This is a genomic window from Turicimonas sp. TL08, assembly GCF_054660695.1.
In genome coordinates, this window is record NZ_BAAGDP010000019.1 from 1 (window position 1) to 53,509 (window position 53,509).

Sequence of the window (53,509 nt, forward strand, 5' to 3'; positions counted from 1 at the left end):
TGGTATCAATCGTATTTGAGAGTATTCTTTTGGTTGACATGGAACCTCCAAATTTGGAAAATTTTTACAAACATTTTTATTTTGCTCCCATTCTCCAATGAGGAGCAGAAGGGTTCCATGTCATTAAACCTGAACTTTTCTTACCTAGATGTAAACTATCTAAGACAAATGTTCCCTCGGGCAACAGTACTCTTGCAAATTTGTAGTAGTCCCGTTGCTTGAGAGTGAGTTGACCCCATAAATATTTCACCGGCGAAGTTCCCATGCACTTTGTCACTCCAACATAGTTAAGGTCGTCAATCATCTCCGGCACGCTGTTGTCTGGAATATTCCGGATTTTCTCTGTTTTAAGATACCCTTCTTCAGTTGTCTGATTAACACGATGACTAAGCATGGTAACTTTCCTATGCATGTAATCTCCTTCTCTAGGCTATTGAAGTTATCAAATTACACCGCTAGGGACAAGCTTGATATGGTTTACGCCAAAAGATAAAAGCATCAAGGAAAAACTTGAGGCTGCCGAACGATTAATGGAAGAGCTGAGAATTTTTTCCTAGGTCTCAGAATTTCTCCTTACCTCCTCTCACCTGTTCTCAATTCCTTGCACTTCCGGATTCATCCGTGTTAAAGTCAAAGCATCAAGCGGAGGACTTTCTGGTGTTCCGCTTCTTCCCTCCTCCGTGACCTCAGTTGTGGAGGAGGCTTTACTTAGTTACTCAACACTATAGGCCTTATCAAGCTATTTCATCCCTTCCCTTAGGATGTTTATCCCAATCTCATTAACCTCACAAAGTTTTTTCCTCCTTGATTCTCTCACCCAACTCTGACAGTTGTTTTTACACAGTAAGCTTTTTCTAGGTGCATAAACCTAGAAGATAGATAGTCTCCCCTCCTTTTTTATCTGGCGCGGACCACCCCCGAATTGACCTGGATAAGGATTCGTCCATATTTACAAATTTCATAGTCTGCGGCTATTGTTTCGTCGTGGCTACTTAATAATTCTTTACTCCCATTGACTCCAAAAGTCACAATTCTTGAATTACCTATCTTAAAGGAGCCGCCTGCTAAGGATAAAAAAATTTTCAAAGTGGCATAACTGCCCTTACTTCCATCAATACACTATTTCACCCTTTCATCTTCTCCACATGATTATTCCGTCTCATCGGCTTTCCGTTGATTAGGCTTTTCTTTTTTAAACAAATCCGCACAGACTTCATTCTTGCCTTTAAAAACACGTTTCCTTCCTTGTACAGAATCCTGGAGCAGTCAGCAGACTTCCTGCGCGCGATAAGTTTCAAGTCGGGATGGAAGTCTTCTCTAGAGGCTTAAGAGAAGTAGCCGTTGTGTAAACGATATAACTTCTCTATCAGGCTTTTTTCAGGATTTATTTGTGGTATATTTTTTATGAGCGTTGGGACCCGTTAGGTAGTCAACGCACCCCCCGCTGTCTTCGATTTAGATGCAGCGGGTTTTTCATACTATCTCCTCCAACATTTTCTTTTATCGCTTTCTGTGGGTCCCCCAAACGAACTTTCCCCACTCAACTGAATAGGTTTTATCCTTCGTTTAAACATCTAAATTTGTCTTGACTGTAGATGCCGATCGTCAATATCACCTTTGAAGGCTTGAAGAAAGTACCGTGGCCTAAACGATACAATGCTTCAATTAGTCCTTATACTCCTGGATTCATCGGTGCTAAAGTAAAATCGTGACTAGCGCCCTCGGGCCCTTTTCACATGCACTCCTTCGTAGCCTTGGCTGCGAAGGAGATTGTCTGTACGCTCTCCTTTAAAAGTCACGTTAATACATCTTGCTACCTCAAGAGAGCTTACTTCGAGTGTATCAACTTCATAAAGTATCATTCCTTCGCAATTTTCAGCCACCACTCGCAAAACTATTTTTATTCCGTAAACTTTTCCTTGATATACAAATCTCGAAAAACGCTTTTCAACGTGAGGAATGAAACTCCTTCTTTTTTCTGGAGCCAGCCAAGAATAGAGTGAGCCAGTATTCCTGAATGTTGGCAACCTCGACTTTATTTCTTCGCCAACTTTACTTTTTACTTTATGTTTTCTTCGAAACTCTTATATTCCATTAACACCTGTGGTACCGAACCTGGCTCCCTTGGAGACTTGCGAGAAGAAACTGTGGCCTAAACGATACAAGGCATCAAACAACCCTTGTACTTCCAGATTCATCGGTGTTAAAGTGAAGTCGTGACTATCCCATTCGGGCTCTTTTCGCATTCCCTCCCTTGTGGCTTTAGCTGAAAGGGAGGCTTTACTTTTAGGCTCCCCGCTGTAAGCTTTATTTAGCCACTCCATTCCTTTCTCAAGGGAGCTTATCTCAATCGCGTCAAGCTCATAAAGTTTCTTACCTCCCTGACTCTCCTTCACGACCCTGACAGTCATTTTTACACCATAGACCTTTCCGAGATGTATAAATCCAGAAAAATGCTTTTCTCCGTGGTCAATAGCTTCTCTTCCTTTTTTATCGGGGGCTGACCAACCATATAATGATCTGGATAAGAGCTCCTCTATATTTGTAACTGCTAATTTAAAAGTTTCATCGTCAACCTGCCTTGTTCCATCCGGCCTGCTAACTAGTTCTTTTATCCCATTAACTCCAAGAGTTAATGTTCCTGAATTGCCTACCTTCAGAGGACTGCCCATTAGGGATTTTAGAAAGTTCCTTAACACGGCATAGCTGCCTTTGAAACTACGAGGAGCCTCAACGATGAACTGCTTAAATCTCTCTTGGTCACCCCATGATTGCTTAAAAACGTCTGTTTTCCATTGACCGGGTGCCTTACCTTGAACTTCTGTAAGGTTGCCTTTTGCGTCACGTTATACATCAGACTCGCCAAGAATGCTGGCCCCGTACTCTTGCCAAAACTGTTTGGGACTCATCCCAAGGTCAAGTGCACTGGAGGCCACGAACGAGCAAAGACGGCCTGCAGAAGCTGAGCCTCGGCTTCATCTGCGATGGCGTTGAGAATCTGCGCACCGACTTCAGCCGTGACCTCAGATACCTCAGTCTTGAAAAGCTCTGAGTTGGCAGTACGTAAGGCCTCCAGTCTTTGGGCGGCTGCCTGCTTGACTTCTTGGTCTTGGCCGGCTGCCTCTGCTACAGAAGGTTCGCCGTTAAAGGGTAAGTAGCCTGCAACTTCTGGAATCTCACGAGATTAGAGTGAGCTGTATCTCAATGGAGAAGTCCTTCTCTTTGGCCTTTGCAATTTTTGTTTTTGTGCCGAAAAATAAAGCCGTTGAGTTCTCGGCAAAACCAATCCGATTTAAAACCGTATCGGTTAGAGAGAAGTGCTTAAGCCGTTACGCTTTGCCACTTCGTCAATATGTTAAAAGCCAACTGAGGAATCAGCCATTGCAAAAATAGAGGTAATGACAAATTAGAACCGATTCCGTTCACCTCCTTCTTTCACTGTTTATTTTTTCAAAACAAAGAATCATCTCCTTGTTGTTTTTCATCTCTCCAAAAACGTAAATAACTATTTGATTTTTATCGTTACCAATCGTTTACCCTTAATACTTTTTACTGGCTTATTTATGTCGCTAAGAATAAACTGTCCATGTTACGAATTGTTAAGAAGTTCTCAATAAGTAACACAACCTCAAAACTTTCAGGAAGAAAAAATGAGTAAAACATTACGGAACTGGATCATAGTCTTAGGACTAGGACTGATCGTCTGGATTTGTCCTACCCCGGAAGGCTTGACTCCTAAAGCATGGCATCTGTTTGCCATCTTTATTGCAACCATCGCAGGATTTATCCTGCAGCCTATTTCCATGGGTGCGGTTGCTTTCTTAGCTCTCACATTCTGTGCTGTAACCGGCGTTCTTAAGACCGGCGAAGCATTGATGGGTTTCGGTAACGGCACCATCTGGTTGATCGTCTGCGCATTCTTCCTTTCCAGAGGCTTTATCAAGACCGGCTTTGGAAAGAGAATCGCTTTCGTCATCATTAAATACATTGGCCGCTCCTCTCTCTCTTTGGGCTATTCCATTGCTCTCTCAGAACTAGTTATCTCTCCGGCTATGCCCTCGGCAACAGCTCGCGGAGGCGGTGTGTTCTATCCGATCGTTCAGTCCTTAAGCAACGCTTTCGGCTCCTCCCCGGGACCGACAGCCGGCAAAATCGGTAAATACTTGATGCAAGTCGGTTATCACACGGACGCCGTCACTTGTATGATGTTCTTGACATCTATGGCCGGCAACCCCTTGTGCGTAGGATTAGCTGAAAGCACTTTAGGCGTAGAAGTCACTTGGATGGGTTGGGCTGTTGCCGCAATTGTCCCGGGCTTGATTTCTTTGTTCCTAGTACCTTTGGTCATGCTCAAGCTCTCTCCTCCGGAACTCAAAGCAATGCCTGACGCTCATAATTTGGCCGTTAAAGAACTCGAAAATATGGGTCCAATGACTCTCCAAGAAAAGGTTTTGGCTTTTGTTTTCGTTCTTTGCCTTATCCTGTGGGCAACCGGAAGCTGGACAAAGCTCGGCGCAACACCTGTCGCTATGCTTGCTGTGTCAATTATGCTGGTCTTCAAAGTTTTGGATTGGAAAGACATCCTTTCTGAAAAAGGTGCTTGGGACGCAATGTTCTGGATGGGCGGCTTGGTCGCATTAGCAACCGCATTAGCAAAATCCGGATTTATTGCTTGGATCGCTAAGATTATCGGCACAGCAATCGCTGCTGCAAATCTTGGCTGGATTGCTTCCTTTATCGCTATCACCCTTATTTACACATACTCTCACTATTGCTTCGCGTCCGTTACAGCTCGTATTTCCGCTATGTATGCAGCATTCATCGCTGTTGCTGCAGCCTGCGGCGTTCCGGGTTTATTAGTCGCTTTGGCATTCGGCTTCTTCGCAAACTGCCCGATCTCTCTTACTCACTACGGTAACGGCTGCGGTCCTGTTTACTTCGGTGCCGGTTATGTCTCTCAGAGCGAATGGTGGAGAAACGGTTTCGTAATTTGCACTATCAACGTTGTGATTTGGCTCACAATTGGTATGGCTTGGTGGAAGGTCATCGGTTTATACTAATTTCAAATTACCCAACCTAGGTTAAAATAAGGCGTCCGAACGGGCGCCTTATTTTTAGCCATGAGATTTGTTACGCTTCTTTTATTATTTGTCCTGGCCTGTCTGAATACGGGCTGCACTGTCATTGGAGTCGCCTCCACAGGACTTTCTATCGGAACGCCAAAGCATGGTTGGTTTCCTTCCGATTCACCCTATATAAAAGATGAAGAAATAAAGCCGACTTCGGCCCCTCTTAACCTTTCTCTCTCAACCAGATATATTCTTCAAGGGGTAGACGCCGATGGTGAAGGAATAATGGAAGAATCCGTGTCTATGTTCTTTGAAGACAACTTTAAAAACCATATAACCCAGTTTTTAGAAAGAAATAATTTTGCTCTTATTAACGATCGAGGGTTAGACGGAGAAATATACGTTGAAGCCTCTAATACAATGGAAAATTTAGGCATGCGCTTCTTGCCCTATATCGGCGCTATCCGGCTGACAGAAAGAAAGTTTGGCAAACTTCGCGTAACCTTCAGAAATAAAAACGGTGAGGAAGTGACCTCCCGAATCGTTGAAGGCGATGTTTATGTCCAGTCAGGTTTGTTCGCTGACTCCCCAAGCAGCCCTGAAAAAGTTGAGCCTTTCGAAGTTCCGCGTTTGGACTACACCATAAAAGGCGAATCCGTTGCCCTGGATAAACTTAACGAACAACTTCTTAAAAGAGCGCTTTTCAAGATTCAAGAGACCGTCAACTTAAACGCATTCTTCAACGAGCCGGGAACACCTTATCTCATTACAAAAACACAAAAGAAAACATCGTCAGAAAAACCGGACATCCTTGAAGAAGTTGTAATCTTGGAAACTCAAGAAAAAATGCCGGGCGACAAAACCCGGCAAGCTGATACAGTCAACTAATTATTGAAATTTGTAATGATGCTGAGACTGACCAGAATAAATTCCAAGCATTGGAGCCGGACCGTTTTCAATTCCGACTAAAGCCAAAACCGTCAGCAAAGCAAGCTGCGGACCCTCGAAAGAACGATAAGGTTCGTACCATTCGTTTAACGAGTGACTAAGCCCTTCTCGGCCGCCCGTACCGAGCGTCGTTGACGGGATACCCATTGACATGGGTACGTTTTGATCGGTAGAAGCGCTGGTATAGTTAGTCAGTTCGATACCAAGTGCTTCCATTGCCGCTCCTGCAGCCTGAAGAACAGAACTTGAGTCATCCTGCATACCTGCCGGACGATGTCCGAGAGGAGTTACTTTGCATTTAACCTTCAGCTCCTCTTGAGTGATGCCCCACCTCTGGTTTTCTAACTCGGCACCTTCCGAGAAAAGAGGAAGAACTGAGTCGACCAAGCTGTAGAGGGTTTCATTGTCAGTACTTCTTAAATCAATTTCGCATTCAGCGTGTTCAGCGATCGAGTTGACGGATGTACCGCCTTTCATTGTGCCTATCGTAAATGTAGTGCGCGGACTATCGGGAACTTCCAATTCCGCAAGAAGACTTCCTGCTCTGCAAAGGGCTTGGGTGGCACTTGGGCATTGACCGAAGTTCAAATAGCTGTGACCTCCGGGGCCGGTGAATTCTATTTTGTATCTCTTGGAGCCCGTTGATCCCCACAAAAGTCGTCCCGGGTCAGCCGAATCCAGAGCCAACATTCCGTCAATATGAATTCCGGAAGTATAGAAAAGTCTTTTTACTCCTCGCAAATCTCCTTCAGCCTCTTCTCCCACAGTAGCTACAAAAAGAATATCTCCCTGCGTCTTGATATTGTTGCTTACCAAGCAGCGAATAACTTGCAGCATACTAGCCAGACCACGTGTGTCATCAGAAATTCCAGGAGCATAAAGGCGTCCTTCTTTTCTTCTGACCTTAATTTCTACTTCTTCTCCAAAAACCGTATCTAAGTGGGCCGTAATGACGCAGACAGGTGCTTCAAAGCAACTCCCTTTATAGCGGGCAATGACGTTTCCTACAGGATCCATTTCTGCTTCGAGTCCGTATGCACGCATTTTTTCTTTGATTAGTTCTCCCCTTTGGAGTTCTTTCATCGGAGGGGCGGGAACCTCGCAGATCTCAATTTGTTCTTCAATGGCATAAGGTTCTTGGAGTTTGGCCATCTCCAAGGCTTTTTGTACGGATTCAGTCCCGTAAATAGCTCTCACTACCTTTTGGGCGTGTTCCGAGACGTTCAGCATCCTATCTCTGTCTTGCATAATCTTTTCCATCAAATCTGTCCTTGGATTATTTGCGGCGCATCAAAATAACGTAAACACCGTCTTCTAAATTCGAAGAGATAAATTCATGTCCTGTCTGCTGAGCAAACTGCTTTAAATCAATCTCTGCATGAGGATCTGTCGCTAATATTCTTAGAACTTCACCGGATAGCATTTTTGCCAAAGCTTTTTTCGTCTTTAACATCGGCATCGGGCATTTTGTCCCTTTTGTGTCTATTTCAGAATTAACAATCAAATCTTCCATATCTCACTTCCTTGAATGCCATTTAATTAGTTCTTATGTCAGATTTTACTTCTCAAGAACTCGAGAAATGATTTTTAGGTCAAATTTCCATCAAGATCTTCTTTTTTTTGAAAATCCAACAGTAAACTCAATAATTCAGTTTATTTATAACAATATTTACGTTTTTAGAAAGTTAGAAATGTCCGATAGAAGTAATTGGGGTTCAAAACTCGGCTTTATTCTTGCAGCTACCGGTTCGGCGGTAGGTTTGGGAGCAATCTGGAAGTTCCCATATATGGTTGGCGCAAATGGAGGAAGTGCTTTCCTTCTTCCCTTCATTCTTATGGTCTTTACCATGGGAGTTGTTCTGATTTTGGCAGAGTTCATTATCGGACGTGCAGGAAGAGGCAGCGTTGTCACCAGCTTCAAAAGAATTGCCGGTCCTCTTTGGGCACCTTTAGGTTTCATAGGCGTCTTTTGCGCCTTCTTAATCATGACCTACTACAGCAATGTAGGAGGCTGGTGCTTAACTTATCTATTCGAATCCGTCATGGGAAAAGCCGCATCTACTGATTTGGCTCTTCTTGAAAAGACTTTTACTGACACTGTCAGCACGCCTTTGTCTGCCATTATTTATCAAACCTTGTTCTTGGCTATTACCGCCGGCATTTTGATCTTCGGCGTCAATAAAGGTATTGAAAGAATTTCAAAGATTCTCATGCCTTTGCTCTTCGTGCTCATGATCATTCTCATTGTCAAAGGTTTGACTCTTCCGGGCGCAACAGAGGGTCTTAAGTTCCTTTTTGCACCTCGCTGGGATCAGGTAACAGCTAACTCCTTGCTGAATGCAATGGGCTTTACCTTCTTCTCATTGTCTTTGGGCATGGGCATTATGATTACCTACGGCTCTTACATCAGCCATAAAGAAGACCTTCCCTCCTCTGCCATTTGGGTTGCCTTCCTTGCCTTGGTATCAGCGTTGCTCGCAGGTTTAATGGTTATTCCGCCGGTATTGGCTTTCGGATTAAATCCAAGTGCAGGTCCCGGACTAACCTTCATTACCATGCCTGCAGTCTTTGCAAATTTCCCCTTCCCTAATTTCTTTGCATTTTGCTTCTACGGTTGTTTGTTCGTGGCCGCTCTTACTTCAATGATTTCCTTATTTGAAGTACCTTTGGCATATCTCATGGATGAATGGCACTTAAAACGCAAATCTGCAGCAATTCTTTTATTCGTCTCTCTGACTATCTGCAGCATTCCTTGTGCGCTTGCAATGGGTCCGTGGTCAGATATTAAGATTTTCGGGAAAAATTTCTTTGACTTCGCCGATTTTGTCGCCTGCAATATTCTCATGCCTGTTTCTGCTTTGTTTGTCATTGCAATTACCGGCTGGTTCTTCTTCGACAAATCAAAATATGAAGTCAATTTAACTAAAGAGCGCAACGAAACATGGATGAAGGTTTTCAGATTCCTTTTGGCTTTCGTAGCACCTTGTTTTATCGCAGTCATTGCGGTCTTCAACCTAATGTAGGAGTTTTTAAGAATGTCTTCGCAACCCTCTAACTCTTGGACCGGCAAATTAGGCTTTGTTCTAGCCAGCGTTGGTGCTGCCGTAGGTCTGGGAGCAATCTGGAAATTCCCGTACATGGCCGGGGCTGAGGGAGGCGCAGCATTTTTGCTTCCTTATGTCATTCTTTCCTTTACCTTGGCCTTAGGTCTTCTCTTAGCGGAAATTACGCTGGGTAAAGCCGGCAAAGGAGGTATCGTTACCGCCTACCGCAACCTTGGCGGACCTTTCTGGGCATTTTTGGGTTACCTTGGGATCATTATCGGTTTCGTTGTTCTCTCTTTCTACTCAGTCGTCGGCGGATGGTGCCTGCTTTATTTTTACGAAGCAGTGATTGGATTTCCGGAAGCCACTCCTGCCGCTTTAGGCGCATTGTTCGGAGAACTCTCTTCTTCTCCTTACATAGCTGTTTCAGCGCAGGTTGGCTTCCTTGCCTTAGTGGGAATTGTCGTCGGCGGCGGAATTCGTAAAGGGATTGAGCTTTGTTCCAGAATACTCATGCCTTTGCTGTTTCTCTTCATGATCGTTCTCATTGTTACGGGGCTCATGCAAGAAGGATCTTGGGAGGGAGTGAAATATCTTTTCTATCCGGATTTCAGCAAATTCAGCTTTAAAGCTCTTGTTGACGCAATGGGACTGGTATTTTTCTCTTATTCCGTCGGTGCCGGCTGCATGCTGACCTATGGAGCATACCTTGATGACAAAACAGATCTCATCAACAGCAGCTTCTGGATTATCACTTTATCCTTGATAGTTTCCTTAATGGCAGGGCTTATGATTCTTCCGGCAAACTTTGCTTTCGGAATGGATCCCACCGCTGGCCCGGGCCTCACTTTCATTACGATGCCGGCTATCTTCAGTCAGCTGCCGGGAGGACAATTCTTTGCAGTTGTTTTCTTTGCTTGCTTAATTGTTGCAGCTTTGACCTCTGCTGTTTCAATGCTGGAAATTGATATTACTTGGATGGTTCAAGAGCTTAAGATTTCCCGACCCAAGTCAGTAGTCATCTGCCTGCTCTTTATGCTCATCCTTAGTATTCCGTGTGCTCTCTCCTTCGGAGTTCTCGCAGATACAAAGCTATTTGGCAAAACTCCTTTCGATTTAGCAGACTTCTTCGTCTCTAACCTTGCCCTTCCCGTCGGCGGCATTATTTCCGCCATCTTAGCTGCTTGGTTTGCTTGGGACAAAGTACATACTCAATGGCCGACCAAAGAAGGCTATCCGGCCTGGAAGAAATGGTTACGTATTCTTATCGGAGTCTTTTGTCCTGCTTTAGTGCTGGTTATTATGATCGCCGGCTTAATTTAGTAAACTTGCGGCATAACAAGTTTTGATTAAAGGAAACAAAATGTCTTTGAGCATTGAAAATCTTTTTAAAGCAAGAGATTTTGTGGATCTGAAGAATATTTCAGGTGAACACATTGAACTCACCTTTAAGAATCCAATTGTTGCCATGCTGGCCAAAGGGAAGATTCAAGAAATCGCGGAACAATGCAGCCCAGACTCAGCTTTTAACAGCTGCGAACTTAAAGGCAATGATCTACATATTACCTACAATCCGGAACTTGTAAGCGAAAGACTTCTTTCGGAGATTTTTGTTGGTTCAGATGATCGAGCAAAACTCGCTGCAAAGGAACTTTCTGATTACATCGCAGACAAGATGAAAGCATAATTTCAAAAATGCTTCGAGATCCCGTGCCGAAAAGCGCGGGATTTTTTTATTCGAAAGTTAACAAAAAATAAAAACTAAACCATATTTTGAATGTGAGAGCGTTAACGTTCGAGCCCAGCGCTGGGAGGAAGATGAACCGTAGTTGCAACCAACTGCGCTTAACGACCCAACAGCGCACTTGCCTCCATAGTGCAGAATTCCGGATTCTTTATCGGCTCAATGACAACTTGCTGAATCCACAAAGAACCCTTTTGTTCTCGGACGAGATTAATTTTTACGCAGGGATTGTCTCGAATGGGATTATTTTCCATATCAAGCAAGTCTATATTTTTTTGAGGAAGAAGTTTTTCTGTTTGAACAATCCACTCTCCCTTAACTGTCTGATCTGGATCCGTAAGAATATTAGAGATTAGGTTTTCTGAAGCAACGGCGGATGTAGAAATAATGGCTGTGGCTAAGAAACTGCTAATGAGTAGTTTGATTGACATTGATACCTCCAAGCCAAAGCATATATCATTTATGAGCATAGTTCTCATCTCGTCTTATTTCTTGGTTTTCTCCTATATTGAGCCTTCTTCATTAAAAATTAAGCTTCAACTAAAATAGCGTTCTAACTTAATTGAACTAAAAGAAATGACGATATCTATATTTGATATGTTTCGGGTCGGAGTTGGACCTTCTTCCTCTCACACCGTCGGCCCAATGAGAGCTGCCCGAAAATTTGCAAACCGTCTGGTCGAGAACGGGCTTCTAGACAAAGTTCACCGGCTTCAAATCGATTTACTTGGAAGTTTGGCCGCGACCGGTATCGGCCACTCCACGGATCAGGCAGTACTTCTTGGCTTGATGTTGGAAAGCCCGTCTGAAGTAGATATTGACAGTATCCCAGCAACAATTAAGTCAATTAAAGAAAATAAGATCATTAACCTTGCAAAGCAGCATGAGGTTAAATTTGATTACGACACAGATCTTGTCTTTAAACCGACCGTTGAAGATCCTTACCACACGAATACATTGTTATTTAAAGCATTCGATAAACAAGGAAATATTCTTCTGCAAGAAAAGATCTATTCCGTTGGCGGCGGTTTTATTGAAACCGAAGAAGAGGCTAAAGCAGAGAACAAAAAGTTGTCCTACACAATGGACAAGGAACCAGTATCAGTCCCCTATCCTTATTCAACTGCCAGAGAACTAATCAACTTATGCAAGAAGCACAACAAGACTATTGCTGAATTAGTTCGAGAAAATGAGCTCTCAAGAAAGAGCAATGAAGAAATCGACAAACAATTAGATTACATAGCTTCGGTTATGGACGAATGTCTGCAGAGAGGACTTAGAAACTCGGAAGTCCTCCCGGGACCGTTAAAGGTAAAGAGAAGAGCTAAGACTCTTTTCGAAAAGCTTAAAAACAGCCGTCTTTCTTTAGACCAGGATCCTCTTCAAATTATCGACTGGATAAATGCTTTTGCACTTGCCGTCAGTGAAGAAAATGCAGCCGGAGGCCGTGTTGTCACTGCTCCGACAAATGGAGCCGCCGGTGTTATCCCAGCTGTTTTAGCCTATTACAGAACCTTTGTTAAAGGCAGTTCCCAAGAGGGAATCAGGAACTTTCTTCTCACTGCAGGCGCCATCGGAGCTCTGTACAAAACAAATGCATCTATATCGGGCGCAGAAGTCGGATGTCAGGGAGAAATCGGTGTCGCTTGTTCAATGGCCGCAGCCGGACTTGCGGCAGCTTTAGGCGCAACAAATAACCAAATTGAAAATGCAGCAGAAATTGCTATGGAGCATCACCTTGGTCTTACGTGTGATCCTGTCGCAGGCCAAGTGCAGATTCCATGTATTGAACGTAATGCTGTCAGTGCCGTCAAAGCAGTGAACTCCGTCCGTCTTGCTGTTCAAGGCGATGGTTCTCACTATATTAGTCTTGACCAAGTCATCAAGACCATGTTGGCCACGGGTAAAGACATGAAGACAAAGTACAAAGAGACTAGTTTAGGCGGCTTAGCTGTGTGCATTGTAGAGTGTTAATGTTATAACTAACATGTAGCAGGAGGTTACATGATTAGTATCTTAAAAAAATTAAAACACCAATCAAAGTTATTTGAGCTTTATAAGTTTGTAACCGGAAGAATAGAAGAGGCACAGTTAAAGCAAGTTGCTTCAACGTTGACGCTGACGACTATTCTTTCGATTGTTCCCGCTATTGCCGTCATTATGGCGGCCTTTGCCGCCTTCCCGTTGTTTGCTACTTACCGCGAAAGTCTGGAGCAGTTTCTTTTTTCGACGCTTCTTCCGGAACAATACAGCGTACAAATAATGGGGTATATCAAAGAATTTGCAGAAAAAGCCACCGGCTTGACGATATTCGGTGTAATCGGTCTCGGCGTATCAGCAATTCTTTGTATCGCCACCATTGACGAAGGTTTAAACAGGACATTCCAAGTTAAGCACCTCAGAAACTGGGTAAGCCGTTTCTTGCTTTACTGGGCGCTTCTGACTCTTGGGCCCGTCATTTTAGCCATGAGCTTAGCCGCCTCCTCTTATGTCACCGGTTTAGCTGTCATGGGAAAACTGACAGCGGAATTCCAATGGATTTATCAGCCGGTTCAAGCCCTTATTCAAGGAGTTATCTTAGCCTGTCTATATAAATACGTCCCTAACTGCAGAGTTTTGTGGAAGGACGCGATTATCGGCGGCTGTGTGACAGCCACTGTAATGGCAATATTCCGGTGGGGATTTGGGGTATACATCCTCCGAGGGTCTTACACGACAATCTATGGAGCCTTTGCTGCTATCCCTGTTCTTTTGACCTGGATGTATATTATGTGGATGCTTGTACTTGGCGGAGCTGCTTTAACAGCAACTTTACCGATGCTGCGTGCCACTAGATACTCTGACTTTAATAAAACCGGGAATAAACTTCTGTCTGCGGTGGCTTTAATTAAATTGTTATACGAAGCCAAGCAAAGCGGCAATCCAATCATGACAGACATTGAACTTGCCGATAAATCGGGGAGTTATCCCAATGCTGTCGACCATATTCTTTCTCGTCTTTTAGCTAAACACTATGTCGTAAGAATCGGGGAAAAATACTCCGTGAGCTGGGCATTGTTGGTAGATGGAAACAAGGCCACCCTCAAGGAGGTCTTTGAAGAATTTGCCGTTGATACAAGCAATTCTTTGCTGACCTCGGATGAATCTGAAAGAGTTTGGATTGAATCCGGTCTGAACGACCAATGGCTCAATACTCCTATTGCTCAGATATTCTCAAAGTAACGCTCAGAAAATATTCTCGGAAACGGAAATTCCTCGGCGTCAAAGAAGAAGGAATCTGGTGCAAATAGTCCTGAAGTCAACTCCAGAAAAGAGAAAATCCGGAATCAATTTTTTTCGATTCCGGACCAGAATTTTGGCGGAGTGGACGGGACTCGAACCCGCGACCCTCGGCGTGACAGGCCGATATTCTAACCAACTGAACTACCACTCCATTTGGTGGATGCTGAGAGTCTCGAACTCCCGACCTACGCCTTGTAAGGGCGCCGCTCTACCAACTGAGCTAAGCATCCGTTGCGAGAACAGCTCGGTTCTCATCAACAACAGAACGCTATTCTACAGCATCTTTTAAAAATTTGCCAGCCTTAAATTTAGGAACTTTTTTAGCTGGGATTTCAATTTCTTCATTAGTGTGAAGATTTCTTGCTTTTCTTGGAGCTCTTTCAGCAACAGAAAATGTACCGAATCCGGCCAAAACAACTTCATCACCTTTCTTCAAAGCATTTAATACATTGTTGGTGAAAGCGTCCAAAGCCCTTTGGGCTGAGGCCTTAGAGATATCGCACTCAGAAGCAATTGCTTCGATCATTTCGCTTTTATTCAATTTAAACTCCCTTTAGGAATAAAACTACTTGTCAAAATTTTGGCGCAAAGCAGGATTCATCTTGTCTGTTGTAAAACACTTTTAAGCAGAGTTTTCTTTACAATTATTAACAATATGAAAAAGTGCTTTTTTAGTGCTCCAAAGCAATCTCGGCAATTATAACTATCTGAACGTTGTTAAATTACCACAATGATGATTTTTTGACTGAAAATCAATGCTTTTTCGATCTCTTTTTGGGTTTTATCTCAAATTTTTTCAAAAAATGACAAAACAAGTGAGTAAAAATACCCAGAACAAGGGATATCCCCTCTCTCGCATTCGATTTCTTAATTATTCAAAAGAAAAAGACTGAAAAATTTCAGTATTGAAAGATCCATATCTGCATAGAAATCAAACTGCATCTCTGATGATTTTTGCAATAAATTTGACGACTATTGTGGTTTAAACAAACGAGCAAAAGAAAACCTCCCGGACTTTTCCAAGGAGGTTAATAGTTCAACAAATTAGACGTGCGAAGTCGAACGACTTAATAAAGGTTCAGGAACCGTTATTGGCTGGATCGCCGGTTCTTCTTTCAATGGTTCCGGCAGATGTTCCAAACCATTTTCTAAAACCTGATCGATGGTACGAACAGGAAGAATGTTCAAGCCTTCTTTGACATTAGCCGGAACTTCTTCCAGATCTTTAATGTTTTCTTCCGGAATAAGAACAGTCTTAATGCCACCTCTTAGTGCAGCCAGAAGTTTTTCCTTCAAACCGCCAATCGGCAAGACTTCTCCGCGAAGTGTAATTTCACCGGTCATGGCAACATCGGCTTTTACGGGAATACCGGTCAACGCAGAAACTAAACCTAAAGTAATCGCAGAACCTGCACTTGGTCCATCCTTGGGAATAGCTCCTTCAGGGAAGTGAACGTGAATGTCCGTTTCGCTAATCTGCTTATAAGAGATTCCCAAACGAGATGCTCTTGAACGAACTACTGTGCGAGCGGCTTCAATTGATTCTTTCATGACGTCGCCAAGAGAGCCGGTACGAGTAATAACTCCTTTGCCCGGCATTGTGGCAACTTCAATAGTAAGAAGATCTCCGCCGACCTCTGTCCAAGCTAGACCTGTAACTTGACCAACCAAGTCTTTTTTATTCTTCATGCCGAAGTTAAAGCGTTTAACCCCTAAATAATCTCCGAGGTTCTTTGACGTAACTACAGTTCTGCCGGAAGTTTTCTTTAACAAAAGATCTTTGACCACTTTACGGCAAATCTTGCTGATCTCTTTTTCCAAACCGCGTACGCCTGCTTCTCTAGTGTAGAAACGAACAATATCAACGATTGCATCCTTTTCTATCTTTAGCTCTTTGGCCATTACGCCGTTAAGCTTTACCTGCTTAGGAATCAGATGGCGTTGAGCGATATGAACCTTTTCATCCTCTGTATAGCCCGAAAGGAAAATAACTTCCATTCTGTCCAGGAGAGGAGCCGGAATGTTCATAGAGTTGCTTGTGGCAATAAACATCACATCAGACAAGTCAAACTCGACTTCTAAATAGTGATCTTGGAAAGTACTGTTTTGTTCCGGATCCAGTACCTCCAGCAAAGCCGCCGCAGGGTCTCCTCTATAGTCCATTCCCATCTTGTCAACTTCATCAAGAAGGAATAATGGGTTATTTACTCCGGCCTTATTGATACTCTGCAAAATACGACCGGGCATAGAGCCAACGTAAGTTCTCCTGTGACCTCTGATTTCGCTTTCATCCCTCACGCCGCCTAAAGCCATACGAACAAACTTTCTTCCTGTTGCTCGGGCTATAGACTGACCTAAGGAGGTCTTTCCGACACCGGGAGCACCAACTAAGCAAAGAATTGGAGAGCGAACTTTTTTGACGCGACTCTGAACTGCTAAATACTCGATAATTCTTTCTTTGACTTTCTCCAAGCCATAATGATCTTCATCGAGAACCTTAGCAGCTCTTGTTAAATTACAGTTAATCCTGCTTCTCTTGGACCATGGCAATCCGAGCATAGTATCCAAATAGTTGCGTATAACGTTGGCTTCCGCACTATTCGAACCCATCATTCTTAACTTTTTGAGTTCAGAATTTGCCTTCTCAGTAGCCTCTTCGCTCATCTTGGCCGAAGCGATCTTCTCTTCATATTCAGTGAACTCTTGTTCGTTCTGACCAAGTTCTTTCTGAATGGCTTTAACCTGTTCATGGAGATAATAGTCTCTTTGACTCTTCTCCATTGACTGTTTTACACGTCCTCTGATGCGCTTTTCAGTTTGCTGGATATCTAACTCTTGTTCAAGAAGAGTCAGAAGAGTTTCCATTCTCTTAACTGCGTTCGTCCCTTCAAGAAGAGTCTGTTTTCTGTTCGGGGCAATCATAAGGAGCTGGGCGATCATATCGACCAGCTGGTGTCCGTCAGACAACGTTTGAATCTTGTTTAATTGATCCGGAGTGATGCGTTTGTTGTTCTTCTGATAAGTATCAAATGTTGAGAGCAATGCCCTTCTAACGGCCTCGAAAGAAGGATCATCTACAGGGATTTCTTGGACTTCTTCATAAGTTGCAGTTAAAGCTCCGTCATTTAATGTTCTGAAGTTTTTAACCTTACAGCGGAAAAGTCCTTCCACTAAAACCTTATGGGTTCCGTCCGGAAGTTTTAATGTCTGAATAACTCTTGCAACTGTTCCCACATCAAAAAGATCAGAAGCAGTCGGATCTTCTGTCGAAGCTTCTTTCTGTGAGAGAAGAAGAATTCTATTTTTTCCTGTGCTGCTTTCGGTTGCTCTACGTAAAGCTGCCAATGACTTGGGCCTTCCTACGTAAAGAGGCATAATCATGTGCGGGAAAAGCACAACATCTCTTAACGGCAAAACAGGAATTGCTTTTGAAACTCTATTTGTCATTGATTTCCTAACGTTATTTTTTTCCATTTCACAATGTCCAGATGGGGGCTTTCCTAAATTATTCAAGTCTACTTTTACAGTTCCTCACTTTTGTATTTCAAATACACCCCTCTGTATTTCTTTGAACTTATTTTTGAGTATAAAACGACATTTAGAAATTGAAGGCCTTAGAAGAAAAGAAAATGAGTAACAAAAACGGCGATTTATCGTAATTTTTGCGCTTTTCTAGCTCAATACCTGAATAATCCTTCCTTTAACTCCAGCCATACGTGCTTTTTACGGAAAAGGCCTCAGCATCTCTGCCAAGGCCTTTCAGGTAATGTCTTAAAGACTATGAGTCTGACGAAATTCTTAGATTCGGTTCACTATCCAAAAACTCTTCATACTCAGCCTTTCCATTTCTGATTGTCTCGGCCGTAACTACAACTTTCTTAACTTGTTTATTGTCGGGCACTTCGTACATGGCTGCCATCAATGCCTTTTCAATAATCGATCTAAGACCTCTAGCACCGGTCTTTCTTTCCTTAGCCAGTAAAGCAGCTTCTTTCAGCGCTTCAGGTTTGACTTCCAAAATCACATTTTCCATTTCAAACAACTTGGCAAATTGCTTGATAACCGCATTTTTCGGTTCGGTCAAAATACGAATCAGAGCATCTTCATCCAAATTGTCCAAGGTTGTGATGATGGGAAGTCGGCCTACCAATTCCGGAATTAAACCGAAATGCACTAAATCTTTAGCTTCGATATCGTGAAGAATCTCTCCTTCACTTCTTTCGTCTTCGCCGCGAACTTCAGCCTCAAAGCCTATACCGCTCTTTTCCGTTCTTCTGCGGATAATCTTATCCAAGCCCTCAAATGCACCACCGCAAATAAAAAGAATATTTGTAGTGTCGACCTGAATATTCTTTCCGTTAGGATGTTTTCTTCCGCCTCCGGGAGGAACAGAAGCAACGGTGCCTTCTACCAACTTAAGAAGTGCCTGCTGAACGCCTTCACCGGAAACATCTCTGGTGATAGAAGGATTTTCACTTTTACGAGCAATCTTATCAATTTCGTCTAAGTAAATAATGCCGGTCTCGGCCTTCTTAACATCAAAATCACAACTCTGAAGGAGCTTCAGAATAACATTTTCTACGTCTTCTCCAACATAGCCGGCTTCGGTCAAAGTGGTTGCATCGGCAATAGCAAAGGGAACATTCAGCATCTTTGCCATTGTCTGAGCAAGAAGTGTTTTGCCGGAACCTGTCGGGCCTAAAAGCAAGATATTGCTCTTTTGAATTTCCAGATCCTCGCCGTCACCGTTGCCCTGAAACTTGTTCTTCAGTCTCTTATAGTGGTTGTAGACGGCAACGGAAAGAACTTTTTTAGCCTCTGCCTGTCCAATCACGTACTGGTCAAGGTTCTCGCAAATTTCCCTTGGAGTCGGGATCTTCTTATTCAGAATAGATTCGCTTACTGCTGCAGCTCCGGCTGCCTCAGAATCTTTTGCAGACGCAGGAGAAGAAGCAGACAGACCGGATTGCTTCATTGCTTCGGCAATAACGCCAGAGTATTCAGCCAGCTGGCGAGTGCAGTCTTTGCAAATATAGCTGTCCCCTTCGCTGGATTTGTAAATCGCCTCGTACTGCCCTTTCTTGGCTCCGCAGAAGGAGCACACAGGATCTTTGCTTCCAAACTTCATTGTCTCACCCCGGAATTAAGCCTTAGCCTGGATTTCTGAACGTTTTGTAAATACACGGTCAATAATGCCGTACTCTTTAGCTTCCAAGCTGCTCATAAAATTATCTCTCTCGGTGTCTTTAGCAATCTTTTCGATGGTCTGACCTGTATGAGAAGCAAGGATTCCGTTTAAGCGGCTTCTCAATTCCAAAATTTCTTTGGCCTGAATCTCGATATCAGCTGCGGTACCTTGAGAACCGCCGGAAGGCTGATGAATCATAATTCTGGAGTTAGGAAGAGCATAACGCTTACCTGCGGCTCCTGAAGCCAACAAGAAAGCGCCCATTGAGGCGGCCATACCTAAGCAGATTGTTGAAACATCAGGCTTAATAAACTGCATAGTGTCGTAAATAGATAAACCGGCGTAGACGCTCCCTCCCGGAGAGTCAATATACAGAGAGATGTCTTTATCAGGATTTTCGCTTTCTAAGAAAAGAAGCTGAGCAACGACCAAATTAGCACTCTGTTCAGTCACAGGTCCAACAAGAAAAATCACACGATCTCTCAACAGTCTGGAATAGATGTCGAAGGAGCGTTCACCTCTTCCGCTCTGCTCGATTACCATTGGGATCAAATTGTTCATAGTAGGAGGAGTGAAAATCTTATCTTGCATGTTTTATTCCTAAAGACAAATGGGCGATGACTTCGCAGCCCCCGCCCAATTAAAAACCTAAATCAAGAATTTGAATTAAGCCTGTGCAGCCATCAAATCTTCGAATTTAACAGTTTCTTTCTGAGTATCAGCATTCTTCAATGCCCAATTTACGACATTGTTTTCAAGAACAACACCGATTAATTCGGACTTGCGCTGTGGGTCATTCAAGTACCAGTTGATAACTTCTTCCGGATCTTCGAAGCTCTTGGAGATATCTGTAGCCAATGCTTTAACTTCTTCCGGAGTAGCCTTAATGTCTTCTGCCTTGATGATTTCCTGAATCAGGAGACCTAAACGAACACGGTTAGTAGCTGCATCAAGCATCAATTCCTTGTTGGCGAAAACAGTGTCAGGAAGAGTCAGGCCGCGAGCCTTGAGCATTTCTTTCTGAGCTTCAACCATCTTCAAACGTTCTTCTTCAACCAAAGCGTGAGGAACAGGGAATTCAGTGGCCTTCAAGAGAGCATCCATAACGCTCTGTTTTGTCTTGTTGGTCAATCTGTTCTTGAGTTCGCGTTCAAGGTTTTCTTTAACATCAGCTGTCAACTGAGCAACACCGCCTTCAGTGATACCCAAAGAAGCAGCAAATTCATCATTCAATTCTGGAAGATGAGGCTCTTCAACTCCAGTGAGTTTGACCGTGAAGGAAACTTCTTTTCCGGCCAATTCCTGAGAAGGATATTCTGCAGGGAATGTGAGCGGGAAAGTCTTTTCTTCTCCGATAGCCATGCCCTTGATAGCATCTTCAAAAGCCGGGAGCATCTGACCTGCGCCGAGAACGAACTTGTAGTTGTCAGCCTTACCGCCTTTGAAAACTTCACCGTTAAGTTTGCCTTCGAAGTCAACTGTAACCAAGTCGTTATCTTGAGCCGGTCTTTCAACTTTGGAGTAAGTTGTACGCTGTTTGCGCATTACGTCCAATGTCTTGTTTACATCTTCTTCAGTAAGAGCGCATTCGTATTCAGTAACCTTAACACCTTTGAGGTCAGGCACTTTAACTTCCGGGAAAACTTCGAAAGCAACTTCGAACTTAACAAGGCCTTCTTCGTCCTGCTTTTCAGCCGGATAGATAGAGGGCTGGCCGACAATTTCAAACTTGCCTTCCTGCAAAGCTTTAGAAGCTGCATCAACAGCCAACTGGTTGATAGCTTCTTGTTCAGCTTCGAAACCATAAGTGGCGGCAACCATGCTCATCGGAGCTTTGCCTGGACGGAAACCATGGAATTTTGCCTTCTTGGCATACTGCTTCAAGCGCTTCTGAACTTCTTTTTCGATGTCAGCGCGAGAAACGGAGACTTCAACCTTTCTTTCAAGCGGATTCGGTTCAACTTTAACTGCTTCTTCTTTGGCAGGTTCAGCAACTGCGGTTTCAGCTTTTACTTCTTCAGCGGCTGGAGCTGCTTCAACTTGATCTTTTGTTTCTGTCATTTTCTGTTTTTCCTCTCGACCCGGAAGAGCCGAGCCGTCCAAATAAAAATATTCTTTAGTATCAATAAAGAGGCCTAAAAATCACTAGGCCATTTAGTAAACGGTTAATTATAACGACTTCCTTGAATTACACAATTTTGTTGCTTAAAAACTTTCTATCAATGTTAAGAATCTTTTCTTGTTTTTCTTTAAGTGTTGAAAAGTACGAAGTTAGACAACGCAAAACCTGCTAGAAAGCAGAAAAAGATTGGAAAAACATCCGTGAACGTCTTTGGAACAAAAAATATGCTTTAGAACTTTGCTTCGTATTTTGAAGCCGATGATTTGAAAGAGGCTGGCAGGGGAAGAAGGATTCGAACCCTCGAATGCCGGAATCAGAATCCGGTGCCTTAACCAGCTTGGCGATTCCCCTGCAAGTGAAGCGTGATATTACACAACTCTAAAAAAAATTGCAAATCGTCTTTTAATTTATCAAAAGACCGATGACCTGCATGAGAATAAATCCTGCACATAAGAATGCAAAATTAACTTTCATCATTTTTTCAATAAGTTGTAAATCTTTTCTAGCTTCAATTCTTTCTTGAGCTTGATACTCTTTCGGATATCTCATAATCTACCCCCAAAGTTTCTCTATAGGGATTTTACCAACATCCACTTAGTATTTCCACTTAGAAGATTGCAACGATTTCTTATATTGGTCTTTTCAATTGCTCAAATAGATTCCATAAATCGGCTTTTAATGGTCGCTTTTAATACCTGCTCCGCACATTGACAGTAGAGAGTCCGGAGTGTGCCCATAAATTTTGCAATATTGTTCATAGGCGGCCAGAGCTGCAGCCGTTGTATGCTCGGCGTAAATGCCTCTAGCAGCAAGTTTGCGGCGAGAGGGAAGAATTTCTTCTTCCGGTGCCGTCACAACACGAATGTCATGGCGTTTAATCATGTCCATGATCTCCTCGGCTCTTGCTGGCTTGCCAATCGCAATTCCCTCGGCCAAAGTGGGGACAGGAGTAATTTCGGCGAGATGATCTAATTGTTTTTCAATAGTTTCAAAGAAAGGTGCACAACCGCTTGCTTGGATAGCAATAACCTGCGGGAAATGAGATATAACATCCGAAGCCAAAAGATGTTCTAAAGCCAACACAGCTCCGATAAACAATGTTCCGTTTCCTAATTCAATAAAAATATTTTCCGGAATACGTTTCAACTGCTCATAGGTCTCGTAGATATAAGTTTTTGTTCCCTCATAGAAGAATGGATTAAAAACGTGGTTGGCGTAATAGGCTCCTTCAGTAACGACTTTTGCTCTGCATACATCCGCACAATGATCTCGGGTTCCGGGTACAACGACCGCTTTAGCTCCGAATGCCTCAATCATAGAAATTTTTTTTGGACTTGTTCCTTCCGGCACATAAATTTCGCAATCGATGCCTACTCTTGCGCAATAAGCAGCTACAGCCACACCTGCATTTCCGCTGGAATCCTGGACGCACTTTTTGACACCGATTTCTTTCATATGAGCAACCAGTGCGGCTGCGCCTCTATCTTTAAAAGAAAGAGTCGGCATCATGTAATCCATCTTGACCATGACATCCTTGTCAAAAGAGATGATCGGGGTTCTGCCCTCTCCCATCGTGACATCGCGCCAGCTCTCCCCTTCGATGTTCATAAAAGCCCGATAGCGGAAAAGGCTCCATTCATTTTTATCGATTAGCTTTTCTTCAAATTTGGGAAACTCATTAGGAAGAGAAAACAATCCGCCGCAAGAGCATGAAGCTTGAGGAGTATGTGTCGGCGTTAATTTCCCACATTTGCTGCAAATGAAATTCATAAAAAAATCCTTGAGAGCTGAGTTGAGATACAGGAATAATAATCTTTGGACACGCCGTTATCGCGTTGCTCTAACAAAAAAAGCCCGCGATATGCGAGCTCTTTACGTTGAAAAAACGAAATTATGATGCGTAGCTTTCAGCTATTCCTTTGACAACTTCCATAGATTCTTTAGCCGCTCCATCCAGGAATACTGCGAAATCTACGTTCGCTCCGTCGTCGGCGCAGTCAGACATTACTCTAATAACTAAGAATGGAATCTTATTTACCGCGCAGACTTGGCCGATGGCACCGCCTTCCATTTCTACGGCAACTGCTTTAAAGGTAGCTGCAATTAATTCTCCCTTGACGGTATCTTTCATAAACTGATCGCCGGTCGCAATAACTCCGGTTACGCACTTGAAGTCCTTATCTCTGGCACTTTCAAGAGCAAGCTCTTGAAGAGCTTTATCGGTTTCAAAGAAAATCTGATTGAGGCCCGAAACCATTCCGATAGGATCCCCTAAGCCGGAAGTATCCATATCATGCTGGCATACTGCGGTAGCAACAACCATGTCTCCAACCTCTAAGTCAGGAGAAAGAGCTCCGGCCACACCGGTATTAATAATTTTGTCCACGCCGAACTTCAAAATCATTGTCTGTGCACAGATAGCTGCAAAGACTTTCCCGATGCCGCACTCAGCGATAACAACAGGAGTTCCGTTCAAAATTCCTTGGTTGAACTCGATGCCGCTGATAGTGGTTACCTTCAGATCTTTCAATTCTTTTTTGAGGCCTTCAACCTCAACTTTCATTGCTCCAATAATGCCAATCATTGCTTTTCCTTAATTAAGAAATCGGTTCGCCTTCTGCATTGAAAAGAGGCAATTTTTCTAAGAAAAGGATATCGTCGCGATCAGCCGCTTCCCCTTCAGCAAGAATAGCCATCTTTCCAACAACGTTAGCTCCGCATCTTTCAGCCAGCTCTTCCAATGCCTCCAAAGATTTCCCGGTTGAAATAACGTCGTCAACGATTAATACTTTCTTCCCCTTCATGGTTTCGACATCGAGCTGATCTAAATAGAGCCTTTGCCGAGCGGCTGTGGTAATAGACTGAACTTCAACAAAGAAAGGATCAACCATGTAGAGTTTCTTACTCTTTCTGGCGACGATATATTTAGCATCTCCCCTTTGTCTTGCCATTTCATGGACTAAAGGGATACCTTTGGTCTCTGCAGTAAGAACGTAATCAAATTCAGGAGCGATCTTAAGAAGCTCTCGGGCGCAATGCTCAGAAAGCGAAGGGTCTCCAACAATGATAAAAGCTCCAATGTAAAGATCATCATTAATTGCGCAAAGAGGCAATGCTCTTTCCATGCCTGCAATATTAATCTTGTATGTTTTCACCATCACACCGATAAATTCAACCAAATATGGGTTAATCCTACTTCAAAAATAGCCTAAAAACCAAATAGGCGCTCAGGCACTCAAGCAGGATTAGGCATTATTGGATCAAGTGGGGGAAATAGAGAAGAAGTCTGCCCATTAATGAGTCCAAAGAAATCATATTTACTTATAAAAAACTTAGAGGAACGGAACTTTCTTTTTCCGAAAAATCCCTCAGGCCAACTCCCACCTAAGTAATTTCCATCTATTACTGCTTTTCAGTGAGCTCAATTTTGAAGAACCGCAGAAATTATTGTTAACATATTGACAATGGAACAGGAACCCACAAAGCTTCCTTTTCCTAACTGCACATCCATTGTCCAAGATGGAAGCCATAAGCCGTGAAGTTATAAAAACTAAGAAAGACTAGCGGCTTTGTATTGCCTCTAATTTTTAAAAACTCAATCCACACAAATAGGAGATTCAACATGAAGCACTTGTTCGGCAAAGCGCTTTTTACCCTCGCCTGTGCAGGGTTAATGACAGCCGTATCCGCTGCATATAAAGCAGAATACAAATTAAGCGTTGTTCCGGGAGCCACTTCCGGCTGGGGCCAAACAGCAACTTTCTTTGCTGACTGCGTAAGAAACAAAACCGACGGAAGAGTCAACATTAAGCCTTATTTCGGCGCTCAGCTTATGGCAGGCAAACAAACATCCGAGCTTCTCTTGGTTCGCCGCGGCGCCATCGACTTTGCTCTTGCCTCCACAATTAACTGGTCCCCGCAGATCAAAGAACTTAACTTGACTGCACTTCCTTTCTTTGTAGCCAACAATCCTAACCGTTACAAAGCTATGGATGCCATCGAAGCCGGAAAGTCGGGCAAGATGCTTCAAGACGCTATTGAAAAAACAGGCGTTAAATTCATCGGTTGGTCCGAAAACGGTTTCCGCGAACTGACAACCAGCAAGGGTCCAATCAACAAACCTGAAGATATGAAGGGCATGAAGCTTCGCGTTTGCGGCACCCCGATCTTCATTGATATTTTCACAGCTTTAGGCGCCAATCCCCAGGCTATTAACTGGTCTGAAGCCGTTACCGGTTTCCAACAAGGCATTGTTGACGGTCAAGAAAATCCGACCAACGGCATCAACATTCCAATGAAGATGTGGACATGGCACAAGCACATGACCGATTGGCATTACATGATTGACCCACTCTTCTTGACAGCAAACAAGAAAGTTTGGGACGGTTTCTCCAAAGAAGACCAAAAAATCATTCTTGAATGCGCAGCTGAAGCAGAACTTTACGGCAAAGCCCTCTCCCGCCTAGGCTTTGACAATGGCGAAGCCTTAGCTTACTTGCAGAAGATCGGTAAGGTTCCTGCCGTTAGCGATCCTAATGCTGAATTGAAGAAGAATGGTATGGAAGTAACAAGCTTCACTCCCGAACAAATTCAAGCCTTCTACAAAGCAACTCAGCAAGTCCGCGACAACTGGACGAAGAAGATTGGTCCTGAACTCGTTAAAGCAGCTGAAGCAGACATGAAAGCCGCTCAGTAATTGAACCATTGAGTAGTTAACGGGCGGCAAAAGCCGCCCGTTTCAAAATAGAAGTAAAAAGATGCTGAATTTTTTAAATTCCCGGTTTGAAGAAATACTGGGAGCCTTTCTCTTAGGGCTAATGGCTTGCATATCCTTTATCAATGTCATTGTCAGGTACTGCACAAACTTCTCTTTCTCCGCCTCCGAAGAGTTGACAGTCAACTTCTTTGTCTGGATTGTCCTTCTTGGAACCGCCAGAGCATTCAGAGAAGGAAGCAACTTCTGCATGAACCTACTTTATAACGCCTGTCCGCTTGCTTTAAGAAAAGGGATGTACATCTTTGGTGTTGTCTGCAGCATTGCTTTTTTTGCTGCTCTTGTTTATCTCGGCTCCATTGAAGTCTGGGATGAGTTTTCTCTGAATGTTTCCAGTGAGTCTTTGGACATTCCGGTCTGGCTTTACACCATGGCCACTCCTTTATTTTCCCTTTTAATCATTGTGCGCATTATCCAGAAAGTCATCAGTGACTTTAAGTCTGGACTGGTGTAGGAGGCAGAAATGACAGAACTCTTTCAAGATCCGGCACTGGTTCTACTTCTTCTCTTTGTTATCCCTCTTGCTCTGCGTGTCCCTATTGCGATCTGTCTAGGACTTAGTGCTTCAATTGTTGCCTGGATGTATGACATGGGCATCGATATGCTGCCCTACAACTTTTTTGCCGGCGTGGCAAAAGTACCTCTCCTCGCAATTCCTTTCTTTATTCTTGCCGGCTTCATCATGGAGAGAGCCGGTATTGCAGCCCGCATCGTCACCTTAGTCGAGACCATTGTCGGAGATATGACCGGCGGATTGGCCATTGCAACCGTTGCCGTAGCAACCTTCTGGGGTGCAGTCAGCGGATCGGGCCCCGCAACGGTAGCTGCATTGGGATTAATTTTGATTCCGGCGATGGTTAAAAGCGGTTATGACAAACCTTTTGCAGCCGCCAATGTGTCGGTGACCTCCGGGTTGGCTATTGTTATTCCTCCAAGCATCGCGTTTATCGTTTACGGGGGAATTGCCGATGCCTCCGTTCCGGCTCTATTTGCCGCGGGTATCATTCCCGGTCTTCTTGTGGCCGGCTGCTTGATGATTTGCGTTTACCTCATTTCTAAAAAACGCGGCTACAGAGGTCTTCCTCGTTCGGTACCTATTTGGAAAGCGTTCAAAGACGCCTTCTGGGGCGTCATGACTCCAGTTGTGATTTTGGGCGGCATTTACGGCGGTATTTTTACTCCAACCGAAGCGGCTGCTGTGGCTATTTTCTATGGTCTTTTTGTTGGTGTCTTTATTTATAGGACATTCAATTCTTTTGAAATTTTATTAGAAGTTCTAGTTGAGTCTGTCAAAGCGACCGCCGTTATTATGTTTGTTGTGACCTGTGCGGGGCTTTTTGCGTGGGTTGCAAGTACTGTTGGCTTAGTAGAAAAAGGCGCCGAATTCTTATTAGCGTTGTCTGATAATCCTTGGGTTCTCCTTGCGCTTATCAACGTCATCCTGTTACTTGCAGGCATGCTTTTAGATGCGATTTCTATTTACTACGTCTTATTGCCCTTCCTACTCCCATTGATCAGACACTTCGGCTGGGACGTTGTATGGTTCGGCGTAATGATGACGGTTAACTTGGCCATCGGCCAGATTACTCCTCCCGTGGCGGTTAACTTATACGTGGGAGCTCAGATCAGCGGACTAACGATGGAAGAAATTACGCCTGCGGTAATTCCGCTGTTGATAGCTGCGGTTTTAGCTTTGATACTGATCATTTACGTACCCTGGTTCAGTACATTCTTGCCAGTACTTTGGGGCTTATAAACGTTGTTAAAGTTTCAGTTGAAGAATGTAGTTTTTTACTGTTGAGACGAAAACTACGCCCCGGGAACTCAGGGCCTCCGACAGCGCTTTTGAGTGAGACACCTCAGTTTCAGTTGAAGGATGTAAGTTTGTACAATTGAAACAACTTGTCTCTGATGATTTTGGGGGCAGTTCTCGTGTTTCAGTTAAAGGATGTAAGTTTGTACAATTGAAACCATGTTTGCGACTTCCTCCGGACGAACTCCATCGAGTTTCAGTTGAAGGATGTAAGTTTGTACAATTGAAACGAAAAATGGTTTCAGTGAAAATGTCTCTGGAACTTCGTTTCAGTTGAAGGATGTAAGTTTGTACAATTGAAACTGACATCAAAGTCATCTTTAGTTAAATTTCCTCTGTTTCAGTTGAAGGATGTAAGTTTGTACAATTGAAACAGAACGGATAGCGAGATTGTCAACAATATGGAAGTGTTTCAGTTGAAGGATGTAAGTTTGTACAATTGAAAGGCTTTAACGCACTTTTTTAGGTCTCCTAATGTTGTTTCAGTTGAAGGATGTAAGTTTGTATAATTGAAACAGAGATCCGCGCAAAATACAACTCTGAAATCGAACGTTTCAGTTGAAGGATGTAAGTTTGTACAATTGAAAAAAAAGACGGCGTATCTTCAGCACTTGCTTATGCGTGTTTCAGTTGAAGGATGTAAGTTTGTACAATTGAAACTTTTAAAACCCTGACAACTATCGCAGGAGGCGCTACGTTTCAGTTGAAGGATGTAAGTTTGTACAATTGAAACTCCCGTTCTAGAAACTAACAAGTAACTAATAGCGATGTTTCAGTTGAAGGATGTAAGTTTGTACAATTGAAACGATACGACAGCGGGAACGGCCGTAACGTCATCAACTTGTTTCAGTTGAAGGATGTAAGTTTGTACAATTGAAACGCTCTTATTCCGTTTACAGCAAAACTACATCCCTGTTTCAGTTGAAGGATGTAAGTTTGTACAATTGAAACCCTCAGCTAATGCTATGAAATTTATAAATTTTATTTTGTGTTAGCTGAGGATTTCTTCGAAACACTTCAAACTGCACGAAAAGTGCCGAATTTTTCGAAAAATTTTATATTCACCCTCCCTATATTACCTTTAAACTATAAAATCCCCTCCCTATCAATCAGGAGCTCCCGCCGAGTTAGTTTTGGTTTTTAATTGAAAAATACTCAAACTTGTCGATTTCAGAAAAAATAAATCTTTTTTCTGCCCAAGAATGAGATAGACCAGAAGCTAAGCTTCCGTTTGACATCTTTCCTAACAATAAGAAAGAATCGCCAGAAGACAATTCACAAGAGTTTTTCACCACCCAGTGTTTTGAGTCTCCTTTCCCGAAATAGCTAGGAAAGCTCCTTCTTATTTCCAGCTCTTCAACTTATCTTCAACAATGAAATTGGTGACTCTGACAGTACTGATCAATTTTTCATCTTTATTAAAGATGTCTACATTCCAGATGTGTGTTCGGCGTCCATGATGCAAACACTTTGCAACAGCATAGACCCACACGTCATCTCCGGTCTTAACGGAAGAAATATGATTTCCTGAAACAGATGACCCAACCGGTATCTCATTTTCACCGCAATAGAGAAAAGAACCGTACCCGGCAATAATTTCGGCAAAAGCTAAGGATGCGCCCCCGCACAAAACACCGAAAGGTTGAGAAGTCTTTTCATTGACCGGCATCTTGGCCTTTACAAGCCCTTCTTCCTCACTGATGAGCTCAATGCCCAAATAGCCAATCATAGAATGTTCGAGAGAATATTTATCCGAGTACTTAGCCTGCATTCTTAGCTCTTTATAGATTTGTTGAATGAAGGCATTAATTTACACTTACATTCTTTACAAAATTTATTTTTAAAATAGGATAAAACCCTTATATCATTAGTTTGTTTCTATTTATAGGAGAGACAACATGAAAAAGATTTTAGTGATCTCGTTTTTAATCTTAGGACTTTCCGCTCTCGGTGCACAAGCAGCTGATAAGCTCGAAGTTCCAACACCGAGCAATTCTGTACCTGCTGCTGAAACAGTGCTTCCTCAGGACGGTCCCAATGGTTTCGTCTCCGATTACCAAAGCGCAAAGGAACATGCCGCTTCTTTGAAAGACAATGCAAAATCGCTAGATCTTCAATCTCTTCAGCAAAACAAAGAGAATCTCAAAAACGATGCCTCCAATTTGAAGTCCGATCTAAAAGAATTCAAATTCTCCAGCGATAAATCAACAGTTAAATAATCCTCCTACCTTTTTGTCCGGTGCAGCGAGAGCCGTCATCGGATTTTTTTTAAAACTTGTTCAATCTTGCTACTAATTCTCATTCAAAATTTTTCTTTTCATGGAATGCAAAAAGTAGTAACCTTAAACAGTTAAATTTTGTAACACAATCACGTCCTTGAGCCTCTAAAAGGTACAAGAAAGTAAGAAGGCTAAGATGAATAATAAAAATATTGACCTTTCCCGCTATGGGATTACCAACGTTAAAGAAATCATTTTCAACCCATCCTTCGACAAACTTTACGAAGAAGAAACTCATCCTGAACTAAACGGCTACGAAAAAGCCTTCAAAACTGAGTTAGGTGCTCTCAATGTAATGACCGGCGTTTACACGGGCCGCTCTCCCAAAGACAAGTACATTGTCAAAGATGAAGTAACGGAAGAAACGGTTTGGTGGAATACTCCGGAATATCCCAACGACAATAAGCCTATCACTCCGGAAACTTGGGAAGAATTAGAAAAACAAGCTGTCAAAGAACTTTCAGGCAAAAAACTTTACGTCGTTGATGCCTTCTGCGGAGCCAACAAACATACACGTTTGAAAGTTAGGTTTGTCATGGAAGTGGCTTGGCAAGCCCACTTCGTCACCAATATGTTCATTCGTCCCACACCTGAAGAATTAGCAGAATTCGGAGAACCTGACTTTGTAGTTTTAACTGCCAGCAAATCCAAAGTAGCAAATTACAAAGAACTCGGCTTACACAGCGAGACTGCTATTGCTTTCAATCTCAAAAAGAAAATCCAAGTGATTTTAAATACTTGGTACGGCGGCGAAATGAAAAAAGGTATGTTCTCCGTAATGAATTACTTAAATCCATTGCGTGGAATTGCCTCTATGCACTGCTCCGCAAATACCGATAAATCGCTCAAAGAAACTGCCATCTTTTTCGGTTTATCCGGCACAGGTAAAACAACTCTGTCCGCTGATCCGAAACGCCTTCTCATTGGAGACGACGAACACGGCTGGGACGATGAAGGTGTCTTTAATTACGAGGGAGGCTGCTACGCGAAAGTAATTAATCTCGATGCAGAAAGCGAACCGGACATTTACAAAGCAATCCGCAGAGACGCTCTGCTAGAAAATGTCATCGTCGACGAAAACGGAAAGATAGATTTTTCTGATTCTTCAGCTACTGAAAATACTCGCGTCTCCTATCCGATTTACCACATTGAAAATACCGTCGAACCAATTTCAAAAGGTCCGCACGCTAAAGACATTATCTTCTTGACGGCCGATGCTTTCGGAGTCCTTCCTCCGGTATCCATTCTTGATTCAGATCAAGCGATGTACTATTTCTTATCCGGCTACACCTCCAAATTAGCTGGAACAGAAAGAGGAATTACAGAACCGAAGCCGACATTTTCTGCCTGCTTCGGAGCAGCTTTCTTAACTCTTCATCCTTTCAAGTATGCCCAAGAGCTGGTAAAAAAAGCAGAGAAAAGCAACGCCAAGTTCTACCTCGTCAATACCGGATGGAACGGAACGGGAAAGCGTATTTCCATTAAAGAAACAAGAGCAATTATTGACGCAATTCTGAATCAGTCCATTTTGAAAGAACCGACTGCTGTTATTCCCTTCTTCAATTTGAGATATTCAACTGAAGTCTTTGGAGTGACAAAAGACGTTTTGGACCCAAGGAGCTCTTACAAGAACCCTGCAGTTTGGGACGAAAAAGCTAAGGAACTCGCTTCTAAATTCATTGCTAACTTTGCCAAATTTGCGGCAACAAATGAGAAATGCAAGAAGCTGGAGAAATCAGGCCCTCACATTTAGCTGAATTGACTGAGCAGAAAAACCCGGAACCATCCGGGTTTTTCACAATTAAAACATAGAGTTAAACAGGACAACGTAAACTAAAGTTCCGGTAAAAATAGAAAGCAACGCATTTTTCCAGAACCACTGAAGTACTAAAGTTGCAACAATCGCTGCCAACTCGGGAATCGGCAATCCCCCGTGAGATAATGCCGCTCCTGTCGAAGAGTGAAGAACCAGCAAAAACATGATAGCCAGCGGCAAGAACTTCCCCAGCACAATTGCCCACTTCTGTTTTTGCAGCCATTCTCCGGCCGCAAAAGGCAGCGCCCTCTCCCCAAAACTAATAACCATCATTGCGAAAAACGTCGCAAAAAGATAACCGTAATCATTCATAAATCTTCTCCTTCATCTTTCTGCGCGGCAGCATCAGCAGTAATGCTCCAATGCTGGAGAACGCGATAGCCAAAGCCAGACAATGTTCAACGCTGATTAATCTGGCTGCTCCATAAGAAGCCAATGCTATCCAGACCGGCCACGAAGAGTCTCTTTGTCTCCATTGCTCACATAAGAGCATCGCAAACAAACTTGTCAGCACAAAATCAAAACCGCCTAAATTAACTTTGATCCCTAGCCCTAAAAGAGCGCCAATCAGACTTCCAAGAATCCACCAAAGATAATTAAAGAAAGCTAAAAAGAGTCGGTTGCTTAGAGGAACCGATTTTGGAAGAGTAGTTAATAAAGAGTATGTCTCGTCGGTCAGCAGAAAAGACAAAAACCACTTAGCCGGACCTTTTTTCGGAACGGTATCTATCAGTGAGAGACCATAAAAGACATGGCGGAGATTAACAACAAAAGTAGCAAAAGCGATGGCGGAAATCGGAAGCCCTTCCGCCAGCATCGGAATCATCATGTACTGAACTGCTCCTCCATAAATCATGATTGAAGCAAGTGGGGCAAGCCACCACTCAGCACCTGCCTGAACAAACAAAAATCCAAAAACAACGCCTAATGGGATATATCCCATAAACACGGGGACAGAAGTTTTTAGGGCCCACTTAATTGCTTGTGACCGGGAATTTTCTTCCATTTTTAGTTCTTTTTCTCCTCTGACTGAACAGAAATGATCATTACATTTGCAAATACAAAAAGAATTCCTAACAGTTCATAAAGACCAACGGATTTTCCATAGAACATGATAGACAGGATGTAAGCCGTAACTGGTTCCATGCACCCAATCAGACTGACTAAAACTGCTGAAAGATATTTGACACTGGAAAGATAGCACCAGAAAGATAAAACGGTTCCGATCGTTACAATAAAAGTGAAAGCCGCAATCGAATTAAGATTCCAGTCAACCTGAAGCGTCCAAGGAGGATTAAAGCAGCAAGCAACAAGTCCTCCGATTATCATGGCCCATCCGACAACCGGGCATACTCCTAATTTCTTTATAACTTTCTGAGGCTGAATGGAGTACAAAGCGCATAAAGCACTGGAACACAGTCCCCATAGCAACCCCACAACAGAGAAGTTCAGCTTGCTGAAGTCTCCGTCCGTCACGACCAAAGCAACGCCGGCTGAGGCTAGGACAAAACAAAGACAAGTTGCCGGAGAAGGGAACTTTTTGTCCACAACGCAGTAATAACCGGCGCACATCAAAGGAATGACGGTAAATAAAATAGTTGCCAGCGCCGCATCTGCAGCTTTGATAGACAGCATAAATGTCAGTTGGGAACCAAGGATAGTAACGCCTGCAATAGCCACTTGCGTAAATGCCCACCGAGAAGAGAACGGAGACATGACGTCTGTACCGCCTAGAATTCGGTAGATAAGCAGCAAAAGAATTCCGGCCGACACGAGACGGATAGAAACTAGATCGATTGCTTCAAAACGACAATAGTGAAGAAGATATTGGGCAGCGATCCCCATCGCACCCCAGCTGACAGCCGCTCCGAGAGCTAATGATATCCCGAGGGCTACTTTGTTACTAGCCATGATACTTAACTACTTTGATCTTATTGTTTTTAACCTTGAAAACGGAACTTATTTTGGGGTATTAGGAACCTAGTTAGTTTGCAAACCCTTTATATTCCAAGGTATGTACATCTCTTTTTCTAAGGTGAGTTTATGGATTATAAAGTTTTAGATATTGAAGGTGTCGGTGAGGAATATGCAAAAAAACTCAATGACGCTGGTATTTTTACTACCTCGGAATATCTTTCCAAAACCGCAACTCCGGCCTTAAGAAAGAAATTAGCAGAGGAAACAAAGATTTCTCCGAAATTGATCCTAAAGTTCGCCAACCATGCTGATTTAATTCGCATCAACGGCATTGGACCTCAGTACGCTGAAATTCTTGAACGCGCAGGAGTAGACACAGTTAACGAATTGAAAAACCGTGTTCCTGCAAATCTAGCTAAAAAGGTTGTTGAAATTAACGAAGAAAAGCATCTCGCAAAACGTTCTCCAACATTGAAAGATGTGGAAAAATGGGTTGAAGAAGCTAAAACTTTAAAACCGGCTCTCACTTATTAATGTGTTAGTATTTCGGGCCCGAATACTTCGGGCCCTTCCTATTCAGTACTTTCTCTTAGCGAATAATAGTTAGCCTCGGCCTGAGAAATGTAAATAAATTGCCCTGCGTATTACGAATTATTACGCTCAGTTAATCAAATTAACACTTAGGATGTTACATATCGGGCTTTTTGTGTATCTTGTATGCGTGGAGCAAGAAGCTCCATACCTCCAATAATTCAATCAAAGGAAACCATGATGAACAAAGCATCTCAGCTCCTTCTCAAGGGATCTCTTATCGGCTCCTTAGCACTCTTAGCAACTGCCGCATCTGCTCAGTGGGTACCAGGCCCCGGCTGCGGTATGGGAATGATGGGTCCTGGTCCTAACTGCGGCGCACCTTGTTACGGCACTTACAACGGCGCTCCTTGCTATTTTGGCCCGGGCAATCAAATGCGCGGTCCAGCAGTCGGGTATCAGGACAGAAAAGTTTACTTGCTTGGCTCTCTTAATTTGAACGATTCTCAGAAGCCCGCTTGGAATAACTATTCCGCTGCTATCGACGCTCTTCATGCTCAGAGAAATGCGAACCAGCAAGCTCCGGGCTGGCAGCTCAGCCAAGAACAGCGTTTAGAAGCAAGAGTTACCAGACTCCAGCAGCAACTCGAGGCTACTCAAAACCTGATCAAGGCTCGTGCTGAACTTGTTAAGGTTCTAACTCCAGAACAAGTTAAAGTTTTAGAAGCTCTCGAAAGCAAGAGCCACTTCAGAGGCCATAGAGGACCACGTCATCATGGATTTGCTCCGCAACGCCATCATGGCTTCGGACCGCAAGGTTTCGGTCCACAAGGCGCTCCGGCTCCTATGCCCAAAGCTCCGGTCTAATAGGAAAATGTTAGAAGGAACTGCCGGAAGTTAAAAAGCGCAGTTTTTAAACTCTAACTCCGCAGGCTGCAAACATAACATGTGTTTGCAGCCTTTCCTGTTTTAAGTTGCCAAAACAGACACGGTTTAGAAAAAGATCTTAGTGATTAAATTTGCCTAACTGCAAAACGTTCTAAAAAATGAGGGAGCCGTTTCCTGGAAAGGCAAAGCGGCCCGTTCGGAACCGCTTTGTAGCAAATACTAAAATGACAACCAACGACCAAAGCTCCAAAGAGAAAAACTCAATGGAGCCTAACCGTTCGTTTTGCTAAAAAATTAATAAAAGCCCATTACCAACATGGCCAACAGAGTTCCGGGCCATAAAAGAGCACCGATTACAACATACATAATGTTGAAGGCGAAATCTAATAGACTTGTCCATAAATCTGCAATAACCGGAGTGTTAGCCCAGAGGTAGATGAACATGCCGATTGCGCATGCAAAATAGCAGATAGAGAACCAGTTAACGAAACTTTGAGAAGTTCTTAAAGGTATAGTGTTTGTGCTCATCGTAATTCCTTTTGGGGTTTTCTTGCACCCCCTTCCTTTGTAAATTATTGCAAGTTAATAAGGAAGAATAAAGTCCCTGAACCTATTCTAGGCATTAAGGCAAATACTTAGAAAACTCATACCAACGTGATAAGCTTTCTGAGATTCGTCAAAAGTGACTAGCTATAAGGACTTGAAATGGATTCTCTCGAAGAAAAGCAAATTTCAACAGAGGAAGTTTACAAAGGCAACTTCTTAAAAATTTACAAAGACAAAGTTGAACTTCCGGACGGAAAAATAACAACCAGAGAATATATTAAACATCCTGGAGCAGCGGCAATTATTCCTTTAACCAATGACGGCCAAGTTGTTATAGAAAGACAATGGCGATACCCAGCCGGAAAAGCTTTTTTAGAAATTCCTGCCGGAAAATTGGACCCAAATGAAGATCCTCTTGTCTGTGCCAAACGCGAACTTTTAGAAGAAACCGGCTACGAAGCCGCAAACTGGGTCTTCTTAGGAAAGATCAATAATGCTATCGGCTATTCAAACGAAAGTATTTGGATCTACCTCGCCAAAGATCTTCTGAAAAAAGAACAACATCTTGATCCCGGAGAATTCGTAGAACTCTCCCTTCTTCCATGGGAAGAACTTGTCAAAAAATCCATGAACGGCGAGATTACTGATGTAAAAACCATAATTGGCTCTCTTTGGCTAGAAAAATACTTGGCTGGAGCAGACTTCTCTAAAAAATAATTTTAAAAGCCTCAGTTTTGATTTTGTAGTAGAATTACGGCTCTTCAAAAAGCGAGTGTGGCGAAATTGGTAGACGCGCTAGATTTAGGTTCTAGTGTCTTAGACGTGTCGGTTCGAGTCCGACCTCTCGCACCAACCAATTCTTTCATATCCGTTGCTACTCAGGGCGTAAAAATCTTCTTTTATATAGCAAGCAAGTCAAAGCTTAAATTGCATTTGTTGAAGTGAGTAATGCTCATCCATAAACTATAACCCCAAGCACATTGGTAAAACTTTCTCTTTCTTAAAAGACAATTGAAATCTTACCTTCTCGTTTCTGCTGATTTCCGTCTTATTATTGAGGAAGAATTTTGGAACCATAATCGAACACAACACAGGCCAAAACCTAAGCTTGCTGAAAAAACAATATTGTTATGTCCCAATTAGATTTTGATGCTCCCCTTTCACAGTACTTTTTTGAAGATGTCTCGGAACACCTTAAGTCCAACGAAATATACAACCTAGATGACTTAATGGACTTAATTTATATCAATGACAATAATTGGTGGAAATCCGTCCATCTTGAAAAGGAAACGGCGAATGGAATCCTTAAATGGTTGTATGACCATCGCCTAGAAGGAGTAGAGCTTCCGGATTCGGTTTTAAAAAAGGCCATTGAACTTACCAAGCTTTACTACGGACATAAAATCGGGGTTGTAGCAGGAGCCCAATTTACTGAAGTCGTTAATCCTGAAACTCACTTCAAAAAAGTTCCGCAACGAGCTGGGTTCATGCACTCCGAGCGCTCACAAATTGTTCCTCTCGAATCTTTTAAGGTGCCTGATCTTTTTAACGGAAGAGAAGGAACAAACCGCGGAGTCAAAGCCAACTGTCAACTTAGTGCTGAAGATGACCTACAGGCCATTCATTCTTGGTTGAAAGCAAGAGGAAAAAATCAAAATACTCAAGCTGCTTATAAAAAAGAAGCCGAAAGATTTCTTCTTTGGGCCATTATCGAAAAAAGAACCGCCCTCTCCTCCCTTACCTTGGAAGACTGCGCCGAATACTTAACTTGGTTAGAAATGCTTGGACGCTCAAGCGATGAAACGTGGGGTGCCCGCTGGAACCAGCCTCAAAGTACCTGGCTAGGACCAAAGAATACAACTCGATCGTCCGGAGCTTGGCGCCCTTTTAGCTCGGCTTTGTCTTATTCCAGCAGAAAAATTGCTATGACCGTTGTGCGTCAGCTTTTTTCCTTCTTGCAAAAGACGGGATACCTGAAAATGAATCCTTTCGATCAGATATCTCCCAAAATACCGCTTCTTCCGGGGGAAGGAAAGCCGAAAGAATATGCTGATCGATCTTTGTCTAAAGAACAATGGGACGAGATCCTTGCTTATCTTGAGGCGATGCCAGAGTCCATTCAAAAAGCAAGATTAAAAGTTATTCTGCTTCTAGGAAAAGGTCTGGGCATGCGCTGCAGCGAAATGATTAACGCCCGCTCTTCTTGGATTGCAGCTCGCAACATCGGCGGCAGCAGCGTGATGTTTATTACCGTCATTGGAAAAGGAGACAAAGAAAGACGCCTTCCTCTGTCCAATGAACAAGTAAAAATGATTTCCGATTACTTAGAACTCCGCAATCTTCCGCCACTGGGAGATGAAGCCGGTTCTCAATCCCTGCTTCTGGCTTCTATGAGGAAATCTAAAAAGAATTTAGAAGGCGGCGTAACCCGTTCAGGTCTTTACGTCATCCTTTCTAATTTCTTAGGCGATGTCGCTGACCATATTAAAAAGGAACGTCCATTGGACGCGGCCAAACTACGCACCAGTTCCACTCACTGGCTCAGACACACCTTTGCCGTAACAAGTTTGGAAGTCATGCCGGTTAACGTCGTACAAACTGCTCTTGGGCATGCTTCAGTCGGCACAACCAGTAAGTACATTATTCCGGATGAACAGACTATCGTAGAGGCTCTGAAGAAGAAACCAGACCTATAAAAAACTACCGTCTTTTTCGAAAGATATCTTTATATTTAAATAACATATCCTGCGTCATCATCCTGGGATTCAAAGCAATCTGCAGGTGGCGTCTGGTTGTATTCAGGTCATCCCAAAATGCATACAGCTTTTTGAGATTAACTGAAGACGCTATAGATTTTGTTTGATTTGCTCTTCTTAAGAAATAACGCGGTTGAAGTCCTTGAGAGACTAAAACCAGATCATTACACCATCTTTGCAAAAGCGTAGTTAAAGGCACCAGAGAATATTCCGCCGAAGAAAGATCAATTATGCTGCGGGCATCCAGAGCAGGTCCTTTTGCCAGTAGGTCTAGAAGTTTTTCTTCTTTTTCCGGATCTAGGCGCAGTTTCTGATCTTGCTCAAAATAAAGTAAAGGCATTCCGCCAAGCTTAGCTAGTTCCTCGACGGGATTTTCAACACCCTTTTCTTTTAAAAATTGAACTCCTTGCTCCTGTGTCGGAGGTGCAACTCTCACAAGCTGGCATCTTGAACGAATCGTCGGCAGCATCCTATCCAAGTTGTCTGACACGAGAATAAAAACCATGCTTGGAGGCGGCTCTTCCAGAGTTTTAAGAAGAGCTGAACTTTGATCCGCCATCATGGTATCAGCGGGATATACCAAAACAACTCTTCGCCCTCCTCGGTGAGAGCTGATTCCGATAAAGTCGCTTAATGCACGGATCTGTTCGATAGAAATAGTTCTGGATATAGTTTTCTTGCCCGTGACCGGCTTAGCTTCTTTTTGCCATGGCAGAGGATGGATCGCCTCCTCTGCTTCTGAGAGGAGCAGTTTGAAATCGGGGTGGTTGCCTGCTTCAATTAACTTACATTCAGCACATTGTCCGCAAGCCTGTCCGTCTATAGGAGAACTACATAAGATTAACTTAGCAAAGGCTTCTCCAAGCTCATACGTTCCGCTGCCTCGGGGACCGTGAATAAGAATCGAACTCGGGAGTTTCTTTGTGAAGGACTCTAATAACTCTGCAGGCTTCTGGAGCCAGGGATAAGGAGCTAGCCCCATTTAGAAAACTCCTCTTTTAAGAAAGCGCTTATTTCTTCCTTTGGCTGAGAAGAATCAATAACTAAAAATCTTTCCGGTTCGTTTCTTGCCAGAGTCAGGTAGCCCTCACGGACCCTTCTATGAAAGTCTTTCTCTTCAGCTTCGAAACGATCAAGTTTTCTTTGAAGTCTTGCTGCAGCAATTTCGGTGTCGATATCGAACAAAACTGTTCTGTCGGGAGAAATATCAGAATGAACAAAGTCAGCTAACAAATCCACCCATTCTTTGGGCTGATTGCGCCCATAAGCCTGGTAAGCATAAGAAGCGTCGGTAAAGCGATCGCATAGCACCCACTTCCCTTCAGCAATTGCCGGCTTAACTACCTTGTCTAAATTCTCTTGACGAGAAGCAAACATAAGAAGCATTTCGCACTTCGGAGACATTTCATCGTGCAGGAGAATTTCTCTTATTTTTTCAGCCGTCGGAGTTCCGCCAGGCTCTCTCGTGATCACTAACTCAATTCCTCTGTCCCGAATCGCTTGTGCTATCACATCGATTTGACTGCTTTTACCTGCGCCGTCCACGCCTTCTACTGTGATAAAACGTCCTCTTGGTTTTGCACTCACGATTACTTTCCTTTGCTTCTTAAATATTTCTGTACGGCCGCATTATGCTCCCGTAAGGTTTGAGAAAAATAAGATTTTCCTTCACCTTTGGCCACAAAGTATAAATATTTGGTGTCCGCAGGGTGCGCAGCGGCCTCTAAAGAAGCCAAGCTTGGATTAGCAATAGGAGTTGGAGGAAGCCCCGGGTGAATATAAGTGTTGTAAGGATGATCGGCAGTCAAATGAGAGCGAAGGATCTTTCCTTGATAGTCTTTCGTTCCATAAATAACCGTCGGGTCTGTCTGCAACAGCATATTTTTCTTCAGACGATTATTAAACACGCTGGAGACCAGATTTCTGTCCTCCGGATGCCCGGTTTCTTTTTCGATAATACTTGCAAGAATCAATAATTCATAAGGATTCTTTACCGCAATGGAAGGATCGCGAGAGTTCCAAACTTTTTTCAATCTTTTTTGCTGTTCGTTATAAGCTTGTTTGAGAATGGAATTCACAGGAGTTCCTGCGGCAAATACAAATGTATCCGGAGCAAACTGACCCTCGGGATGAGTATTTTCAGGTGCTCCAACCACCTTCATTACATTCTCCATAGTAACCGGTTCAGTGCTCTGTTCTAAGTTAGTGTCTGAATTGACCTTATCGACAATTTTCTTTGTTTCCGTTCCTTCAATGAAGGTGATCTTGCTCATAATCACCTTGCCGCTTTTAAGATGAGCAATGATTTCATTAAGAGTCCAGCCTTTAGGAATCAGGTAACGGCCGACATGAATATTTTTATCTGCATCTAACAGCTTAAAAGCTAAAGCTGATATGTCAGGATGCACATCAAGCCCTTCCGACTGCATTTCCCTCACAATGATTCTTGTGGTATCTCCCTTATGAACTTTTAATACTAATTCTTGTTGTCCTTCCGGAAAAGGCACAATCCGATCCTGAACATACCAATAACCATAGCAGACAGCGAGGGCTGCCGCAGCTGCGGCGGCAAGTGCAAAATACTTAATTATCTTGAGCAATATCATCTCCTACAGTCTTTTTGTTCAGAAGTTCAAGTTTACCTACACAAGCACTTTCCGACTTTAGTTTTTGGAGCTATTAATTTTACTTATGAGATTGAGTTCCGTTAAGGTCTTGAGCTTCTCATAACATTAGATACAATCTTTAAAACCTTCGTTGCCTAATTTGTTTAGCAATGCCATTCAGTACATTGCTTGGAAGGTAACCTAGCAAAATCTAGAAATGGAGAAAATTATGACTATGTCTAGTTCTGATTTATGGACATTCAGCAATGAACCTAACTACCGTTTAGTCTCTGTCACCGGAGACGATGCTGAATCGTTTCTTCAGGGCCAATTAACCCAAGATGTTCATCACTTTAAAGAAGACGAAGCAAAATGGACTGCCAGCTGCAATCATCAAGGCCGTGTAGCTTCTTCCTCTTTAATTTTCAGAATTCCTAACGGATTCGGTTTGATGATGCCTGTCTCAATTGCTGAGACAGAAGTTCAAAGACTCTCTAAGTTTATTCTTAGAAGTAAAGTCACCATCGCCATCGAGTCTATTCCCATCACTTTCTTCGCAACAAAAGAAAAAGACTCTGAAAAAATTACCGTCTGCCCCGCTATTCCAGCAGAACCGATGAAGGCCTACCGGGGAAAGTCAGTAACCGTAGTACGTCTTCCAAGCAAGGCAGCCGACGGCTTTTCCGCCAAGTTCGTGGCTTTTGGCAAACTGCCTGACATGATGGAATCCGGTAAGACTGAAGAAAATATGCTTCCTAAAGCACTAATGGAAGAAGGTGTCGCTTTGATTGACAAGGCTGAAAGCTTAGAGTGGCTTCCACAGTTCCTGAACTTGGATTTGATTGGTGCTATTTCCTTCAATAAAGGCTGCTACACTGGACAAGAAGTCGTTGCTAAGACTCAGCATCTCGGCCGTGTAAAACGCCGCATGCTTCTTGGTCAGGCCAACATCGAAAACGTTGATGAAGGGACTGAAGTTTTCATGATTAACGAACCGATGGGACGTGTTATCCAATGCGTTGGTAATACTTTCCTCTTCGTTATCAGGGCTGATTATCTTGACTCTGACTTCACCGTTAAAGGAGAATCCGTCAAGGTCATTGATTTCCCATACACCGTTACATTGCCTGAAAGCAAGATCTAGAACTTCTTTGCTGTTTTAATACAAATCGGCTGCTCAACCTTATGTCATTTGAGCAGCCGATTTTTTGGAGGATTAATTCGAAACTCGGTTATTTATTCACAAATTTCACAACTCTAGGCCCAATCCATTCGTAATGAAAACGTGCGTCATCTCCGCAAAAGGCGCATCCTGAACATTGAGCTTTTGTTGGCTCAACCTTCTTAACAAGTCCTTTTTGGATCCAACGATCCATCATGGCTTCAATAGCAGACTCATCAGACCCAAAGTGGAGGGAGAGTTCTTTCAGAGAAATCTGTCCCCGCTCCTGCACCAAGATTTTAAGTTCGCTTAATGTCATTAGCTTTTACTCCATCACCGGACCTTTACCTTCTTTTCTTAGATAGGCAAAGATAAGAATGAACACTAAGCAGACTGCAGCAATACACACGGAAGAATAGACCGGGTGATTGCCAAAACGTCCAATCTGATAGATCAATGTGGCAGAGCCATAGCCCAGAGCTGAAGTCCAGAACGCTGCAAAGATGGTCCATTTAGCGCCGATTTCACGATACATTGCACCAATCGAAGCACAGCATGGGATATAAAGAAGAACCATAACGAGATAAGCGAAAGCGCCTAAATCTCCGTCAAAAAGTTTCTTCATGTTGTGGATGGTACCAACACCAACTTCTTGTTCTGCAGCCTGCTCATCAACGTCAGTCAGGTCTTTTTCTACATTGACACCCAACGGATCAACTAAGAAATCCCCAAGCTTGGAAAGATTTTCCGGAATAGTGGCAAAAGCTTCTTTTGCGGACTCCCAAATGCTGAATTCTTTTTCTTCTTCCTCTACTGCCGGAGAAGGTTCTTTAACAGTGTTAACTTCACTATCGTCGCCTTGAGCAGAACGAGTTCCCATGCCGGAATATAAAGAATCCAGCGTGCCAACTACAGCTTCTTTTGCAAGAATGCCTGTGAAGATGCCTACAGCAGCAGGCCAGTTATCTTGCTGCATACCCATTGGTTCGAATACCGGTACGATGGTCTTACCGATATTGGAAAGAACGGATTTGTCAGTATCTTCGTTGCCGAAGGAACCGTCAGTGCCTAAAGAGTTCAAGAAAGCTAAAACCGCAACAATAATGACAATCAGCTGACCTGCCTTGAGAATAAAGCTCTTTAATCTATCCCATGTACGGTAGGCCAATGTCTTGATTGTAGGTAAATGGTAAGGAGGAATCTCCATGACGAAGGCTGTAGGTGCGCCTTTCAAAGCCGTACGTTTGAGTACAAAGCCGGTGATGATGGCAACAACAATACCAATCAGGTAAAGAGAGAAAACTAAGTTTTGTCCCCCTAACGGCCAAAAAGCTGTTGCAAAGAGAACATAAACCGGCAGTCTCGCACCGCAGCTCATAAACGGAGCCATGAGGACTGTAGTAATTCTGTCGGATCTCTTTTCCATCGTTCTTGCCCCCATGATGGCAGGAACGCTGCAGCCAAAACCAACAATCAATGGGACGAAAGATTTACCCGGAAGCCCCAAAGTTCTCATCAAGCGGTCCATCACAAAGGCAGCTCGGGCCATATACCCAGAGTCTTCCAAGAAGGACAAACTTAAGAACAAACAAGCGATCACCGGAATAAAAGTAGAAACAGTTTGAATACCGCCGCCAATACCGTCAGCCAAAATTGTCTTTAACCAATCCGGCGTTCCCCAGAAGGTGAGGAGATTTCCAAAACCTTCTACAAAGATTGCGCCGAAAAGGATGTCAAAGAAGTCAATAAATGCAGAGCCAATGTTGATTGAGAAAACAAACATCAGATACATCACGAACAGGAAGAACGGAATACCGAGCCAACGGTTAAGAACAAACTTATCGATTTTTTCCGTAGTGCTCTGATTAACTTCGCCTTTTCTGATGATGCAGTCGGCCGCGACTTCAGATACAAAGCTGTAACGAGCATCCGCCATCGCGATATCTAAGTCACCTTGGTATTTCTCGTTAAGAGCATCGATAATCTTTTTAGCTTCTGTTAAGTCAACGCCATGAAGACGAGTGAGAAGTTCTTCGTCCCCTTCAAGAAGCTGCTCTGCAACCCACTGAGGTTTCTCAACATTCTGCTTCGCCAGTAAAGCGCCGATTTGCTTAATGGCTTCCGTAATATCAGGATGGAACGCAATTGGATTAGGAGGAGTTTTAAGGTCATCGAGCTGTTCATCGATAGCTTCACACAACTCTTTAAGACCTTCTTCTTTCGAAGCAACGATACCGACAACCTTACAGTTCAAATCTCTTTGAAGGTTCTCAATATTAATTTCAATCTTATGAGCGGCAGCGACGTCGAGCATGTTCACAACTACAATCATTGGAACACGCATTTCAATAAGCTGTGCCGTTAGATAAAGATTTCTTTCCAGATTACTGGCGTCAACGATATTAACAACCAATTCCGCTTCGTTTTGAAGGATGTAATCGCGAGCGACTTTTTCGTCGATGCTTGCGGCAGAGCTCGGTTGCAAAGAATAGATTCCAGGCAGGTCGACAATTGTAATGTGACGGTCCTTATAAACAAAGTCACCGCTTTTTTTCTCTACGGTGACTCCGGGCCAGTTTCCGACGATTTGATTCGAACCTGTCAGACCATTAAAGAGCGTGGTCTTACCACAGTTTGGGTTACCGACCACGCAAATAGTATTTTTTATAGGCATTTAGTACTTAAATGGGTTTAACGTCCAAAATTTCGATTTCGCCCTTTCGGACGCTAATGTATGAACCTCTCAGTTTGATTTCAACAGGATCGCCAAGAGGAGCCACTCTAGTGACTTCGAAATCTGTGCCGGGCAAAGCGCCTAAGGCAAGCAATCTTTTTCTGTATTCAGGCAAACCTCTTTTAAAAGAAACGATCTGACCTTTTTCTCCGGGATGCATATTCTTAAGAAGCATTTCTTTCTCCCAAGACAACTTTAAGCTCTTTAGCGATTTCCGTGCCAATGGCAAGTCTTGAATCATTTAATACGACTACGACAGGACCAGAGATGGTTTGTTCTGCAACTCGGATGGTGACACCGAGAAGGATACCTGTTTGATTCAAACGTTGAACCGTTGGTTCGTCCAGGGCTCCCCATTTGACCAAAGTGCACACCTGGTTCACAGGGACTTCGCACAATGAAACCTGAGTTAAATTTGCGTGAGGCATCGGAATCTCCGTTATTCAATCCAGTGATTATATTGCAAATAAGAACGATTATCAACAACACTAAAGCCGTTATGAACAAACTCTGTTTTGATTGGGTTGAGGAGATTTTTGTTTCGAAAAATTTAAGGAGCTTCCTACCTGCGTTAGTTAAAACGGAAACCCTGGTAGTTAAAAGACGAGAGATTGCACAAGCAATTAGACATTGCTGGAACGAAGAATCACCTGAATCACAAAAATCTAGATTTTTTGTTGAAAAGAGGATGGGGTAAACCCTTCAAAAAAACAAAATTTTCGAAAAATTCGGCACTTTTCGTGCAATTTGAAGTGTTTCGAAAAAATCCTCAGCTAACACAAAATAAAATTGTTAAATTTCATAGCATTAGCTGAGAGTTTCAATTCTACAAACTTACATCCTTCAACTGAAACTTGAAGGCTTTGTTATTCATAGCTTCTTCAATCTTGGTTTCAATTCTACAAACTTACATCCTTCAACTGAAACAAAGAGTGGACTGCGGAGTCAATGTAAAAGTTACCGTTTCAATTCTACAAACTTACATCCTTCAACTGAAACGTGTAAATCGGTAACTGTCCTTTTAGTTCATTCTGTTTCAATTCTACAAACTTACATCCTTCAACTGAAACGCATCAGTTTTTTCCTCTTTGATTTCAATTGATAGCGTTTCAATTCTACAAACTTACATCCTTCAACTGAAACAGCTTGTCAGAAATCCAGCTCAAACCATTCTTAAAAGTTTCAATTCTACAAACTTACATCCTTCAACTGAAACAGATCAATTAGGAGGGAAAGGGGGAAAATCTTTAAAAGTTTCAATTCTACAAACTTACATCCTTCAGCTGAAACATCTTGAAATCGCAACGCTCCCGAGAGCGAGTCAGGTTTCAATTCTAAAAACTTACATCCTTCAACTGAAACACAAAAGTATTAGCTTTTAGCAGGTCAAAAGAGGTAGTTTCAATTCTACAAACTTACATCCTTCAACTGAAACGTGGCGCATCCCGCTTTTTATCCCCGATGCTCCAGTTTCAATTCTACAAACTTACATTCTTCAACTGAAACATGTACTCATAAGCTTCCGAACCCATTCCTTTAATGTTTCAATTCTACTAACTTACATCCTTCAACTGAAACTACTCAGACGCAGGCGCCTCTCATAGGTTGTCATAATACTTTCCCGAGAGAATTTAAGAGGGCAAAATAAATGGGAAAAGTGGGTTTATATCTATTTAACAAAGTCTCCTATTGTCCCCTAAATATTAGAACCAAGAAAATCCTAAAATCTATCTGCACAGAAGTTTAAATATTCGCATTGGCAACATTGCCTCTCACTTGCGCAGCTCTCAGGTAATAAACCTGCAACAAGGGAGGCTTTAATGTGCTCTAAGCACTTCTTTACATCTTCTCTTTTCTGGTCATCAATCCTGATTTCAAATACCCTTCTCTTTTTTCCTAAAACCAAGAATCCCTGTTTTATAGATTTGCAATACTTTTCTTCTAGTGCGAGCGCATAAGCTGAGAGCTGGAGCACATGATCTCTTCTAATTTCTTCTTTTTCAGCCAATTTAAACTTAATTGGGTAAATATCTCCCGAGTTGGAGAAAAAGACCCCGTCCACTCTTCCGTGAACCTTAAGAAGTTCACTTTTAACGTCTACATGGGGTACAAACCTTCCCTGATCAAAGCGAACTGAAGAAAGATTTCGACGTTTCTGCAAAACCGACATCCTCTCATGAAAGGTCAGTCCTTCCTCAACCCATGGCTTCAATTCTGGGGTCATGCCATAAACGAGATAGAAAAAAGGTATCCTGGGACAAAAACAGTGTTGCCGAATTAAAGAAATGGGAATACTGTCTTCAAAGGAAAAGATATCCGTCGGCTTCAACATATTGAAAATCTCTATATCCCAAACAGGCCCGTACTTTATTTATGTCTAAGTGGCAAGGGAACCACAAGCACCTGTCCTCTTCGTCCAATAAAACTTTTCTTGCGAGAACCTCTAAACTTCGAGCCTCTGGCGGATTAAGACCTCCATAGAAAACTGATTTTTGCAGTGGTACCAAACCCAACTCTTTTAGAGAATCCGAAAACTTCTTCCTTCTCGTGCTGTCAGAAACGTCATAGCAGACTAAATAATTTACATACATTTCTTCCTCACCACTTGAAAGTTAACCCTTTATATCTTTTCTGACCCACAAACGTTGCGCAAAGCCGGTAAACCTGTCGCTGTAAGACATTTTCTAAGCGGCATTTTTCCCTTTGTATAGCACCAATCCAGACATTACCGCATCAATATTGTCTGAAATTTGCTTCTTTAAATTTTTATCCAAGAGCTGTCGATTCTCATCTTCACCTTTTTCTAAACTGGATTTCATTTTTATAATCGTCCGATCTACAACCCAAGCCCTATATTCCTCCATCAGATCGAGAGCTAGCGATGGTTTGCCGGGTCGATCGACATGCAAAAATCCGGCATACAGCTCCAACCCGGCGTTGACCAGAGCAGATTGCACATAGCTTTGTAGAATTGCGTAAGCGTAGTTGAGAGCTGCGTTTGTTATCTCTTGTGCTCCTCTTCCCTCTCGATTAGTAAACGGCGAAGGAAGAAGATGAGTATCTCGAAGAGCTTGCCAGTAGTGGACTGAAACTCGGCCCTCAATACCTAGAAGCGTGGCTCTCCATTCTGCATCTTTTCTATTAATAGAGTTGATCGAGTTTAGAAGAGGAGTAATATCATCAGCTATATCCTTCAGTAATTTACCAGCAGGCAATCCTTTTTTGCATAAATACTTGCTGAAATAGAGCAATACGGCACGTTGATTCTTGATTTTTGTCTTTATCACTTCTTGTGCTAGGGAGCAGCTGTTTTCCGAATTAATGAAATCGAATTGACTCTTTCGTACTTTGACAACAGCATGTTGGTACGTTCCAGATAGTTCGGAGACTCCTACACCTCTCCAATCAAGAAAAACAAGTTTAATTCCACGAGACGCACAAGCTAAAACAAGATCAGAAGACAACGCAATGTGCCGCTCCAGCCTTACACTTCTTAATCTTGAAAGAGGAGCTTCATAAATGATTTGGTTGTCTTCTTTAACTACAAGTAAATTTCCCTTCAAGCCTACAAAGCTTCCTATCGAAGAAATTGTAAGATGTCTCATAACTTATGCAGTCACGTAAGAGAATTTAACCGTACTTCCGACAAGCTCAATATTCAGCGTAAATTTCTTATTGTTCTCCCTAGGTTTTGGGAAAAACTGTGCCAGTTCTTCGTTCTTATAAATGCCCTCCTCAAAAAACTCTTTTGTCTCACGTATGACTTTACTTGGAAGAGTTAAGGAACTTTTATCTTTGGCTTTTTGCAGCTCTTTATCCCACAATATATAAAGGTCAAATGGAAGCGTAGCTCTAATGTATCGGCGAGCTTTAGTGCCGGGTGCGTGCTCGATTATTACTCCTTCATTTTCATAAACGGTCTTCCACTCGTCCATCTTTACACACTCGTTAACAGGCTGATACTGGTATTCATAAATTTTTAGATTTTTGGTTGTTAATCGAGGATGTGGTAGCGGAGAATTAAATAAAATCTTGCCGTCCTTCTTAGAAAAACCATAATAAAGCTGATTTGCATCAATTGACTGGTAAACGTACCCACTTCGAAAATCTTTTCTTCTTATGCGCACAGCTCCCGATTGAGATGCCAGCATAGGTAAGCTCATAGATCTTTTAACTTTTTTATGTCTTACTCTGCTCTTTTCCGGAGTTGTCCATAAAGATGATAATCTGGCATTGACTTCTTCCAATCCTGCTTCTGGGCAAGCAGTCAGGAAATTACTCAACTCCTCTGATAGTTCTTGCCATCTCTTATAGGAAGGATAGACAATATTTCCTTTAGCTGAAAATTGTTTTTCTCTGTCTCTCAGCTCCAATTTAAGCAAAAATTCTCCCTCGAAGTTAGATTGATATTTCGACTTCAATTTAATTTTTTTAGAGGCCGTATCTACCAATTCAGTCAATACCTCTTGCTTCAAAGTAGTGTAATGAAGCTGATTCAGAAGACTAAGCTGCCTTGATTCATCGTTAGATAATAAAGCACAGCCGGCTTTGCTCATCAATTCGAAAGCTTTAGTTTTGTCAATGCGGTAAGTGCCTTCGTCTTTATTCTCGTTCCTTTTTTCAAAGAACGGTTCAAGAATCTGCAACAGAAGATGAGGATTCTTACCCTTGACTTGAGTCAGACTCTCTTTTTCATTAGAGCCTTTTTTATCGTTATCAAATCCAACAAAAATCTCCTCCTTCTTTTTATAAATATTCAAAAATCTTTCTGCATATATAGTGTCTTTAAAGATAGCCGAATTATTAATTCGATCTTTTTGAGAAAAAGATTTTGGAGATATCTGAACCACTTGACACGTCTCAGGATATAACTCTTTAAGAAGTTGGACGGCTTTCGTATTATGTGAATCGGCTAGCAAAGCGTCCCCATGGAGGACAAATTCTGCACTCGCATCTCCACATGCGGCTGCATAAACGCACATCGCATCAACACTGTGAGAAGAGACGGATTGAATGTCTTCTTTAAACATGGAGTTGTCAAGCTCCCCGAGCTTTGAACGTAACGCACTCACAGTGAAAGCGGGAATCGAAAATGCATCAAAAGATAACTTGTTGCCGGTCTCTGTTAGCCAATTTTGCAAGTCATTTTCCAAGTAGCTTCTAAGAGATCGTATAAACCAAGCTTGGGAACCATTCACTACAGTTTTTCTGCGAACTCCCAAAGCTGAGAGCACCTCTTTTCTGGCATCGCTTCCAGGATTCAGAAATAGGGCGTGACGCACACAATTTCTTTCCTCTTGACTTAACAAATCTAAATATCCGAGTCGTTTATTTTCGTTTAGATGTCGAACAGTTGATTCTATCGTGCTCTCAATAGCGGAAAGGTCAGATGTTCCGAAAACTGCAGTTAAATATGATGGGTTAAGTTGTTTAAGGAAGTAGAGGTTTTCCTTTTTAGCCGCATTTCCCTGCCTAGATACGAAAATGAGATTAACTTCAGAATTAAAAATTGAAGAATAATTTTTGATAGTTTTGCTTCTGGGAATAATATGGTCTATTTCTCCTTCACTATTCAGAGGTATACCCGTGTATGCGCAGTTCCCCTTAGCATCATCTTTGATTCTTTCTTCTTTAGAAAGCCATTTCTTTTTCTGAGCCTCCCCAGCTTTTTCGATTTTTTCTTGTTTCTTTTTAAGTCTTGAATCCGATAACTCTAACCGTTTAAGTTCCAGCAAAGAGGCAGTAAAGTTGAATTTATTCTCCTCAACTAAAATCGGTACTACGATCTCGGCGCCTTGATCTTGAGTGTCCCTCTTAATTTTTTCTACCAGACGTTTACCTACTTCGCGAGCATTCCTCTCTAAAACTCTTCTCATATACCCGTCAAAAGGTCTTACTGAGTCAGCAGGTAGTGGACCGCATTGGGCGGCACCATTCTTAAAGGTTAATCTCCACGCATTTTCCAATAAAGCAGCTGTAGTGATTTTGGTAAAGCCCGATCTTTCTGTCTCGATAATTGTATAAAGTTGTGCTAAGGAGTAGGGATTCGCAAATTTTGTTCTTTGCTCATCTGACAGACCCAACTGCTCTCCAATAAAAGCCGCTGTCAACAAAACATCCTGCTTCAGCTTCACATATTCTTTTTCTTCTGAATCTAATTTTTCATTACCAAGAGCGGCTTTGGTCAAGGCACTTTGGTAGTCTAAGTTAAAAGCGGAACCTCGATCTTTTCTTAATTGCTCTATGCGAGTACAAATACTTTTTACCGTACTGTTGCCTTTGACCTTTCTGTTCCAAACGTCAGCAATAAATCTTTTTGCTGTCTCTTCGTCAACTCTTAGGACATTAGCTACAAGACGATCTAAAACTTTTTTCTTCTGTTTTGGATGCAAATCAGATCTTTCCAGAATGGATTCTTTCTCATCCCACAACCCTTTCTGTGCCTTTGCTACTTCGTAGAAATATCTTCTGGCAAAATCCAAAAATGGTCCAAAATTTTGCTCTTCCAACGTCTTAAACAACAGCAAATTTCTTGCGGCAGCTTCAGAATAAAGTGTAGGGCTAGAAAGTATCTTTCTTATTTCGAAAATATCATTTACTTTGGAGCGGTCTAAAGCTCTTTGAAGAATGTAAGAAAGTCGAAAATCCAAAGAGTCTTGAGTTGTTCTCCTAGATTTCCTATCAAGATTTTGCAAAATAACATCTAAATTGTCTTGCAAATCAGAATCTGCGTTAACCAAACGAGAAGCCCAGCTCCTCCATGAGTCGCCATAGACCTCAGTGAGCTTAGCAGGGTTAAGGTAAAGAGTGTAGTCAAGAGGAGGTCTGCGATTATTTTGGTCCTCATACGGCGGAATTGTGCTCTTGCAATCTAATTCACACAAGCAGTCAATTATGTCATCAGCTTTGGAAAGAGTTCCAATCACATCTGAAATTCTTGCCTTGTTTTCAGGATCCGGATGAAAGTACTTATAAGCTCTAACCCAGATATCCTTGAGTTTTTGCTCATTCAAGGGCTGAGAGTTTTCAGGCTTCACAGGCTTAACTTTCTCAATCCAAGGATCGTTAAAATACCAGCGAAGCGCTCTCAGCTGGAGATTTGACAAATTTCCTATTAAGTTCCAAAACCTACCTATGCCTCCGAAAGCTTCTTCAATCTTTTTCAGCCGAGAATCGCGGCCCATATCGTGAAGAATATTATCTAAATATTTTTCTCTATGCAGATGGCCGAGAGAAGTCAATTCAGAAATTTGTCGAGCTGCCTCAATAATTGTTTTTCTTGCTTCAAGATATCTTTCTAAACTTTCTTTTGAACTGTAGTCAGGAAAATTATCCTTGACGTATTTTTTAAAGGTTCTTGCATCCGGAATTTTTTTATTTGAATTTATTTTATTTACTTCGGACAAATCGGCTGTGAGAGAGTTCCACTGAGTTAAAAGTTCAATATCGGAACTAAAGAAATCTTCAAACCCGGGACACATGGCAAAAACAAGAGGATCTACATCATTCAAGCTATCAAGGTCGATTTCTGTCTCGATTCGTGAATACCCTCTTCTCTTTAAATATCCTGACAAAGCTTCTGTCAGCTGAGATTTTTCCTGAGCGCTAAGGACAAGACCTGCTTTCATTAACTGATGGTCAACAATAAGATTAAGCAGTCTACGAGCCAGAACAAATCTCTTTTTTGATCGGACTCTGTGCCGCACCGCAGTTCTATGTTTCATAGAGTAGTGAATCTTATCGGAGTTCACAATCGTCATTGCTGTCGCGTCAGCTGCGGTTGGGAGGACGCCGTCGAGATGAGAAATCATGAAGACGCCGGTATACTTTGCGCCCATATCGATTCCCACAGGGAAAATATACTTAGAAGAGCCCATTTTTTTCTCCTTGTTATGAGTTTTTATATAGCGCCATCTGTCGGAGAGAAAAAAAAGAAAAGCTCCCCCCAAGATCAAATCACTACAAATAAATTCTTCTTTTGCTTTACCGATTATCCCCTATTTTTAACAGATTGACACTAATTTTCCATGGGATACCTCAGTCAAAGGTAAGTAAAACGCAACTAACTGTTTTTCAAGTTTTTTTAAGAGAAAGAATGCGACGAGTTAAGAAAGCTACGCAAATTTACGGCAGCTAACATGGGCAAGAGTTGAAATCACAGAACTGAAAAATTGCATTTCTAGAATACCTAACTTTTTAAAATCCTAAAAAATTCTTTATTTTCAGTTGCTTTCGTTGACTTTTTGTGCTAAACTAGATAACCTAAATAGATAATTTATGAGATCATGAG

The 53,509-nt window shown here is 42.5% G+C and carries 48 protein-coding genes, 4 tRNA genes and 2 CRISPR repeat arrays; of the genes, 19 read left to right on the forward strand and 33 right to left on the reverse strand.

All coding sequences use genetic code 11. The features are described from left to right. Nucleotides 1-76: 76 nt before the first annotated feature. Together ACYQ4O_RS09640 and ACYQ4O_RS09645 are read right to left on the reverse strand one after the other, a co-directional pair. Nucleotides 77-394, reverse strand: coding sequence for a hypothetical protein (locus tag ACYQ4O_RS09640; RefSeq protein WP_460175468.1), 318 nt, complete (start codon nucleotides 392-394; stop codon nucleotides 77-79). A gap of 1,690 nt (nucleotides 395-2,084) precedes the next feature. After that, nucleotides 2,085-2,672 carry a hypothetical protein gene (locus ACYQ4O_RS09645; protein ID WP_460175469.1) on the reverse strand — a complete coding sequence of 196 codons (588 nt, stop codon included), beginning with the start codon at nucleotides 2,670-2,672 and terminating at the stop codon, nucleotides 2,085-2,087. 312 nt (nucleotides 2,673-2,984) lie between these two features. Here ACYQ4O_RS09645 and ACYQ4O_RS09650 point away from each other — a divergent pair, with 312 nt between their 5' ends. The 3 genes from ACYQ4O_RS09650 (at nucleotide 2,985) to ACYQ4O_RS09660 (ending at nucleotide 5,957) form a co-directional block, all read left to right on the forward strand. Continuing rightward, nucleotides 2,985-3,158 carry a hypothetical protein gene (locus tag ACYQ4O_RS09650; protein ID WP_460175470.1) on the forward strand — a complete coding sequence of 58 codons (174 nt, stop codon included), beginning with the start codon at nucleotides 2,985-2,987 and terminating at the stop codon, nucleotides 3,156-3,158. Nucleotides 3,159-3,650: 492 nt separating this feature from the next. After that, the gene (locus ACYQ4O_RS09655; protein ID WP_277037689.1) at nucleotides 3,651-5,060 is read left to right on the forward strand and encodes an anion permease; all 1,410 of its coding nucleotides are present in this window, start codon (nucleotides 3,651-3,653) and stop codon (nucleotides 5,058-5,060) included. 60 nt (nucleotides 5,061-5,120) lie between these two features. Next, on the forward strand, nucleotides 5,121-5,957 hold the full coding sequence (locus ACYQ4O_RS09660) for a hypothetical protein (RefSeq protein ID WP_460175471.1): 837 nt from the start codon (nucleotides 5,121-5,123) through the stop codon (nucleotides 5,955-5,957). On the opposite strand, the gene ACYQ4O_RS09665 is transcribed toward ACYQ4O_RS09660, so the two are convergent. Further along, entirely contained in the window at nucleotides 5,958-7,277 is a 1,320-nt protein-coding gene (locus tag ACYQ4O_RS09665) for a M20/M25/M40 family metallo-hydrolase (protein ID WP_460175472.1), read from the reverse strand. A gap of 16 nt (nucleotides 7,278-7,293) precedes the next feature. Then, a complete protein-coding gene (locus ACYQ4O_RS09670; RefSeq protein ID WP_374041564.1) occupies nucleotides 7,294-7,521 on the reverse strand; it encodes a sulfurtransferase TusA family protein in 228 nt (75 codons plus the stop codon). 187 nt (nucleotides 7,522-7,708) lie between these two features. Between ACYQ4O_RS09670 and ACYQ4O_RS09675 the strand changes: the two genes are divergently transcribed. Genes ACYQ4O_RS09675 through ACYQ4O_RS09685 form a run of 3 tightly spaced genes read left to right on the forward strand, consistent with a single transcriptional unit; the run spans nucleotide 7,709 to nucleotide 10,748 of the window. Further along, complete coding sequence (locus ACYQ4O_RS09675) at nucleotides 7,709-9,040, forward strand: sodium-dependent transporter (RefSeq protein ID WP_066595754.1); 1,332 nt, start codon at nucleotides 7,709-7,711, stop codon at nucleotides 9,038-9,040. A 12-nt stretch (nucleotides 9,041-9,052) separates the two neighbouring features. After that, the gene (locus ACYQ4O_RS09680) at nucleotides 9,053-10,384 is read left to right on the forward strand and encodes a sodium-dependent transporter (protein WP_460175473.1); all 1,332 of its coding nucleotides are present in this window, start codon (nucleotides 9,053-9,055) and stop codon (nucleotides 10,382-10,384) included. 40 nt (nucleotides 10,385-10,424) lie between these two features. Further along, on the forward strand, nucleotides 10,425-10,748 hold the full coding sequence (locus ACYQ4O_RS09685) for a hypothetical protein (RefSeq protein WP_308513511.1): 324 nt from the start codon (nucleotides 10,425-10,427) through the stop codon (nucleotides 10,746-10,748). 158 nt (nucleotides 10,749-10,906) lie between these two features. Here the strand turns inward: ACYQ4O_RS09685 and ACYQ4O_RS09690 are convergent, their stop codons facing one another. After that, the gene (locus tag ACYQ4O_RS09690; RefSeq protein ID WP_308513512.1) at nucleotides 10,907-11,236 is read right to left on the reverse strand and encodes a hypothetical protein; all 330 of its coding nucleotides are present in this window, start codon (nucleotides 11,234-11,236) and stop codon (nucleotides 10,907-10,909) included. Nucleotides 11,237-11,381: 145 nt separating this feature from the next. On the opposite strand from ACYQ4O_RS09690, the gene ACYQ4O_RS09695 reads away from it, so the two are divergent. Beyond that, nucleotides 11,382-12,779: an L-serine ammonia-lyase gene (locus ACYQ4O_RS09695; protein WP_460175474.1), complete on the forward strand. Its 1,398-nt coding sequence runs from the start codon at nucleotides 11,382-11,384 to the stop codon at nucleotides 12,777-12,779. A gap of 30 nt (nucleotides 12,780-12,809) precedes the next feature. Then, nucleotides 12,810-14,027 (forward strand): YihY family inner membrane protein, encoded by a 1,218-nt coding sequence (locus ACYQ4O_RS09700; protein ID WP_460175475.1) that lies wholly within the window; start codon nucleotides 12,810-12,812, stop codon nucleotides 14,025-14,027. Nucleotides 14,028-14,161: 134 nt separating this feature from the next. On the opposite strand, the gene ACYQ4O_RS09705 is transcribed toward ACYQ4O_RS09700, so the two are convergent. From ACYQ4O_RS09705 to ACYQ4O_RS09760, 12 genes are all read right to left on the reverse strand, one after another. After that, nucleotides 14,162-14,238 (reverse strand) — tRNA-Asp (locus tag ACYQ4O_RS09705). 3 nt (nucleotides 14,239-14,241) lie between these two features. Beyond that, nucleotides 14,242-14,317: transfer RNA gene (locus tag ACYQ4O_RS09710), tRNA-Val, on the reverse strand. Nucleotides 14,318-14,355: 38 nt separating this feature from the next. Further along, nucleotides 14,356-14,628, reverse strand: coding sequence for an HU family DNA-binding protein (locus ACYQ4O_RS09715; protein ID WP_277037551.1), 273 nt, complete (start codon nucleotides 14,626-14,628; stop codon nucleotides 14,356-14,358). Between the two features lie 503 nt (nucleotides 14,629-15,131). Next, complete coding sequence (gene lon, locus ACYQ4O_RS09720) at nucleotides 15,132-17,534, reverse strand: endopeptidase La (protein WP_460175476.1); 2,403 nt, start codon at nucleotides 17,532-17,534, stop codon at nucleotides 15,132-15,134. 331 nt (nucleotides 17,535-17,865) lie between these two features. Continuing rightward, complete coding sequence (gene clpX, locus ACYQ4O_RS09725; RefSeq protein ID WP_460175477.1) at nucleotides 17,866-19,215, reverse strand: ATP-dependent Clp protease ATP-binding subunit ClpX; 1,350 nt, start codon at nucleotides 19,213-19,215, stop codon at nucleotides 17,866-17,868. Nucleotides 19,216-19,230: 15 nt separating this feature from the next. Continuing rightward, nucleotides 19,231-19,866: an ATP-dependent Clp endopeptidase proteolytic subunit ClpP gene (gene clpP / locus ACYQ4O_RS09730; protein ID WP_272894033.1), complete on the reverse strand. Its 636-nt coding sequence runs from the start codon at nucleotides 19,864-19,866 to the stop codon at nucleotides 19,231-19,233. Nucleotides 19,867-19,941: 75 nt separating this feature from the next. Continuing rightward, nucleotides 19,942-21,336 (reverse strand): trigger factor, encoded by a 1,395-nt coding sequence (gene tig / locus ACYQ4O_RS09735; protein ID WP_308513520.1) that lies wholly within the window; start codon nucleotides 21,334-21,336, stop codon nucleotides 19,942-19,944. Nucleotides 21,337-21,671: 335 nt separating this feature from the next. Then, nucleotides 21,672-21,748, reverse strand: a tRNA-Gln gene (locus tag ACYQ4O_RS09740). A gap of 51 nt (nucleotides 21,749-21,799) precedes the next feature. Then, nucleotides 21,800-21,946, reverse strand: a complete 147-nt coding sequence (locus tag ACYQ4O_RS09745; protein ID WP_157108102.1) for a hypothetical protein — start codon at nucleotides 21,944-21,946, stop codon at nucleotides 21,800-21,802. A gap of 126 nt (nucleotides 21,947-22,072) precedes the next feature. Beyond that, the gene (locus ACYQ4O_RS09750; RefSeq protein ID WP_460175478.1) at nucleotides 22,073-23,167 is read right to left on the reverse strand and encodes a threonine synthase; all 1,095 of its coding nucleotides are present in this window, start codon (nucleotides 23,165-23,167) and stop codon (nucleotides 22,073-22,075) included. A 121-nt stretch (nucleotides 23,168-23,288) separates the two neighbouring features. Beyond that, nucleotides 23,289-23,981, reverse strand: coding sequence for a 5'-methylthioadenosine/adenosylhomocysteine nucleosidase (locus ACYQ4O_RS09755; RefSeq protein ID WP_308513523.1), 693 nt, complete (start codon nucleotides 23,979-23,981; stop codon nucleotides 23,289-23,291). Nucleotides 23,982-23,994: 13 nt separating this feature from the next. Next, on the reverse strand, nucleotides 23,995-24,576 hold the full coding sequence (locus ACYQ4O_RS09760; protein ID WP_308513524.1) for a phosphoribosyltransferase family protein: 582 nt from the start codon (nucleotides 24,574-24,576) through the stop codon (nucleotides 23,995-23,997). A gap of 443 nt (nucleotides 24,577-25,019) precedes the next feature. On the opposite strand from ACYQ4O_RS09760, the gene ACYQ4O_RS09765 reads away from it, so the two are divergent. The 3 genes from ACYQ4O_RS09765 (at nucleotide 25,020) to ACYQ4O_RS09775 (ending at nucleotide 27,927) form a co-directional block, all read left to right on the forward strand. Continuing rightward, the gene (locus ACYQ4O_RS09765; protein ID WP_277037572.1) at nucleotides 25,020-26,093 is read left to right on the forward strand and encodes a DctP family TRAP transporter solute-binding subunit; all 1,074 of its coding nucleotides are present in this window, start codon (nucleotides 25,020-25,022) and stop codon (nucleotides 26,091-26,093) included. A gap of 121 nt (nucleotides 26,094-26,214) precedes the next feature. After that, nucleotides 26,215-26,625, forward strand: coding sequence for a TRAP transporter small permease (locus tag ACYQ4O_RS09770; protein WP_303014789.1), 411 nt, complete (start codon nucleotides 26,215-26,217; stop codon nucleotides 26,623-26,625). A 9-nt stretch (nucleotides 26,626-26,634) separates the two neighbouring features. Continuing rightward, a complete protein-coding gene (locus tag ACYQ4O_RS09775; RefSeq protein ID WP_460175479.1) occupies nucleotides 26,635-27,927 on the forward strand; it encodes a TRAP transporter large permease in 1,293 nt (430 codons plus the stop codon). Nucleotides 27,928-27,938: 11 nt separating this feature from the next. After that, nucleotides 27,939-28,935: direct repeats of the CRISPR family, unit length 37 nt; unit sequence GTTTCAGTTGAAGGATGTAAGTTTGTACAATTGAAAC. Between the two features lie 391 nt (nucleotides 28,936-29,326). On the opposite strand, the gene ACYQ4O_RS09780 is transcribed toward ACYQ4O_RS09775, so the two are convergent. Then, entirely contained in the window at nucleotides 29,327-29,755 is a 429-nt protein-coding gene (locus ACYQ4O_RS09780; RefSeq protein ID WP_460175480.1) for a PaaI family thioesterase, read from the reverse strand. 127 nt (nucleotides 29,756-29,882) lie between these two features. Between ACYQ4O_RS09780 and ACYQ4O_RS09785 the strand changes: the two genes are divergently transcribed. Beyond that, nucleotides 29,883-30,203, forward strand: coding sequence for a hypothetical protein (locus tag ACYQ4O_RS09785; RefSeq protein ID WP_460175481.1), 321 nt, complete (start codon nucleotides 29,883-29,885; stop codon nucleotides 30,201-30,203). Between the two features lie 196 nt (nucleotides 30,204-30,399). Then, a complete protein-coding gene (gene pckA, locus ACYQ4O_RS09790) occupies nucleotides 30,400-32,016 on the forward strand; it encodes a phosphoenolpyruvate carboxykinase (ATP) (RefSeq protein ID WP_460175482.1) in 1,617 nt (538 codons plus the stop codon). Nucleotides 32,017-32,064: 48 nt separating this feature from the next. On the opposite strand, the gene ACYQ4O_RS09795 is transcribed toward pckA, so the two are convergent. Genes ACYQ4O_RS09795 through ACYQ4O_RS09805 form a run of 3 tightly spaced genes read right to left on the reverse strand, consistent with a single transcriptional unit; the run spans nucleotide 32,065 to nucleotide 33,990 of the window. Then, nucleotides 32,065-32,391, reverse strand: coding sequence for a branched-chain amino acid transporter permease (locus ACYQ4O_RS09795; RefSeq protein WP_460175483.1), 327 nt, complete (start codon nucleotides 32,389-32,391; stop codon nucleotides 32,065-32,067). Beyond that, the gene (locus ACYQ4O_RS09800) at nucleotides 32,384-33,085 is read right to left on the reverse strand and encodes an AzlC family ABC transporter permease (protein ID WP_302944537.1); all 702 of its coding nucleotides are present in this window, start codon (nucleotides 33,083-33,085) and stop codon (nucleotides 32,384-32,386) included. Before ACYQ4O_RS09800 ends, ACYQ4O_RS09795 begins: the two co-directional genes overlap by 8 nt. Before the next feature lie 2 nt (nucleotides 33,086-33,087). Next, nucleotides 33,088-33,990, reverse strand: coding sequence for a DMT family transporter (locus tag ACYQ4O_RS09805; protein ID WP_308513531.1), 903 nt, complete (start codon nucleotides 33,988-33,990; stop codon nucleotides 33,088-33,090). A gap of 132 nt (nucleotides 33,991-34,122) precedes the next feature. Between ACYQ4O_RS09805 and ACYQ4O_RS09810 the strand changes: the two genes are divergently transcribed. Then, nucleotides 34,123-34,530: a DUF4332 domain-containing protein gene (locus tag ACYQ4O_RS09810; RefSeq protein WP_066592663.1), complete on the forward strand. Its 408-nt coding sequence runs from the start codon at nucleotides 34,123-34,125 to the stop codon at nucleotides 34,528-34,530. A 237-nt stretch (nucleotides 34,531-34,767) separates the two neighbouring features. Next, nucleotides 34,768-35,394 carry a Spy/CpxP family protein refolding chaperone gene (locus tag ACYQ4O_RS09815; protein WP_460175484.1) on the forward strand — a complete coding sequence of 209 codons (627 nt, stop codon included), beginning with the start codon at nucleotides 34,768-34,770 and terminating at the stop codon, nucleotides 35,392-35,394. 315 nt (nucleotides 35,395-35,709) lie between these two features. Here ACYQ4O_RS09815 and ACYQ4O_RS09820 read toward each other — a convergent pair whose 3' ends face one another. Beyond that, nucleotides 35,710-35,943, reverse strand: a complete 234-nt coding sequence (locus tag ACYQ4O_RS09820) for a hypothetical protein (protein WP_236578504.1) — start codon at nucleotides 35,941-35,943, stop codon at nucleotides 35,710-35,712. A gap of 177 nt (nucleotides 35,944-36,120) precedes the next feature. Here ACYQ4O_RS09820 and ACYQ4O_RS09825 point away from each other — a divergent pair, with 177 nt between their 5' ends. The 3 genes from ACYQ4O_RS09825 (at nucleotide 36,121) to ACYQ4O_RS09835 (ending at nucleotide 38,657) form a co-directional block, all read left to right on the forward strand. Next, a complete protein-coding gene (locus ACYQ4O_RS09825) occupies nucleotides 36,121-36,678 on the forward strand; it encodes an NUDIX domain-containing protein (RefSeq protein WP_460175485.1) in 558 nt (185 codons plus the stop codon). Nucleotides 36,679-36,729: 51 nt separating this feature from the next. After that, a tRNA-Leu gene (locus ACYQ4O_RS09830) sits at nucleotides 36,730-36,813 on the forward strand. A gap of 278 nt (nucleotides 36,814-37,091) precedes the next feature. Beyond that, complete coding sequence (locus ACYQ4O_RS09835; protein WP_460175486.1) at nucleotides 37,092-38,657, forward strand: tyrosine-type recombinase/integrase; 1,566 nt, start codon at nucleotides 37,092-37,094, stop codon at nucleotides 38,655-38,657. Between the two features lie 4 nt (nucleotides 38,658-38,661). Here ACYQ4O_RS09835 and holB read toward each other — a convergent pair whose 3' ends face one another. Genes holB through mltG form a run of 3 tightly spaced genes read right to left on the reverse strand, consistent with a single transcriptional unit; the run spans nucleotide 38,662 to nucleotide 41,317 of the window. Continuing rightward, nucleotides 38,662-39,699, reverse strand: coding sequence for a DNA polymerase III subunit delta' (holB, locus tag ACYQ4O_RS09840; protein ID WP_460175487.1), 1,038 nt, complete (start codon nucleotides 39,697-39,699; stop codon nucleotides 38,662-38,664). Continuing rightward, complete coding sequence (gene tmk / locus ACYQ4O_RS09845; RefSeq protein WP_308513536.1) at nucleotides 39,690-40,304, reverse strand: dTMP kinase; 615 nt, start codon at nucleotides 40,302-40,304, stop codon at nucleotides 39,690-39,692. Before tmk ends, holB begins: the two co-directional genes overlap by 10 nt. 2 nt (nucleotides 40,305-40,306) lie before the next feature. Next, nucleotides 40,307-41,317, reverse strand: a complete 1,011-nt coding sequence (gene mltG, locus ACYQ4O_RS09850; protein ID WP_460175488.1) for an endolytic transglycosylase MltG — start codon at nucleotides 41,315-41,317, stop codon at nucleotides 40,307-40,309. A gap of 235 nt (nucleotides 41,318-41,552) precedes the next feature. Here mltG and ygfZ point away from each other — a divergent pair, with 235 nt between their 5' ends. Next, nucleotides 41,553-42,467 (forward strand): CAF17-like 4Fe-4S cluster assembly/insertion protein YgfZ, encoded by a 915-nt coding sequence (gene ygfZ / locus ACYQ4O_RS09855; RefSeq protein WP_460175489.1) that lies wholly within the window; start codon nucleotides 41,553-41,555, stop codon nucleotides 42,465-42,467. An 88-nt stretch (nucleotides 42,468-42,555) separates the two neighbouring features. Here the strand turns inward: ygfZ and ACYQ4O_RS09860 are convergent, their stop codons facing one another. The 8 genes from ACYQ4O_RS09860 to cas9 all read right to left on the reverse strand — a co-directional run bounded on the left by ACYQ4O_RS09860 (nucleotide 42,556) and on the right by cas9 (nucleotide 53,096). Further along, complete coding sequence (locus ACYQ4O_RS09860) at nucleotides 42,556-42,804, reverse strand: FeoC-like transcriptional regulator (RefSeq protein WP_066592694.1); 249 nt, start codon at nucleotides 42,802-42,804, stop codon at nucleotides 42,556-42,558. A 6-nt stretch (nucleotides 42,805-42,810) separates the two neighbouring features. Continuing rightward, nucleotides 42,811-45,159, reverse strand: a complete 2,349-nt coding sequence (gene feoB / locus ACYQ4O_RS09865) for a Fe(2+) transporter permease subunit FeoB (RefSeq protein ID WP_460175490.1) — start codon at nucleotides 45,157-45,159, stop codon at nucleotides 42,811-42,813. Nucleotides 45,160-45,166: 7 nt separating this feature from the next. After that, nucleotides 45,167-45,394 (reverse strand): FeoA family protein, encoded by a 228-nt coding sequence (locus tag ACYQ4O_RS09870; protein WP_066592699.1) that lies wholly within the window; start codon nucleotides 45,392-45,394, stop codon nucleotides 45,167-45,169. After that, nucleotides 45,384-45,647, reverse strand: a complete 264-nt coding sequence (locus tag ACYQ4O_RS09875) for a FeoA family protein (RefSeq protein ID WP_460175491.1) — start codon at nucleotides 45,645-45,647, stop codon at nucleotides 45,384-45,386. The genes ACYQ4O_RS09870 and ACYQ4O_RS09875 overlap by 11 nt, the downstream gene beginning before the upstream one ends. Nucleotides 45,648-46,036: 389 nt before the next feature. Beyond that, nucleotides 46,037-46,797: a CRISPR direct-repeat array (repeat unit 37 nt; unit sequence GTTTCAATTCTACAAACTTACATCCTTCAACTGAAAC). A gap of 142 nt (nucleotides 46,798-46,939) precedes the next feature. Next, nucleotides 46,940-47,551, reverse strand: coding sequence for a CRISPR-associated protein Cas4 (cas4, locus tag ACYQ4O_RS09880; RefSeq protein ID WP_460175492.1), 612 nt, complete (start codon nucleotides 47,549-47,551; stop codon nucleotides 46,940-46,942). Further along, complete coding sequence (gene cas2, locus ACYQ4O_RS09885; RefSeq protein ID WP_066592705.1) at nucleotides 47,520-47,810, reverse strand: CRISPR-associated endonuclease Cas2; 291 nt, start codon at nucleotides 47,808-47,810, stop codon at nucleotides 47,520-47,522. The genes cas4 and cas2 overlap by 32 nt, the downstream gene beginning before the upstream one ends. Nucleotides 47,811-47,903: 93 nt before the next feature. Continuing rightward, complete coding sequence (gene cas1, locus ACYQ4O_RS09890) at nucleotides 47,904-48,824, reverse strand: CRISPR-associated endonuclease Cas1 (protein WP_460175493.1); 921 nt, start codon at nucleotides 48,822-48,824, stop codon at nucleotides 47,904-47,906. A 3-nt stretch (nucleotides 48,825-48,827) separates the two neighbouring features. Continuing rightward, nucleotides 48,828-53,096 (reverse strand): type II-B CRISPR-associated RNA-guided endonuclease Cas9/Csx12, encoded by a 4,269-nt coding sequence (cas9, locus tag ACYQ4O_RS09895; RefSeq protein WP_460175494.1) that lies wholly within the window; start codon nucleotides 53,094-53,096, stop codon nucleotides 48,828-48,830. Nucleotides 53,097-53,509: the final 413 nt, after the last annotated feature.

Excerpts from the sequence above, each read along its gene's own strand:
- ACYQ4O_RS09640 (WP_460175468.1), bottom strand. The coding sequence starts at position 394 with ATGCTTAGTCATCGTGTTAATCAGACAACTGAAGAAGGGTATCTTAAA.
- ACYQ4O_RS09645 (WP_460175469.1), bottom strand. The coding sequence starts at position 2,672 with ATGGGCAGTCCTCTGAAGGTAGGCAATTCAGGAACATTAACTCTTGGA.
- ACYQ4O_RS09650 (WP_460175470.1), top strand. The coding sequence starts at position 2,985 with ATGGCGTTGAGAATCTGCGCACCGACTTCAGCCGTGACCTCAGATACC.
- ACYQ4O_RS09655 (WP_277037689.1), top strand. The coding sequence starts at position 3,651 with ATGAGTAAAACATTACGGAACTGGATCATAGTCTTAGGACTAGGACTG.
- ACYQ4O_RS09660 (WP_460175471.1), top strand. The coding sequence starts at position 5,121 with ATGAGATTTGTTACGCTTCTTTTATTATTTGTCCTGGCCTGTCTGAAT.
- ACYQ4O_RS09665 (WP_460175472.1), bottom strand. The coding sequence starts at position 7,277 with ATGGAAAAGATTATGCAAGACAGAGATAGGATGCTGAACGTCTCGGAA.
- ACYQ4O_RS09675 (WP_066595754.1), top strand. The coding sequence starts at position 7,709 with ATGTCCGATAGAAGTAATTGGGGTTCAAAACTCGGCTTTATTCTTGCA.
- ACYQ4O_RS09680 (WP_460175473.1), top strand. The coding sequence starts at position 9,053 with ATGTCTTCGCAACCCTCTAACTCTTGGACCGGCAAATTAGGCTTTGTT.
- ACYQ4O_RS09685 (WP_308513511.1), top strand. The coding sequence starts at position 10,425 with ATGTCTTTGAGCATTGAAAATCTTTTTAAAGCAAGAGATTTTGTGGAT.
- ACYQ4O_RS09690 (WP_308513512.1), bottom strand. The coding sequence starts at position 11,236 with ATGTCAATCAAACTACTCATTAGCAGTTTCTTAGCCACAGCCATTATT.
- ACYQ4O_RS09695 (WP_460175474.1), top strand. The coding sequence starts at position 11,382 with ATGACGATATCTATATTTGATATGTTTCGGGTCGGAGTTGGACCTTCT.
- ACYQ4O_RS09700 (WP_460175475.1), top strand. The coding sequence starts at position 12,810 with ATGATTAGTATCTTAAAAAAATTAAAACACCAATCAAAGTTATTTGAG.
- lon (WP_460175476.1), bottom strand. The coding sequence starts at position 17,534 with ATGACAAATAGAGTTTCAAAAGCAATTCCTGTTTTGCCGTTAAGAGAT.
- clpX (WP_460175477.1), bottom strand. The coding sequence starts at position 19,215 with ATGAAGTTTGGAAGCAAAGATCCTGTGTGCTCCTTCTGCGGAGCCAAG.
- clpP (WP_272894033.1), bottom strand. The coding sequence starts at position 19,866 with ATGCAAGATAAGATTTTCACTCCTCCTACTATGAACAATTTGATCCCA.
- tig (WP_308513520.1), bottom strand. The coding sequence starts at position 21,336 with ATGACAGAAACAAAAGATCAAGTTGAAGCAGCTCCAGCCGCTGAAGAA.
- ACYQ4O_RS09745 (WP_157108102.1), bottom strand. The coding sequence starts at position 21,946 with ATGAGATATCCGAAAGAGTATCAAGCTCAAGAAAGAATTGAAGCTAGA.
- ACYQ4O_RS09750 (WP_460175478.1), bottom strand. The coding sequence starts at position 23,167 with ATGAATTTCATTTGCAGCAAATGTGGGAAATTAACGCCGACACATACT.
- ACYQ4O_RS09755 (WP_308513523.1), bottom strand. The coding sequence starts at position 23,981 with ATGATTGGCATTATTGGAGCAATGAAAGTTGAGGTTGAAGGCCTCAAA.
- ACYQ4O_RS09765 (WP_277037572.1), top strand. The coding sequence starts at position 25,020 with ATGAAGCACTTGTTCGGCAAAGCGCTTTTTACCCTCGCCTGTGCAGGG.
- ACYQ4O_RS09770 (WP_303014789.1), top strand. The coding sequence starts at position 26,215 with ATGGCTTGCATATCCTTTATCAATGTCATTGTCAGGTACTGCACAAAC.
- ACYQ4O_RS09775 (WP_460175479.1), top strand. The coding sequence starts at position 26,635 with ATGACAGAACTCTTTCAAGATCCGGCACTGGTTCTACTTCTTCTCTTT.
- ACYQ4O_RS09780 (WP_460175480.1), bottom strand. The coding sequence starts at position 29,755 with ATGCAGGCTAAGTACTCGGATAAATATTCTCTCGAACATTCTATGATT.
- ACYQ4O_RS09785 (WP_460175481.1), top strand. The coding sequence starts at position 29,883 with ATGAAAAAGATTTTAGTGATCTCGTTTTTAATCTTAGGACTTTCCGCT.
- pckA (WP_460175482.1), top strand. The coding sequence starts at position 30,400 with ATGAATAATAAAAATATTGACCTTTCCCGCTATGGGATTACCAACGTT.
- ACYQ4O_RS09795 (WP_460175483.1), bottom strand. The coding sequence starts at position 32,391 with ATGAATGATTACGGTTATCTTTTTGCGACGTTTTTCGCAATGATGGTT.
- ACYQ4O_RS09800 (WP_302944537.1), bottom strand. The coding sequence starts at position 33,085 with ATGGAAGAAAATTCCCGGTCACAAGCAATTAAGTGGGCCCTAAAAACT.
- ACYQ4O_RS09805 (WP_308513531.1), bottom strand. The coding sequence starts at position 33,990 with ATGGCTAGTAACAAAGTAGCCCTCGGGATATCATTAGCTCTCGGAGCG.
- ACYQ4O_RS09810 (WP_066592663.1), top strand. The coding sequence starts at position 34,123 with ATGGATTATAAAGTTTTAGATATTGAAGGTGTCGGTGAGGAATATGCA.
- ACYQ4O_RS09815 (WP_460175484.1), top strand. The coding sequence starts at position 34,768 with ATGAACAAAGCATCTCAGCTCCTTCTCAAGGGATCTCTTATCGGCTCC.
- ACYQ4O_RS09820 (WP_236578504.1), bottom strand. The coding sequence starts at position 35,943 with ATGAGCACAAACACTATACCTTTAAGAACTTCTCAAAGTTTCGTTAAC.
- ACYQ4O_RS09825 (WP_460175485.1), top strand. The coding sequence starts at position 36,121 with ATGGATTCTCTCGAAGAAAAGCAAATTTCAACAGAGGAAGTTTACAAA.
- ACYQ4O_RS09835 (WP_460175486.1), top strand. The coding sequence starts at position 37,092 with ATGTCCCAATTAGATTTTGATGCTCCCCTTTCACAGTACTTTTTTGAA.
- holB (WP_460175487.1), bottom strand. The coding sequence starts at position 39,699 with ATGGGGCTAGCTCCTTATCCCTGGCTCCAGAAGCCTGCAGAGTTATTA.
- ygfZ (WP_460175489.1), top strand. The coding sequence starts at position 41,553 with ATGACTATGTCTAGTTCTGATTTATGGACATTCAGCAATGAACCTAAC.
- ACYQ4O_RS09860 (WP_066592694.1), bottom strand. The coding sequence starts at position 42,804 with ATGACATTAAGCGAACTTAAAATCTTGGTGCAGGAGCGGGGACAGATT.
- feoB (WP_460175490.1), bottom strand. The coding sequence starts at position 45,159 with ATGCCTATAAAAAATACTATTTGCGTGGTCGGTAACCCAAACTGTGGT.
- ACYQ4O_RS09870 (WP_066592699.1), bottom strand. The coding sequence starts at position 45,394 with ATGCTTCTTAAGAATATGCATCCCGGAGAAAAAGGTCAGATCGTTTCT.
- ACYQ4O_RS09875 (WP_460175491.1), bottom strand. The coding sequence starts at position 45,647 with ATGCCTCACGCAAATTTAACTCAGGTTTCATTGTGCGAAGTCCCTGTG.
- cas4 (WP_460175492.1), bottom strand. The coding sequence starts at position 47,551 with ATGTTGAAGCCGACGGATATCTTTTCCTTTGAAGACAGTATTCCCATT.
- cas2 (WP_066592705.1), bottom strand. The coding sequence starts at position 47,810 with ATGTATGTAAATTATTTAGTCTGCTATGACGTTTCTGACAGCACGAGA.
- cas1 (WP_460175493.1), bottom strand. The coding sequence starts at position 48,824 with ATGAGACATCTTACAATTTCTTCGATAGGAAGCTTTGTAGGCTTGAAG.
- cas9 (WP_460175494.1), bottom strand. The coding sequence starts at position 53,096 with ATGGGCTCTTCTAAGTATATTTTCCCTGTGGGAATCGATATGGGCGCA.